Genomic DNA, 45,178 nt, shown 5'->3' on the forward strand with positions numbered 1-45,178 from the left:
GTCGATGCCAGCCGCTACCCGGCCTGGCGCGAGACCCGGCCGCCACGCCTGCGTGCCTGGCTCGACGGCCAGGGCTTCCGTGGCGAACCCGGTAGCACCTGCCTGCTGCCGGGGGAGGACGGGGCCCCGGCCGGGGCGGTGGCCGGCATCGCCGATCCGCAGGACCCCACGAGCCTCGGCCACCTGCCCGCGCTGCTGCCGCCGCTCGACTTCCATCTCGACCCCGAAAGCCCGGTGGCCATCGATCCGGGCCGCGCCCTGCTCGGCTGGGGCTTGGGCGCCTACCGCTTCGGCCGCTACCTCAAGTCGGTGAAGCCCACGGCCCGCCTCGCCCTCGATGCCGCATCGCAGCCGGAAGCCCTAACCCTGCTGCGCGCCTCGCTCGAGGTGCGCGACCTCGTGAACACGCCCACCGAGCACATGGGCCCGGACGAGCTCGAGGCCGCGGTGGAAGCACTGGCCACGGCGCATGGCGCCGCCTTCCGCAGCGTGCGCGGCGCCGAGCTGCTGGCGCAGAACTTCCCTGCCATCCATGCCGTGGGCCGGGCCAGCCACCGCGCCCCGCGCCTCGTCGAGCTGGTGCACGGCGACGCCTCGCTGCCGTTGCTCGCCATCGTCGGCAAGGGCGTGTGCTTCGACACCGGCGGCCTCGACCTGAAGCCCGCCGAGGGCATGCGCAACATGAAAAAGGACATGGGCGGCGCCGCCCACGCCATCGCGCTGGCCCGCCTGGTGCTGGAGCGCCGCCTGCCGGTGCGCCTGCTGCTGCTGGTGGCCGCGGTGGAGAACGCCCTCGGCCCCGAGGCCTACCGCCCCGGCGAGGTGGTGGCCACCCGTGCCGGGCTCTCGGTGGAGATCGACAACACCGATGCCGAAGGCCGGGTGATCCTCTGCGATGCACTGGCCTATGCCGCCGAGCAGTCGCCCGCCCTGCTGATGGACTTCGCCACCCTCACCGGGGCCGCCCGCATCGCCCTCGGTCCCGACCTGCCGGCGCTCTACTGCAACCGCGACGACCTCGCCGAAGCCTACCTCGCGGCCGGCGCCGCCGAACGCGACCCGCTCTGGCGCCTGCCGCTGTGGCGGCCCTACCTGAGCTATCTCAAGTCGAACATCGCCGATCTGGCCAACGCCGGGGCCTCGCGCATGGCCGGCAGCATCACCGCCGCGCTCTACCTCGAGCGCTTCGTGCCCGAGGGCCAGGCCTGGACCCATGTCGATGTCTACAGCTGGAACGACGCCGACCGCCCCGGCAAACCGGCCGGCGGCGAAGCCCAGGGCCTGCGCGCCGCCTGGGCCTTCCTGAAGCGGCGATTCGGCCCGTAAGCTTGGTCTGCGAAAACGGATGACGGAGCCCCGCATGCACGTGCAGCAGCTGCTCGAACAGGCCCACCAGCTCCCGTCCATCCCCAGGCTCGTGCAGGAGCTGCTCGCCGCCTTCGACGACCCCAACGTCGATGCCAGCCGCATCGCCGCCAAGCTCCAGCTCGACCAGGCGCTCACCGCCAAGGTGCTGCGCCTGGCCAACTCCTCCTTCTACGGCGGCACCCGCAAGGTGGCCACGGTGAACGACGCCGTGGTGCTGCTGGGCGTGGACGCCCTGCGCACCCTGGTGACCGCCAGCGGCATCACCGCCGCCTTCCGCGCCCCCGAGGGCTTCGACCTCAAGGCCTTCTGGCGCAAGAGCTTCATGGTGGCCGGCCTCTGCCGCTGGCTGGTGCGCCGCGGCCGGCTGCGCCAGCTCAATCCCGAGACCGCCTTCACCGCCGGGCTCCTGCACGACGTGGGCAGCCTGCTGATGCACACCCTGGATGCCGAGCGCATGCGCGAGGTGGACGCCGCCGTGGCCGCCGGCGCGCCGCGCGGCGACAGCGAACAGATGATCCTCGGCTACACCTCGGTGGAGATCGGCGGCGCCCTGGCCCGCCACTGGCATTTCCCCGACGTGCTCTGCGAGGCGGTGGTCAACCAGGCCGCGCCGATGGCCGCCAAGGTGCCGAACGAGTACGCCGGGCTGGTCAACATCGCCCGCACCTGCCACCTGCTGGTGATCGGCAAGCAGCCGGTGGAGCGGCTGTTCGCCAGCGCCGCCGCGCCGGTGGCCTCGTGGCTGGAGCTCGAGCAGGAAACGCTCGAGGCGCACTGGGACGAGGTGGCCGAGCTGGGCCGCGACATGGAAGCCCTGCTCGACTGAGGGCCCGGGCCCCGGCCGGGGGCTGCACCGAGGCGCCAACCTTGGCAGGGAGTGCGCACAGCCCACGGGGATGGCAAGCCTGCCTGCCGCGCGCTGCATTTCATCGGGGAGCGCCTGCCTTCGCGGTGATTGCGCCCCCGTGCCGCTCAGACTCTGCGTCCAGCGCCGTATTCGCGGACGCTCGGCGTCCTGCCTCGCTCACGGGGGCGCACTCCCCGCGGGCGCGGCGCTCCGGCATGGCTGCGGCGAAGCCATGCGTTTCCTGACCCCATCGCGAGGAACCCTCAGCGCCGCGACCGCCGTCCGCACGAGGCAGGCGCCCCAGAGAAGGGCCGCACGCGGCAGGCAGGCTCGCCCTGGCCATCCCGGGGTGCGGCGCCAAGGCGAACGTCACCGGGAATCCACGCGCTGACTTTCGTCAGTGCCCCGCCTCCGCGCCCTCTGGCACAGTGCCTTCACGCCCCGGCGCCGCAGACTGCGCGCGCCCTCGCCTGGAGTTCCCATGAGCCGTCCGGAAGACCTGCTGCGCGACCTCCGCATCGACCGCCGCCCCGAGGCCCGCAGGCCCGCCTCGCACCGCAAGTGGGTGGCGCTGGCGGTCCTTGCCGCCCTCGTTCTTGCCGTCCTCGCCTGGCGCGCCACCCGCCCGGTGGTGGTCGATACCGCGCTGGCCCGGCCGGCGGCCGAGGCCGGGCCGCCCACCCTGCTCGATGCCTCGGGCTTCGTCACCGCGCGGCGCATCGCCACGGTGTCCTCGAAGGTCACCGGCCGGGTGGCCGAGGTGCTGATCGAGGAGGGCATGAAGGTGGAGGAAGGCCAGCTGCTCGCCCGCCTCGACCCCACCGATGCCCGCGCCCAGCTCGAACTGGCCACGGCCCAGCTCGCCTCCAGCGAGTCGCAGCTGGCCGAAGCGCGCACCCAGCTCGCGCTGGCCGAGACCACGCTGGCGCGGCAGCAGGAGCTGCTGGGCCGCCGTCTGGTATCGCAGGCCGCCTACGACCAGGCCAGGGCCGACCGCGATGCCCGTGCCGCCCGCCTCGCCAGCCTGGAAAAGGCGGTGGAAGTGGCACGCGAGCAGCGCGCGCTGGCCCTGATCGGGGTCGAGAACACCGAGATCCGCGCCCCCTTCTCGGGCGTGATCGTGGCCAAGGCCGCGCAGCCCGGCGAGATGGTCTCGCCGCTCTCGGCCGGCGGCGGCTTCACCCGCACCGGCATCGGCACCCTGGTCGACATGGACTCGCTGGAAGTGAACGTCGACGTCAACGAGGCCTACATCGGCCGGGTGCAGCCGAAGATGGGCGTGAACGCCGTGCTCAACGCCTACCCGGACTGGACCATCCCCGGCAGCGTGATCGCCATCGTGCCCACCGCCGACCGCTCCAAGGCCACGGTGAAGGTGCGCATCGCCCTGGACAGCCGCGACCCGCGCATCGTGCCGGACATGGGCGTGCGGGTGAGCTTCCTCGCCCCCGTGGACCCGGAAGCGCCGCCGCCCAGCGGCGCCCTGGTGCCGGAGGCGGCCATCGTCCGCGCCAGCGGCGAGGACGGGGCCAGGCCCGCGGTCTTCGTGCTGGAGGAGGGCCGGGTGCGCCGCGTCGAGGTGGTGCTGGGCGCCGAGGCCAATGCCGAGCGCCAGGTCACGGCTGGCCTCGTGGGCGGCGAGACCGTGGTGGTGGCGCCCCCGCCCGGCCTGCGCGACGGCGAGCGCGCGGTGCCGCGCAGCCCGCGCCGCTGAAGGAGACCGGACATGGCCGCGAATGCCGCTCCCTCGCCGGCGCCGCTGGTCGAGATCCGCAATCTCACCAAGACCTATGTGCGCGGCCGGCAGCGGGTGGAGGTGCTGCACGGCATCGACCTCGACATCCCGGAAGGCGATTTCGTCGCGCTGATGGGCCCCTCGGGCTCGGGCAAGACCACCCTGCTCAACCTGATCGGCGGCATCGACTCGCCGAGCTCGGGCCTGCTCAAGGTGGGCGGCCAGCGCATCGACGACTACGGCGCCGACGAACTGGCGCGCTGGCGCGCCGAGACCGTGGGCTTCATCTTCCAGAGCTACAACCTGATGCCGGTGCTGACAGCGCAGAAGAACGTCGAGCTGCCCCTGCTGCTCACCGACTTCGGCGCCCGCGAGCGTGCCCGCCGCGCCCGCCTCGCCCTGGAGCTGGTGGGCCTTGGCGAACGCGCCGGCCACAAGCCGAACGAGCTCTCCGGCGGCCAGCAGCAGCGCGTGGCGATCGCCCGCGCGCTGGTGAGCGATCCTAGGCTGCTGATCTGCGACGAACCCACCGGCGACCTCGACCGCAAGACCGCCGACGAGGTGCTGCGCCTGCTGCAGCGCCTGAACGCCGACTTCGGCAAGACCATCATCATGGTCACCCACGACCCCAAGGCCGCCGAGTACGCCCGCCGCACCGTGCACCTCGACAAGGGCACGCTGGTACAGGAGGCCGCGCACTAAGCGCGGGCCGGCCATGCTGAAGTACCTCGGCCTGGTGCTCTCCGGGCTCACCCGGAAGAAGCTGCGCACCACGCTCACCTTCCTCTCGCTGGTGGCCGCCTTCACCCTGCTCGGGCTGCTGCAGGCGGTGAACTCGCTGTTCTCCGGCGCCGCCGACTTCCTCGGCGCCAACCGCCTCATCACCCAGGCCAGCACCAGCTTCACCCAGCCGCTGCCGATGCGCTTGCTGCCGCAGATCGAGGCGGTGCCCGGCGTCACCGCGGTGGGGCATTCGCAGTTCTTTGGCGGCCAGTACGGCGATGGCCGCAGCTTCTTCCCGCAGTTCGCGGTGAATCCGCAGCGCCTGCGCCAGACCTATCCCGAGTGGGTGATGCCGGAAGACCAGTGGCGCGCCTTCGTCTCCACCCAAGACGGGGCCATCGTCGGCCGCCTGCTCGCCGAGCAGAACGGCTGGAAGCTGGGCGACATCGTGCCGCTCAACAGCTTCATCTGGACCCGTGCCGACGGCTCACGGCTCTGGGAGTGGCGGGTGGTGGGCATCTTCGATGGCCGCGACGAGGAATGGCAGAAGCGCACCACGATCATGTACCTCAACTACGGCCAGTTCGACGAGGGCCGCAGTCCGGCGGCGCGCGGCCTGGCCGGGGTCTTCGTGGTGCAGGTGGACGACCCGGCGAATGCCGAGCGCATCGCCAGCGCCATCGACGCCAAGTTCGCCAACTCCGCCGAGGAGACCAAGACCCAGAGCGAGCAGGAATTCCAGCTCGGCTTCATCCGCCAGCTCGGCGACATCGGCCTCATCGTCAACCTGATCACCGGCGCGGTGTTCTTCTCCATCCTCTTCCTCACCGGCGTGGCGATGAGCCAGGCGGTGCGCGAGCGCATCCCGGAACTGGCGGTGCTCAAATGCCTCGGCTTCCGAGACCGCCAGGTGATGTGGCTGGTGCTGGCCGAATGCTTCGCCCTCTGCCTGTTCGGCGCCCTCGCGGGAATGCTGCTCGCCAGCCTCGTGATGCAGTTCCTGCCGCCGGAATTCCCGATCACCGCCGATGCCTTCGTCTGGGCGGTGGCCGGGGCCAGCGTGCTCCTGCTCACCCTGCTCGTGGGCCTGCCGCCTGCGCTCACGGCGCGGCGCCTGAAGATCGTCGATGCGCTGGCCGGCCGCGCCGGCGATTCACCGCTGGAACTCGCCCTGCGCCGGGCGATCGAGTGGCCGGTGCTCGGCTGGCGCTGGCTGATGGGCCGCCCGCTGCGCCCGGCGGAGGACGGGGCATGAGCACCTGGACCCAGGTCCGCGAGATCACCCTCATGAACCTGCGCTCGATCCCCGAGCGCCTCGGGCCCTCGCTGGTGATCGTGGTCGGCATCGCCGGAGTGGTGGGGGTGCTGGTGGCCCTGATGTCGATGTCGGCCGGACTGACCCAGACCCTCGGCAGCGGCGGCCGGGTGGACCAGGCGGTGGTCACCCGCGGCGGGGCGAACGGCGAGCTCGCCAGCTTCCTCTCGGTGGCCAGCGTCACCCTGGTCAAGCAGGACCCGGCGGTTGCCCGCGCCGCAGACGGCACGCCGCTCGCCAGCGGCGAGCTGATCGTCATCACCGAGGTACCGCGCCCCGGCCAGCGCACCGGGGCCAACGTCACCCTGCGCGGCCTCGAGCCGGTGGGCCTGCGCCTGCGCGAAGGCTTCCGCATCACCGGGGGCCGGCTGTTCCGGCCCGGCGTGCAGGAGCTGATCGTCGGCGCCGGCGCGGCGCGGCAGTTCGCCGGCCTCGAGGTCGGCAGCACCCTGCGCTTCCGCGGCAACACCTGGCGGGTGGTCGGCCACTTCGAGAGCGGGGGCAAGTACGACTCGGAGCTGTGGAGCGACATCGGCACCGTACAGAGCGCCTGGCGGCGCAGCGGCGCCTCCTCGATCCTCGTCCAGCTCACCCGGCCGGAGGCCATGGAGGCCTTCGCCGCGCGTCTCAAGGCCGACCCGCAGCTCGATGTCGAGGCCAAGACCCAGCTCGCCTTCTACGAGGGGCAGAGCGGCCAGCTCACCGCCACGATCGGCATCCTTGCCGGCATCGTCGCCCTCATCATGGCCTTCGGCGCCACCTTCGGCGCGCTCAACACCATGTACTCCGCGGTCTCGGCCCGCACCCGCGAAATCGGCACCCTGCGCGCCCTGGGCTTCGGCGCCGCCCCGGTGGTGGCCTCGGTGATGGCCGAGGCCCTGCTGCTGAGCCTCTCGGGCGGCCTGCTCGGCGCCGCCGTGGCCTACCTCGCCTTCAACGGCTATGCCGTCTCCACCCTCGGCGGCGGCTTCACCCAGGTGGCCTTCCAGTTCGCGGTCACGCCGACGCTGGTCGCCCAGGGCCTCGGATTGGCGCTCGCCATCGGCTTCATCGGCGGGCTGGCACCCGCCATCCGTGCCGCGCGCATCCCGGTGACCTCGGCGCTTCGGGAGTGAGCGGAACGGGCCGACCTCAGAAGGGTTGTGCTGGCCAGAGGCATGTGATTTTCTCAGGCGAGGGGCGAGTGAATGGAGAAGGGAGCCTCTGAGACTCGCCCTTCATGCGCCAAGCTTTCCAGCACCGCACAGGTCGCGCGCTGGCCGCCACGACACCGTTCCACCGTGGCGACCAGCTCGGCCTCCATCCGCTGAAGGTGCGCGAGCTTCTCGCGCACCTCGGCCAAGTGGCGGCGCGCCAAGGTGTCGACCTCGGCGCAGGCCAGACCCGGGCTTTCCGACAGATGCAGAAGGCTGCGGATCTCGTCGAGGCTGAAGCCCAGAGCGCGGCCACGGGTGATGAAGCGGACGCGGGCGATGTCGCCCTTCCGGTACGCCCGGTACCCCGACGCCGTTCGCTCCGGTTTCGGGAGCAAACCGACCTTTTCGTAGTAGCGGATGGTCTCGAAATGGCAGTCCGTGGCCGCAGCCAGCTCGCCGATCTTCATGGGCTTGACCCTGTAGCGACTCCGGGGTTTACGGTACGCCCATTCGGAGGACAAGACCATGACCGACTGCTCCTGCCAAGAAACCGCGACCGCCTGCGCGACCTCGAGTGACCGGGGCCTCCGACGCGTTCTTTGGGTGGTGATGGCCTTGAATGCCGCGCTGTTCGTGACCGAGTTCAGCGTCGGCCTCTGGGCGCACAGCAGCGCACTGATGGCCGACTCGCTCGACGCGCTGGGCGATGCGGGCATCTACCTGCTCACGCTTATCGTGATGGCCGGTTCGGTCCGACAGCGGGCGGGTGCATCGCTGCTGAAGGGTGCGTTGCAGGGGGCGTTCGGGCTGTTCGTGATCGTTGAAGTCGTGCGACGGGCCATCGCCGGCGAGGTGCCGGATGCCGGACTGATGACGGTGATGTCGCTGATCGCGCTCACCGTCAACGTGACGGCCTTCGCCCTATTGACGCGCTTCCGCAACGAGGACCTGAACCTCCGCTCCGTCTGGCTGTGCTCACGCAACGACCTGGCGAACAACGTCGGTGTGCTGGCGGCCGCTGGCTTGGTTGCATGGACGGGAACCCGCTGGCCTGATCTCGCGGTCGGCCTGCTGGTGGCCACACTGTTCCTGCAGACCTCCTTCACCGTCCTGCGCGCCGCGTGGCGGGAGTGGACCACCGGCATCCCCACCCCCATGGAAGATGGGCATGGGCACACGGCTGCCATCGGACACGCCGAGCAGAAACCATGAGTCCACGCCTCAACCAAGCTATCGAGATCGAGTACGCGCTCGCCTGTCAGGCGGAAGCCGGCGGCCGCGCCGCCGAGGCCTTCCATCACCTTGAACGCGCTCACATCCTTTCGCAGCGTCACACGCTCGCCCATGTGCGCAGCCACCTGCGGATGTGGGGCTGGGCTTGGCGGCAACGTCAGCCGCGGGAGCTGCTCGGGCAGGCCACGCGGATTCTGGCGGCAGCACTGTTCAGTCGCATCTGGGTGCCGGAGGGCAACACCGGGGGATCGAACGTCAGCGCCATCCAGCCAATGCCCATCCCGGCCGACCTTCGCGACCTGTTGTCGCGCTGATCCGTTACCCTGAACCAATGTCCCGTCTCCGACCTCGCGCACGAGCCTTCCACGCCAGCCTCATTTGGGCGCTGGCGGCGCTGCTGCTCGTGGCGTCGATGTTGGGTGCGATCGCGGCCGGTCATCCGCCGGTCCATGACGAAGCCCTCGCGGTGTCCGCCGCGGTCGCCGACGCCGATCGCCCGGACTGTGATGAAGACACGCCGCATCCGCCCGGGCTGGCCAGCCTCTCGCATGATTTGGCGCATGCGTGGCACCACTGCGGCGTGGTCATGGCCGTGCTGCCGACGCCCGTCGTGAAGCTGATCGCGCTACCTCCGATGCTGCCTCCCAGTGTGGCGTCGATCCTCGCGCCGACCCCGGCGCTTCAAGGCCTGTTCCGCCCGCCCATCCGCTGACCCGTCGAATCGGCCGCGTTTCGCGGCGTTCCATTCCACGAATCAACGGAGTTTCCCCATGTCTTTTCGTCTGGCCGCGTTCGCGGCCGGGCTGATGCTGCTGGCCGTCGCCTCGGGCGCGGCCGCCCAGCCCTTCACGCTGGAAGACGCGCACGAACGCGTCGCCCAGTTCCATCCCGATCTTCGTCTGTTCGTCCCCCGCCGCGAGGGCCTTGAGGCCGAGGCGCGAGCGGCAGCCCTTCGACCGCCACTCGAAGCCCAGGTGGATCTCGAGAACGTGCTCGGTTCGGGTCCTCTCCTGGGCACCCGATCCGCTGAGCTGACGCTGAGCCTTGCCGGTGTGCTGGAGCGCGGCGGCAAGCGCGAGGCCCGCCGTGCGCTGGCGGCGGCCCGCATTGACGCACTCGGCGTGCAGCGCGCTGCCACGCAGCTCGACCTGCTTGCCGAAACCACGCGCCGCTACCTCGATCTGGTCGCTCTGCAGGCGCAACGCCCGCTGTTCGAAGAGGACTTGGCCGAGCGTCAGCGTATCGCCCGTGCAGCACGACAGCGCTTCACGGTGGGGGCTGCGCCGGAGGCTTCCGCGCTGGCCGCCGAGGCGGAGGTCGCGCAAGCCGAAGCGCGTCTCGCTGCCCTTGACGCGCAGCAAGCCGCGGCTTGGCGCCGCCTGACCCTGCTTTGGGGCGAACCCACCAGCGACGTCGTTCCGAAGGTCGCTTCGGTGCCCGCGTCCTTGCCCGAACTGCCGGACTTGGAGACGCTCACCAAGCGAATTGCCGACGCGCCCGAACTGATGGCCTTCGCCGATGAAGCGCGCATCCGAGAGGCGCGGATCATCCTCGCCGAAACAGAGGCCCGCCCGGACCTGCGGTGGAGCGCGGGTGTCCGGCGCCTGCAGGACGGCCGGGATGTGGGCCTCGTGGCGGGCTTCAGCCTGCCGCTGGGTGGTCGCCAACGTGCCGAACCCGCCATCGCCGCGGCACGAGCCGAGCGCGACGCCTTGGCGATGCAGCGCGAGTCCGCCGAGCTGCAGCTTGAAGCCGTGGCGGTCGCCGCCTGGTCACAGGTGAGCACCGCTGCACTGCAGGCCGAGCGCCTGCACACCGACGTCCTGCCGCGACTTGAGCGTGCCGCCGCACAGTCGGAGCGGGCCTACCGCGCCGGTGCGTTGAGCTACCTCGAGTGGGCCGCCGTGCAAACCGAGATCACCGCCTCACGCCTTGCGCTTCTGGAGGCCCGCGTGGCCGCGCATCGCGCCCTGATTGAACTGCAGCGCCTGACCGCCGAGAGCTGGTCGGCAAGCGACGCTCGCAAAGGAGCCAACGAATGAATCGCTTCCGTTTTCCGATCCTGATGCTGGTCGTGGCATTGGCCTTCGTCCTCACCGCCTGCGATGAGTCCGCGCACGCGGAAGGCGATGGCCATGCGCACGATGAACCTGCCGAGTCCGCCGACCACGACCACGGCGATGGGCATGGCGACGACGATGGTCACGGGCACGACGAACCCGAGGCGGACGCCACGACCATCCCCGCCGAAACGGCGGAGCGCTCCGGGATCGTTGTGGCCCCGGTCGGTCCGGGCGTCATCCAACAGACCCTCCGACTCCCCGGCGTGATCGAAGTGCGTCAAGGCGCCATGGCTCGCGTGTCAGCCCGCTTCCCCGGCGCAATCCGCGAGGTCGCCGTACAGGTGGGCGACTCGGTGCGTGCAGGGCAGCGACTGGCGACCGTGGAAAGCAACGCCAGCCTGTCGACCTACAGCCTCACTACGCCGATTGGCGGTGTCGTGATGCGCCGCGACGCCGAGGCCGGCAGTCTCGCAGGTGAGGCCCCACTCTTCGAGGTGGCGGACTTGTCGAAGGTCTGGGTCGACCTGCATGTGTTCGGACGCGATGCCCAGCGGGTGCGTGTCGGCGCCGAGGTCCGCGTCGAGCGCATCGCCGACGGCACGACGGCCACTGCGGCGATCGGCCAAGTTCTGCCCGCGACCGATGTCGACAGCCAGAGCCTGACCGCCCGCGCCGTGCTGGACAATGCCGACGGGCTGTGGCGCCCCGGCATGGCGGTTCAGGCCGACGTGAGCATCGGCACCACCGAGGCCGCGCTCCGTGTGCCCTTGGGCGCGCTGCAGCGGATGGAAGGTCGTGAGGTGGTTTTCGTCCGCAAAGGGGACACCTATACCGCGACACCGGTGACGCTCGGCGTACGCGATGCCGACTTTGTGGAGATCAAGGACGGCGTGGAACTTGGCGACGACGTCGTCGTCGAGCAGAGCTTCCTGGTCAAGGCGGACATCGCCAAGGCCGGCGCCGAGCACGAGCACTGAGGCCCGCCATGATCGAGTCCCTCATTCGCTACGCCATCCGGCATCGCTGGCTGGTCCTGATCCTCGTCCTAGCCCTCGGGGCTTGGGGCGCCTTCAATCTGTTCCGACTGCCCATCGACGCGGTGCCGGACATCACCAATGTGCAAGTGCAGGTCAACACCGAGGCGCCGGGTTACTCGCCGCTCGAGGCCGAGCAGCGGGTCACCTTCCCGGTGGAAACCGCGCTGGCCGGCATTCCCAAGCTCGACTACACCCGTTCACTGTCGCGCTACGGGCTGTCGCAGGTGACCGTCGTTTTCCAGGACGGCACCGACATCTACTGGGCCCGGCAGCAGATCGCTGAACGGCTCCAGCAGGTGCGCGGCCAGTTGCCCACCGGCCTCGAGCCGGCGATGGGGCCGATCTCCACCGGCCTCGGCGAGATCTACATGTACACCGTCGAAGCGGCGCCGGGCGCGACGCGTGAGGACGGACAGGCTTGGACACCGACGGACCTGCGCACGCTGCAGGACTGGGTGGTGAAGCCGCAGCTGCGCACGGTGCCCGGCGTGGTCGAGGTCAACACCATCGGCGGCTATGCCCGAGAGGTGCAGGTCGCCCCGGATCTGGCGCGGCTCGTTGCACTCGATCTCAGCTTGGATGATCTGGTCGACGCGCTGGAGAGCAACAACGCCAATGTCGGGGCCGGCTACATTGAGAAGCGCGGCGAACAGGTGCTGGTGCGCGTGCCGGGCCAGCTCGGCGATGCCGCAGCCATCGGGTCGGTGGTGGTGGCCAGCCGCGGGACCCGCGTGATCCGCGTCAACGACGTGGCGACGGTGAAGGAGGGCCAGGAACTGCGCACCGGCGCGGCCACCGAAAATGGCGAAGAAGTGGTGCTCGGCACGGTGTTCATGCTGGTAGGTGCCAATAGCCGTGAAGTGGCGCAAGCCGTGGACGCCCGAGTGGTGTCGATCCGAGGCACCCTGCCCGAGGGCGTGATCCTGCGGACGGTCTATGACCGGACGGCGCTGGTGAATCGAACCATCGGCACCGTGTCCAAGTCCTTGGCGGAAGGTGCGCTGCTGGTCGTCGTGGTGCTGTTCCTGTTGCTCGGCAACCTGCGCGCCGCGCTGATCACGGCCGCCGTCATCCCACTGGTCATGCTGATGACGGCGACCGGCATGTTGAAAGGCGGTGTCTCCGGCAACCTGATGAGTCTCGGTGCGCTGGACTTCGGCCTGATCGTCGACGGCGCGGTGATCATCATGGAGAACTGCATCCGTCGTTTCGGAGAGATGCAGCACAAGCTCGGCCGTTTGCTCACCCGCGAGGAGCGCTACGAACTGGCGGCCTCCGCCACGGCCGAGGTGATCCGGCCCAGCCTGTTCGGCGTCGGCATCATCACCGCCGTGTACCTGCCGATCTTTGCGCTCGACGGCGTCGAAGGAAAAATGTTCCACCCGATGGCTTTCACCGTCGTGTTCGCACTGACCGCGGCCATGCTGCTCTCGCTCACCTTCGTTCCAGCAATGGTGGCGGTGGGCCTCGGTGGCCGGGTCGAGGAGAAGGAAAACCGGATCGTCCTGTGGCTGAAGCGTGGCTATGCGCCAGCGCTGAATCGGGTCTTGGCATGGCGCTGGCGCGTCGTTCTGGCCGCCGCCGTGCTAGTCGCGGGTGCCGGATTCGCCGCCACGCGGATGGGCACCGAATTCATTCCGAGCCTCGACGAGGGCGACGTCGCGCTGCACGCCATGCGCATCCCGGGCACCTCGATCACCCAATCCGTCGCCATGCAGAAAGTGCTCGAACGGGAGATCCTCACACTGCCGGAAGTCGAACGCGTGTTCAGCAAGATCGGTACTGCCGAAGTTGCGACCGATCCCATGCCGCCATCCGTGGCCGACACCTTCGTCATCCTGAAGTCGCGGGAGGACTGGCCTGATCCTGGCAAGACGAAGGCCGAACTGGTGGCCGAGCTGGAGGCCTTGGTGGCCACCGTCCCGGGCAACAACTACGAGTTCACCCAGCCGATCCAGATGCGCTTCAACGAGCTGATCTCCGGTGTCCGTTCGGACGTCGCGGTGAAGGTCTATGGCGATGATCTCGACGTGCTGATGAGCACGGCACAGGCGATCGAGACGGCAATGTCGAATGTGGAGGGGGCCGCTGATGTCCGCGTGGAGCAGACGACCGGTCTACCCATGCTGGTCGTCGAGCCCGACCGCGAAGCGCTGGCTCGCCTAGGGCTGTCTCTGGACGCGGTACAGCAGGTCGTGGCGACCGCCATCGGTGGCACCGAGGCAGGGATGCTCTACGAGGGCGATCGTCGTGCACCGATCGTAGTCCGGCTCGAGGATGGGCTTCGCAACGACGCCGATCGACTCGGTGACCTGCCGGTTCCTCTCCCGGTCGAGCGCGCCGAAACGGTGCGCACGGTGCCGCTGCGCGAGCTGGCCCGCATCGCCATCGAGGAAGGGCCGAACCAGATCAACCGGGAGAACGGCAAGCGCCGCGTGGTGGTGACGGCCAATGTCCGTGGTCGCGACCTCGGCTCCTTCGTTGCCGACGTGCAGGAACGTGTCGGCGCTGAGGTCGATGTGCCTCCAGGCTACTGGGTCGAGTACGGCGGTACGTTTGAGCAACTGATCTCCGCCACGCAGCGCCTCTCGGTCGTGGTGCCGCTGACCCTCGTGCTCATCCTCGGCCTGCTGTTCCTCGCGTTCGGCTCCGGCCGCGACGCGCTGGTGGTGTTCTCCGGCGTTCCGCTCGCGCTGACCGGCGGCGTCGCGGCCCTGCTGCTTCGCGACCTCCCGCTCTCGATCTCGGCCGGCGTGGGCTTCATCGCCCTCAGCGGCATCGCAGTACTCAACGGCATCGTCATGTTGAGTTTCATCCGCCAGCTGCGATTGGAGGGCATGGGCTTGGATGAGGCGGTGCGCGAGGGTGCGCTCACGCGTTTTCGTCCTGTGCTGATGACCGCTCTCGTCGCGAGCCTCGGCTTCGTGCCGATGGCTTTGGCCGTGGGTGCCGGCGCCGAGGTTCAACGGCCCCTCGCAACGGTGGTCATCGGCGGCGTGCTGTCGTCGACGCTGCTGACGCTCTTCGTTCTTCCCGCGCTATATCGCCTAGTGCACAGGGTCAGCGAATCGAAGGACACTGACTAGTCTTTTCTTTCTCGACCATCGGACAGACGTCGAAAAAGGAAAAGGCCCCGTAACAACGGGGCCTCCCTGAGATCTTTATCAACGACTACACACAAGTGTGTCTCAGAACGGGATGTCGTCGTCCGGGAAGGGATCGCTGTTCTGCGGCGGCGGATTGCCGCTGCGGTTGCCGTAGCCCTCGCCCTGGGCGGCGCCGAAACCGCCGCCCCGGCCGCTACCCGAGGCCGCGCGACCGCCGCCGTAGCCACCGCCCGAGCGCGCGGGGCGGTCGGCACGCTCACCGCCCTCGCCGGCCATGCCGGGGTTGCCGCCCAGCATCTGCATCTCGCTGGCGATGATGTCGGTGGTGTAGCGCTCGATGCCGTTCTTGTCGGTGTACTTCTCGGTGCGCAGGCTGCCCTCGATGTAGACCTGCCGGCCCTTCTTCAGGTACTCGCCGGCGATCTCGGCCAGCCGGCCGAAGAACTTCACCCGGTGCCACTCGGTGCGCTCCTGGGGGTTGCCGTCCTTGTCCTTCCAGCTCTCCGAGGTGGCCACGCTGATGGTGGTGATGGCCGAGCCGCTCTGGCTGTAGCGCACCTCGGGGTCGTTGCCAAGATTGCCGACGAGGATGACTTTGTTGATGCCGCGCGCCATGGGGGGGTCCTCCGGACCGCTGGATGTCGAAGATGGCCGCAGAGTATGACAGCCCCACGGCGTCCCGGGTCGGGATTCTGCCCGCCGCGGATCGGATCACGGCCCGGCGGCGGGTCGGCCCCCTATAATCGGCAGATGCACGCGTTCGCCGAGCCCGCGCCCCGCGCCCTTCCCTTCCCGGCCATCCAGCAGTTGGCCGCCGCCGACATGGCCGCGGTGGACGCCCTGATCCGACGCCGCCTGGCCTCCGACGTGGTGTTGGTCAACCAGGTGGCCGAGTACATCGTCGGGGCCGGCGGCAAGCGCCTGCGACCCATGCTCACCGTGCTGGCGGCCCGTGCCGCCGGCTATCGCGGCGAGGCGCACCACCAGTTGGCGGCAGTGGTGGAGTTCATCCACACCGCCACCCTGCTGCACGACGACGTGGTGGACGAATCGGAGCTGCGCCGCGGCCGCGCCACCGCCAATGCCGCCTTCGGCAATGCCGCCAGCGTGCTGGTGGGCGACTTCCTCTACTCCCGCGCCTTCCAGCTGATGGTCGAGCTCGACTCGATGACGATCCAGAAGGTGCTGGCCGACACCACCAACCGCATCGCCGAGGGCGAGGTGCTGCAACTCCTGCACGTGCGCAACCCGGACACCGACGAGGCCGCCTACCTGCGGGTGATCGAACGCAAGACCGCGGTGCTGTTCGCCGCCGCCACGCGGCTCGGCGGGCATCTCGCCGGAATCGGCGAAGCGGGCGAGCAGGCGCTTGCCGACTACGGCCTCGCGCTCGGCTACGCCTTCCAGATCGCCGACGACGTGCTGGACTACGCCGGCGACGCTGCGGCCCTGGGCAAGAACCTCGGCGACGATCTCGCCGAGGGCAAGGCCACCCTGCCCCTGATCCATGCCATGGCACACAGTGCCCCGGCCGTGCAGGCGCGGCTGAAGACGATCGTGGCCGAGGGCGATGCCTCGGCCTTCGGTGAGGTGCTGGCGGCCATCGAGGCCTGCGGCAGCCTGGAGTACAGCCGCGAAGCGGCACTGCGCCATGCCGGGGCGGCCATCGCCGCCCTCGAGGCCCTGCCCGACAGCGAGGCGCGTGCCGCGCTGGCGGGCCTGGCCGAATATGCGGTGCGCCGCCGTTACTGAGCCGCGAAGCGCTCGGCGAAGAAGCCACGCATCATTGCCATCGAGCGGCGATGGCTGGGGGCGTGGTACTTGCAGGCCGGAATCACACTGCCGTCCTCGTCGGGCTCGGCGAAGCAGTGCACGGCGCCGCCGAAGTTCACGAACTGCCAGTCGGCGCCGGCTTCGCGCATCTCTTTCTCGAAGCCGGCGATCTCCTCTGCCGTGACGAAGGGATCGTCGGCGCCGTTCATCACCAGCACCGGCACCTTGAGCTCACCGGCCTGGGCCGGCAGCGGGGTGCCCAGCGCGCCGTGGAAACTCGCCACGCCGGCCAGCTCGGCGCCGCTGCGGGCCAGTTCCAGCACGGTAGCGCCGCCGAAGCAAAAGCCGATGGCGCCGATCCGCGAGCGGTCGAGCGGCACGCCCTCGGCCGCGCGCAGGGCGGCCAGCGCGGCATTGATGCGCGCCCGCATGCCGGGGCGGTCGGCATACACCGCGCTCGCGGCCTTCCCGGCATCGCCCGGGTTGTCGGGGCGGAGGCCGCGGCCGTACATGTCCACCAGCAGGATCACGTAATCCTGCCCGGCAATGGCCTTGGCCTTCTCCACGGCGGCATCGGTCACGCCGTACCAGTTCGGCACCATCAGCAGGCCCGGACGCGGCGTGGCCACGGCATCGTCGTGAATGAGCACACCATCGAAAGTGGTATCACCCACCGTCCAACTGGTGAGCGTCGCCACCGGGGCAGCGGGCAAGACGGAAGCGGCGACCAGCGCGCCGAGGGCGAGCAGGGGGCGGAACACGGCGGGAACACGCATGGCAGGGGCTCCGGCGGAGACAAGGAAGCCCTGAGTGTAGGCCCTGGGCCGGCCCGCCGGCGTCAGGGCGGCGTGGGCGCGAACCGGCCTTCAACGCACGCCGAGGCCGGGGATGCTGCCCACCTGCTCGGGATCGAAGCCCGCGGCCCGGGCGAAGTGCTTGCCGCGCTCGGCATAGTCGCGGTAACGCGGGAAACTCGGCGCGCCCGGCGAGAGCAGCACGGTGCCGCGGCTGCCCAGGGCCTCCTGCGCCAGCCGCACCGCCTCCTCCATCGAGTTCGACTCGCGCAGCACGAACTTCGTGGCCGTGGCGATCGACTTCAGCTTCTCGAAGATGGCCGGTCCGTTCTGACCCATGGTGATGATGGCGCCGGGCGGATCGGCGGCCACGCGCTCGGCGAAGCCCCCCCAGTCGAGGCCCCGGTCGTAGCCGCCGACGAGGATGGCCGTGCCCTTGCCGGGATACCAGTCGAGGGCGGCGATCGAGGCGTGCGGGGTGGTGCTGATCGAATCGTTGACGTAGATGAGTCCCTCTCTCTCGCCGATCCGTTGCAGGCGGTGCGGCAGGGGCTGGAAGTCCACCACCCGCTCGACGAGCGGCACCGGATCGATGCCGAGCGCCTCCACCGCGGCCAGCGCCGCGCACAGGTTCATCCAGTTGTGGCGACCCGGCAGCGGCAGGAACTTCACGTCCAGCACCGCCCGCCCGCCGCGCATGATCCAGCGGTCGCGCACGTGCCAGCCGTCCTCGGTGTTGAACCACTGCACGCGGATGCCCTGCGCCGCAGCGGTGGCGCCGAGCTCGCGCAGGCGCGCGTCGGCGGCGTTCAGCAGGGCGATGCCGGGCTGGGCCTGGGTGACGAGCTTCAGCTTGTCGGCGTAGTAGCGGGCCTCGCTGCCATGCCAGTCGAGGTGCTCGGGATAGAGGTTGAGCACCACCGCCACCGTCGGCCGCACTGCATCGCCAGTCTGATAGCTGGAGAGCTCGATGGCCCAGGCATCGGGCGGCGGCTGCACGTCCAGCAGTTCCAGCAGCGGCAGGCCGATGTTGCCGGCCAGCGCGGTGCGCTCGCCGGCGGCGCGCAGCAGGAAGGCCACCAGGGCCGTGACCGTGCTCTTGCCCTTGGTGCCGGTGACACAGACGGTATGCGCCCCGGCGTTCTCGGAAAACCAGATCGCCGTGCCGCTGGTGAAGCGCACGCCGTTGAGCTCGGCATCGATCTTCGGCGAGGCATAGGCGCTGATGCCCGGCGACTTCACCACCACGTCGAAGGCCGAGAGCGCGGCAGCATCGACCTCGGTACGGATGCTGAGCATGGGGTCTTCCTGCGCCTCGAGGTCGGCCACTTCCTCGGGCTTGCAGAACACCGTGAGCGGGCGGCCGGGAAGACGCCAGCGCAGCGCGGCCAGCGCCGCCCGGCCCTCGCGGCCATAGCCCCAGATCGCCACCCGCTTGCCGTCAAGCTCCGAAATGCGCACGCAGCGCCTCCATCCGTGCGGTGCCCAGCCCATGCTCCCCCTGCGGGGCCAGCAGCGGCTCCAGGCGCAGGGTAGCCGGATCGAGGGCCGGCTGCTGCGTCGTGGCGAAGCGGGCGACCAGCGCATCCTCGCGCCAGGCCGGGCTGGCGGCCAGGGCCGCCATCGCCGCCCGCGATTCGCGGCCCTCGCCTACGCATTCGAAGGGCTTGTGGCCCGCGATCTCGAGCAGGGCGTCGTAGGCGGCGGCCAGCGACAGGTCGTCGAGCAGGTTGCGGCCGAAGATGCCGAGCAGGCGCGGCTTCGGCATGAAGGGCGCGAGCGCCAGGAACACGAAATGGCATTTCGGGCAGGCCCCGCACCAGCGCTGGCTGGGCTTCTCGCCCAGCAGGTGGAAGTTGCGGTTGCAGCTGGAGAAGTGCGCGTCGTAGTGCTCCAGCCGGGCGAACTGCCGGGCCACGGCGAGTTCCGAGAACGGACGCAGCAACGAGACGTAATCGAAATCCGCCGCGACCTGTGCGCGGACGATCGCCGCGAAATCGCGCTCGAAGGCCCAGCCCTTCGACCACTGGTGGTTCACCTCGCCGGTGCCGGAGATCAGGCTGCCGTAGCTCGCCGAATGCTCGTTGGAGAACACCACGCTGCCATGGCCGGTGAGCAGGGCCGCCAGCACGAGGATCGCCGAGTTCACCGCGGTGACCGGGATGTGGCCGTTCAGCGCCCCCTCGCGGTTGAACACGAAAAGCTCCGGCGCCAGCGCGCGGCCGATGTTGAGCATGGGCAGGCCGGTGCGCTCGGCGCAGGCGCGGATCAGCGGCGAGCTGCCGATCCAGGCCACGGTGGTCTTAGCGCCCAGGGCACGCAGGGCCTCGATCGAGACCAGCGAATCCTTGCCGCCGCCGATGGCCACCAGGCTGCGGAAGGGCCAGGGCTGGCTGCCCCCTCCCGGCGGCGAGACCCGCCCGAGGCCCAGGGCCGGGGCCGGCGGGCGCGCCGCCGCGCCCTGCGGCCAGACGATGTGGCCGCGCAGCTCGAGGCCGTTGCGGTAGGCGAACTCGCCGAGGCCGTTCTCGTAGACGCTGGCGATGAAGGCCGCGGTGGCGGCATCGAGCGGGCCCTCGGCGCATTCGATCACCGCGGGGGCGGCGGCCTTGTAGTAGCTGACGCCGGCCACGAGGTGCAGCAGGCGCAGTGCCGCCTCCACCGCTGCGGCCTTCGCCGGGTCGAAGTCCACGCTCCCCGGCTGCACCGCCGTAAACGGGGCGCCGGGGATCGTGATGCGCTCGACCAGCTCGGGGCTGCCCGCGCCATCGTGGTTCACGAAGGCGTAGCCGAGCGCGACCTCGCCGCTGGCCGGATCGAAGCGTTTCGACGTGAAGCGGAAGGCGCGGATCGCCGCGCGGTCGAAGGTCCAGCTCATTCCAGGATCTCCTCGGCAGGCAGGGCGCGCAGGTTGTAGCGGCTCGCCATCACCCTGCCGTAGGCGCCGGCATCGGCCAGCAGCACCACGTCGCCCTCGGCGGTGGCCTCGGGCAGGCGACGGCGGCGCCCCAGCACGTCGCCGGTCTCGCAGATGGGCCCCACCACCTCGGCGGGCTCGCCGGGCGGATCATCGAGGCGACTCAGGTTCACGATGCCGTGCCAGGCGTTGTAGAGCGCCGGGCGCAGCAGCGCGTTCATGCCGGCATCGAGGCCAATGCGGCGCACGCCCTGCTTGTGCATGGTGGCGGTGACCCGGGTGAGCAGCACGCCGGCCTCGGCGACGAGGAAGCGTCCCGGCTCGATCCACAGTGCGTACTGCGGGAACAGGGCCTTCATCTCCGCCAGCATCGCCCCGAAGGCGGCGAGGTCGAAGGGCTCGGCCTCGGGCTGGTAGGGAATGCCGATGCCCCCGCCGACGTCGATGCGCTCGACCGTGCCGATGGCATCGGCCACCGACGCGAGCCGCGCATACACCTCGCGCCAGTGGTTGGCATCGAAGATGCCGCTGCCGATGTGCGCATGCAGGCCGGTGACGCGCGCGCCCAGCGCCTTCGCCGCATCGGCGGCGGACGAGACCTCATCGAGCGGCAGACCAAACTTCGCCTCCTTGCCGCCGGTCTTCACCTTGTCGTGGTGGCCCGAACCGAAACCGGGATCGACGCGCAGGGTGAGTTCGCGGCCACGGAACACCTCCGCCCATCCGTCCAGCAGTGTGGGATTGTCGAGCGTGACGTGCACGCCATGTGCGAAGGCCCGCTCGAACTCGATGCGCGGAGCGAAGCTCGGCGTGAACAGGATGCGGCACGGGTCGAGGCCCGGCAGCGTGGCCAGCACATGCTCCACTTCGGCCAGCGAGACGCATTCGAAGCCGAACCCTTCCGCCTCCAGTGCCCTGAGGATGGCCGGGTGCGGATTGGCCTTCAGCGCGTAATGCACGCGGTCCACCGCGGCGAGCGCCTTCAGCTGCCGGGCGCGCTCGCGCACGGTGGGCAGGTGGTAGGCGTAGGTGGGCGTGCCGCGCTCGGCCAGCGCGAGCAGGCGCGGACGCTCGGCCTGCCACCACGCCGTGCGCGGCGGGCGCGGCTCGCCGAGCTCGCGCCAGCTCGGCCCGAACACCGCGGCCTCGTCGATCGGCATGGCGCTGGAGGCGATCAGCAGCCCATGCAGGGGGGGCAACAGGCCATCGGCAAGGGCTTCGTCGACCACGAAGGTGAGGTTGAGGTCGTTCGAACTCTGCGAGATCAGGTGCACCCGCTCGCGGCCGAAGGTGGCCAGCACCTCGGTGAGCCGGTGCAGGCGCGAGCGCATGCCGCGCCCCACCAGGGTGATGGCCGCGCAGGGCGCGATCACCTTCACCCGGCAGATGCGCTCCAGGTCGCGGCACAGGGCCTCCAGCACATTGGTGCTGACGAGGTTGTCGGAGGGATCGAGCGAGACCGTGACATTGGTCTCGGCCGAGCCGATCAGGTCCACCGAAAGCCCATGCGCCTTGAAGCAGCCGAACACTTCCGCGAGGAAGCCCACCTGCTGCCACATGCCGATGGTCTCCATCGACACCAGCACGATGCCGCGCCGGGCGCTGATCGCCTTCACCCCGGGCACGGTCGCGGCCTGGCCGTCGATGACGGTGCCGGCGAGCTCGGGGTGTTCGGTGTCGCGGATCCACATCGGCACGCCGGCCTCGCGGCAGGGCGTGAGGCAGCGCGGATGCAGCACCTTGGCGCCGGTGGTGGCGATCTCCTGCGCCTCCTCGAAATCGAGGCGGGAGAGCAGGCGCGCCTCCGGCACCTGCCGCGGATTGGCGCTGAACATGCCCGGCACGTCGGTCCAGATCTCGACGCGGCGCGCTTTCAGCAGGGCGCCGAAGTAGGCCGCCGAGGTGTCCGAGCCGCCGCGCCCGAGGATGGCCGTGCCGCCATCGGCATGGCGGGCGATGAAGCCCTGGGTGAGGGCGAAGCGCTCGGGCCGGGCCAGCAGGCGCTCGCGCGCCACCGGGTCGAGGAAATCGCAGGACACCGAGAGCCGCTGCGCCCAGGCGCTGGCATTGGGCTGCTCGATGGCGCGCATCGAATCGCGCGCATCCCACCATTCCAGCGCCATGCCCTGCATGCGCAGGTAGGCCACGCCGAGCGTGGAGCTCAGCAACTCGCCCTGGGCCAGCAGTTCGGCCTGCCAGGAAAGCTCGGCGCCAGCCGCGCGCGGATCGGCTGCCAGGGCGCGCAGGGCGGCGAAGCGCGGGCCGAGCACGGCCTCGGGATCCAGCCCGAGCTCGGCGCAGAACGCGGCATGGCGCTCGACGAGGGCCTCGGCCTGGGCATGAAGGCCCGGCATGTCCTGATGCCCATCGATCATGGCCTGCAGGGCGTTGGTGACGCCCGAGAGGGCCGAGACCACCACCAGCACGCGCGCGCCTTCCTCCTCGGCGCGGCGGCGCATGAGTTTCCCGATCGTGTCCCAGCGCGATTTTTTCGACACGCTGGTGCCCCCGAACTTCAGGACGATCCAGTCGTTGGCGAACGCGGGGACAGGGCGGTTCATCGGGGTCGGCACCTCACATGGCCGTGGCATGGAAAAAGGAAAGCCGCCAGATGCGGCGGCCGGGCAAGGATAGCGTGGCCCGGCACTCCCGCCGTACCCGCGCGGGCATGCACAGGGTGGCTTGTGGCCCGGCCGGGGCAGGCCGGACACTATCGCCCATGCCTCCGATCGCCTCCCCGGGCGCGGCCGCCGCCGTCGCGCCCCGTCTTCCGTTCCTGCAACTCGATGTCTTCGCCGCCGCTCCCGGCCTCGGTAACCCGCTCGGCGTGGTGCTGGGCGCCGAAGCGCTCGATGGCGCGGCCATGCAGGCGCTCGCCGCCTGGCTCAATCTCTCGGAAACCAGCTTCGTGCTGCCGCCCACCCAGCCGGGGGCCGATTACCGCCTGCGCATCTTCACCCCGCGCCAGGAACTGCCCTTCGCCGGGCATCCCAGCGTGGGCACCGCGCATGCCGTGCTGGAACACGGCCTCGTGCGCCCCCACAAGGGCCGCCTGGTGCAGGAATGCGGGGCCGGCCTGCTGCCGCTGCGGGTGGAAGGCGAAGGCGCCGGGCGCCGGGTGCATGTGCGCGCCCCGCGAGGACGGACGCTGGATGCCAGGGCCGAGGCGGTGCTGGCCAGCCTCGGGGCCGTGGCCCTGGGGCCCCTGCCTGCGGCCCTGATCGACAACGGCCCGCGCTGGTGGTGCGTGGAGCTCGCCGACGAGGCCAGCGTGCGCGGCCTCGGCCCCGACCTCGAGGCCATGGCCGCGGCGAACCGGAGCGACGGCAGCGTGGGCGTGGCGGTGTTCGCCCGCTGCCCCGGCGCTCCCCATGCGCTGGTGGTGCGCGCCTTCGTGCCCGCCGACGGCATCCCGGAAGACCCGGTGACCGGCAGCGCCAATGCCGCCATCGCCGCCTGGCTGCAGGCCCGCCATGCCCTGCCCGCTCCGCGCTTCACGAGCTCGCAGGGGCGCGAACTGGGCCGCGATGGCGTGGTCGAGATCGCCGTGGATGAGGAGGGCGAGGTCTGGATCGGCGGCCAGACCCAGACCGTGGTGGAGGGCACGCTGGCATGGTGAGCCGCCGCTTCCTGCATCTCGATGTCTTCGCCCCGCGCGCCGGCGCCGGCAACCCGCTCGCGGTGGTGCTCGACGCCGGGGGGCTCGATGCCGCGGCCATGCAACGCATCGCCGCCTGGACCAATGTCATCGAGACCTGCTTCGTGCTGCCGCCCAGCACGCCGGAGGCGAGCTACCGGGTGCGCATCTTCACCCCGCGCCGCGAGCTCGCCTTCGCCGGGCATCCCAGCGTGGGCACCGCGCATGCCGTGCTCGCCGCCGGGCTGGCCACGCCCCAGCCCGGGCCGGACGGCCGGCTCCGGCTGGTGCAGGAATGCGGGGCCGGGCTGCTGCCGGTGCAGGTGGAGGGCGAAGGCGAGGCGCGCGCGCTCTTCGTGCAGGCACCGGCCACGCAGGTGCTGGCACGTCGGGATGGGGGTGATGCCCGGCTGCGCGCCCTGCTCGGCGACCGGCTCGCGCCGGCCGGCGCCGCCCTGATCGATTCCGGCCGCCGCTGGTGGGCGGCGGAACTGGTGGACGAGGCCGCGGTGCGCGGCTGGGCGCCGGATTTCCCCGGTATCGCCGCGCTTGCCGCGCCGGACGAGGCGATGGGGCTCGCGGTCTTCGCCCGCTGCCCGGGCCGCGACTACGGCCTGGTGGTGCGGGCGCTGATGCCCTTCCATGGCCACTACGAGGACCCGGCCTCCGGCGCGGCGAACGCGGCGCTGGCGGGCTATCTGCATGCCACCGGGCAGGCCAGGGATCTGGGCGATCGCTACGTGGTGAGCCAGGGCCGCGAGGTGGGCCGCGACGCCCGCCTCGTGCTGCGGCACGAGGACGGGCGCATCTGGGTGGGAGGGCAGACCCGGACCGTGGTGGAGGGCCGGCTGCGCTGGTAAGGCCTCAGACCTCGGGGGTCACATCCACCCGCACACGGATGGTGCTGCCCGGATGGTAGGGCGTCTCGGTGGTGTAAGTGTGGCCGTGGTAGACGTAGTCCACGCGGTAGCCCACCACCCGGTCCTCGACATAGCCATCCGGCACCGTGCGGCAGCGGCTCTCGTACTGCACCACCTCGCGCTCCACGCTGCGCGGGCCGTAACCGTAGCCCGCCTCGTAGCGGTCGCGGGCCCGTTCGGCGCCGATCGCGCTGCCGATGACGGCGCCGGCCACGGTGGCGGCGCGGCGCCCGTCGCCATCACCGAACTGGCGGCCCACCGCGGCGCCGATCACACCGCCCACCACCGCGCTGGCGCCGGGGCTCATGCCCCGCCGTTCGTAACGCGGCTCATAGACCGGCTCGCGGCTGACATAGCGCACCGGCTCCTGCCAGCACTCCTGGCGGTAACGCGGCTCGCCCGGGGCGAGGATGGGCGAGACGTTGACCACGCGGGCGGTGTCCCAGCGCGGGCCGGGGCCGGCGTGGCGCTCGCCGCGGTACTGGGCCGACGCCGGCGCGGCCACGGCGACAGTGGCAAGGGCAAGGACGAGGACGGTGGGCAGGCGGTTCATGGCATCGTCTCCAGCGCCGTCGGGCGGCGGCGTGGAGGCAGATTCCGCATCCGTGCTCCAACCGCGGCTTAATCCGGGCGGTGGCGCGCGCAGCCGTTCAGCCAGGACAGGGCGAGCGCCGCCGCGGACGCCGCGCCCGGCCCCATCACCGGGTCGAGGTGGCCTCCGGGAAGCCCCATGAAACCGGCGCCGATGGCCCCCGCGAACTCCCGGCACAGGCCCTGCGGCACCTCGCAGTCATCCGCGCTGGCGAGCAGCAGCACGGGGCCGGCCGGCCGCGGCAGCGCGAGGCCGGCATGCGCCGCGCGCAGCAGGGCGGGCTGCTCGTCGCGCCAGTGGCGGAAGGCGAAATGCTGGTCGGCGAAGGGGCTGCCCGGCAGGGCCCGGGCCGTGCCGGCAAAGCGCCCGGCGCTGCGCCATCGGAAGGCGGCATCGTCCTCGTCGAGCGGCGGCAGCCGGGCGGCGAAGGGCGCCGGCGGCAGCGGGTTCACCAGCACCAGGGGCACGGCCGGCGCCGCGGTGCCGGCCAGGGCATAGGCAATGAGACCGCCGAGGCTGGCCCCCACCAGGGCCGCGCCGGGTGGCAGGGCGGCGTGGGCGGCGCGGGCACGCTCGAGGCGCGCCGCGAAGCTATCGGCGGCCAGGGCCTCCGGCGTCTCCGGCACCAGATCGGGCGCGGCCACCTGCCAGCCGGCCGCCTCGAACACCCGCCGCCAGACCGCCCACTGCCCGCCCCAGGCCCCGGCCCCATGCAGGAACAGCGCGGCAGGCAGGGCAGCGGGCATGGGCAGGGAACAGGAGGTGGCCGGGGCTGCGAGTCTACGCCCGGCCACGCTTGACGCTGGTGGCACGGCAGGCGGAAGGTGGCCTTCCGCGCCCGGCCCGCCGCCGTGCCCGTGTTCCCGTTCGCCTGCCTCGTCGAAGGAGTCGGTTTATGGGCTACAGCACCGCGCAGATCCGCAACCTCGCTTTCATCGGTCCGTCCGGCAGCGGCAAGACCAGCCTGCTGGAGGCCGTGCTGGTGGCCGCCGGCAAGCTGCCGCAGCCCGGCAGCCTCGAACGCGGCAGCACGGTGGGCGATTTCGATCCGATCGAGAAGCAGCGCGGGCATTCGCTGAACCTCGCCATCAGCCATGCCGACCACGGCGGCCTGCACCTCAACCTCCTCGACACCCCGGGCATGGCCGACTTCCGCGGCCCTGCGCTCACCGCCCTGGCCGCAGTGGAGACCGCCTGCATCGTCGTCTCGGCGGCGCAGGGCGTGGATTACGGCACGCGGCGGATGATGGAGTACGCCAAGTCGCGCAACCTCGCCCGGGTGCTGGTAGTGAACAAGATCGACGCCGAGGGCGCCGACCTGCCGCGCCTGCTGGAGGACCTGCGCGAGGCCTTCGGCGTGGAGTGCCTGCCGGTCAATCTGCCGGCGGGCGGCGGCCACGCGGTGCTGGACTGCCTCGGTGGCCGCGAAGGCGAGTCCGACCTCGGGCCGGTGGCCGACTGGCACCAGCGCCTCGTCGACCAGGTGGTGGAGATCAACGAGACGGTAATGGGCCATTACCTCGACGAAGGCGAGGACGGGCTCTCCGGCGAGGAGCTGCACGCGGCCTTCGAGCAGTGCCTGCGCGAGGGGCATCTCATCCCGGTGTGCTTCGTCTCGGCCCGCCACGGCACCGGGGTGCGCGAGTTCCTGGCGCTTGCCGAGCAGTGGTTCCCGCATCCCGGCGAGGCCAACCCGCCGCCCTTCATGAAGGGCCGCGGCGAGGCCGCAGTGCCGGTCTTGGCCAGTCCCGATCCGGCGGCGCACGTACTGGCCGACGTGTTCCAGATCGTGCACGACCCCTTCGCCGGCAAGCTGGCGGTGTTCCGGGTCTTCCAGGGCACCCTGCGCCGCGATGCCCAGCTCTTCGTCGATGATGGCCGCAAGCCGGTGCGCATCGGCCACCTGTTCAAGCTGCACGGCGCCGAGCGGGTCGAGGTGGAGCAGGCCATCCCCGGCGACATCGCCGCCGTGGCCAAGCTCGAGGAACTGCACTTCGACGCCGTGCTGCACGACTCGCACGAGGAGGACGAGATCCATCTCGCCCCCCTGCCCTTCCCGAAGCCGATGTTCGGCCTGGCCATCGAGGCCGCCACCCGCGGGCAGGAGCAGAAGCTGGCGGTGGCGCTCGCGAAGCTGGCCGAGGAAGATCCCTGCTTCCACGTCGAGCAGGCGCAGGACACCCGCGAGACGGTGATCCGCGGTCTCTCCGAGCTGCATCTCAAGATCCAGCTGCAGCGCCTGCGGGAACGTTTCCAGGTGGAAGTGGTGACCCGGCCTCCGAAGGTGGCTTTCCGCGAGACCATCGGCCACCCCGCGGAAGGGCACCACCGGCACAAGAAGCAGACCGGCGGCGCCGGGCAGTTCGGCGAGGTGATGCTGCGGGTGGAGCCGCTGGAGCGCGGCCAGGGCTTCGAGTTCGTGGACGCGGTGAAGGGCGGCGCCATCCCTGGGCAGTTCCTGCCGGCGGTGGAGAAAGGCGTGCGCCAGGCCCTGGCGCAGGGCGTAGTGGCCGGTTTCCCGATGCAGGACCTGCGGGTGGTGGTCTACGACGGCAAGCACCACAGCGTGGACAGCAAGGAGATCGCCTTCGTCACCGCCGGGCGCAAGGCCTTCCTCGATGCCGTGGCCAAGGCATCGCCGCAGCTGCTCGAGCCGATCGTGGAACTCACCGTCACCGTGCCGGAGCCGAACATGGGCGATCTTACTGGCACGCTGGCGGCGAAGCGGGCACGCATCCACGGCAGCGAGCGCCTGCGCGGCGACGAGGTGCTGGTACGGGCCCTGCTGCCGATGGCCGAGCTGGAAGGCTTTCCTGCCGAACTGAAATCGCTCAGCGCCGGGCGTGGGCGCTACGACCTCGAGTTCAGCCATTACGAGCTGGCGCCGGCCAGCCTGCAGGCGAAACTGGCGGCGGCCTACCGCCCGCGGGCCGAGGATGACTGAGCGCCTGCCCCCGGGCCGCCTTCGCCCCGGCATCGCCCGCGGCGCGGCAGGCTAAGCTCCGTCTTCCGCTCCTCCGGGTTCCCGCCATGCCCCCACGCCTTGCCCCGCCCGCGCGGCGGCGCGGCCGCCTCGCCGCCACGCTGCTCGCCGCCCTCGCCACCCTGCCCGTCCTTGCCACCGAGCTGAGCGTGCTGCGCGCCCCGCGGGTGCTGCTCGATCCCGCCGAAGGCCGGGTGATGCCGGCCACCCTGGTGGTGGCCGACGGCCGCCTGCGCGCGGTGCTGCCCGGGCTCGAGGCCGAAGTGCCGCTGGGCGAGGGCGAGCGCATCGCCGAGGAACGCCGCTTCGATGCCGAGCACACCCTGCTGCCCGGGCTGATCGACAGCCATGTGCATCTGGCCTTCGACCCGGCGCCGCCGTTCTGGGCCGAGGCGGTAGTCACGCCGGAGCGCGCCACCGCGCTCGGCGCCCGCAATGCCCTGCGTACCGTGCAGGCCGGCTTCACCACGGTGCGCGACCTCGGCGCCCCGGGCCAGGCCGGCTTCGCCCTGCGCGATGCCATCGCCGCCGGCGAGCTTCCCGGCCCGCGGGTGCTGAGCGCCGGGCGCATGGTCTCGATCATCGGCGGGCACGGCGACCTCACCGGCTTCCGCCCCGAGGTGATGGAAGCGCTCGACGAGGGCAATACCTGCACCGGCGCGGCGCAGTGCGCCGAGGTGGTGCGCCGGCTGTCGCGCGCCGGCGCCGACGTGATCAAGTTCGCCGCCACCGGCGGCGTGCTCTCGCAGCAGAACCGCGGCCTCGACCAGCACTTCACCGACGAGGAGATGAAGGCCATCGTCGATACCGCCCACCAGCTCGGCCTGAAGGTGGCGGCGCATGCCCACGGCCCGCGCGGCATCGAGGCCGCGGCCCGCGCCGGGGTCGATTCGATCGAGCACGGCACCTACGTGGACGAGGCCGGCATCCGCGCCATGCGCGGCAGCGGCAGTTTCCTCGTGCCCACGCTCTCGCCCACCATCGCCTACCGCGAGAACCTGCCGAAGGGCCTCTACACCCCGGTGGTGGCCGCCAAGATCAGGGTGCGTCTGGAGGCCACCGGCCGCAACATCGCCGCCGCCCGCCGCGCCGGGCTGAAGATCGCCTACGGCACCGACACCGGCGTCTCGGAGCATGGCCGCAATGCCGAGGAAATGCCGCTGATGGTGCAGTACGGCGGCATGAGCCCGCAGGAGGTGCTGGTCTCGGCCACCCGCACCGCCGCCGAGCTCCTGGGCCTCGAGGACGAGGTGGGCCGGCTGGCCCCGGGCTTCTCCGCCGACGTGATCGCCGTGCGCGGCGATCCGCTCACCGATCTTGGCGCCCTACAGCGCGACCGCGTGGCCTTCGTCATGGCCCGCGGCCGGGTGGTGCGCGAGTAAGCCCCATGGACCCGGCCACCGCGTCCCGGCTGGCCGATGCCCTGCTGGGCCTGCACGCGGGCATCGTCGCCTTCAATGTGGCGATGCCGCCGGCGATCCTGCTCGGCGCCTGGCGCAGCTGGGCCTGGGTGCGCCATCGCGGGCTGCGCGGGCTGCACCTCGTCTCGATGGCGGTGGTGGCGGCGCAGGCCCTGCTCGGCGAGCGGTGCTTCCTCACCCACTGGGAGTCTGCGCTTCGCCGCCTCGCCGGCGAGGCGGGCTACGGCGCGGGTTTCGTCGAGGCCTGGCTCGGCCGCCTGCTCTACGTCGAGGTGCCGCTCGCTGCGCTGCTGCCGCTCTACATCGGCTGGGCCCTGCTCAGCCTCGGCCTGTGGTGGTGGGTGCCGCCCACGCGGGCGCCGGCTCAGAGCGTGAAGCGGTAGCTCAGCTTCACCAGCAGCTGCTCGCTGTCGCGCAGGTCGAAGGCGCCGCGGAACTCGTCGCCGAGGCCGAAGCCCCGGGCCGACTCGCGGAACAGCGCGCCGCCGCGCACGTAAGCCACGTACAGGTCGGAGAGCGGAGCGATCTCGTAGCGGTAGCGGAGCTGGAAGCCGAGGTTCTGCAGGGCGAAATCGTCCAGCGCCTCGCCGGTGCGGCGCGCGACGCCCGTGCCGTCCACCCGCCAGAGGGCCCGCGCCTCGGCGTCGATGGCGATGGCCTCGAGCTTCAGGCGCAGCTCCTGCCGCTCGTCGAGCTTCCAGATCGCCCCGGCCCCGAGGAAGACCTGGCGGCCGTCGAACTGGCCGAGGGCATTGCCGCGCCGCCAGATCACCCAGTCCGCATTCCTTTCGAGTTCGAGTTCGAGTTCGACCCGGACCCGGTCGCTGGCGTGGTAGACGGTCTCGGCAGAAAGTTCGACGAGGCCCTTGCCGCGGCCGTCGAAGCCCTCGTTGGCGTGGCGCACGTCGATCTCGTACTCGAAGCGCCCCCCGGCCGGCCGGGCCCAGCGCCGCTCGCCGTACAGGCCGAGCCGGGCCGGCATCCGCACGATGCCGTTGCCGCGCAGCACGAGATCATCGATGAGCGGGCCGGTGGCGTAGACATCCCAGAACCAGAAGCCGCCGTCGCGCAGCTCGGCGGTGCGATTCATGGCCACGGTGTCGAACAGCACGAGGCCGCGGTCGTTCATGCGCCGCGAGGCAGCGTAGCGGTCGATGCGGCTGGCCGCGCGGCCCTGCGCCGGCAGGTCGTCGCGCCGGCGCTGCAGCTCGTAGCGGGCATAACTGAAGTCGTTGCGCTCGAGATAGCCGAAGTCGTTGAGCTGCAGATTACGGCCGAGGTGCACGGCGTAGAGCTGCTGGCGCCAGCCGCCGCCCAGCTCGTGGTCGAGGCGGACCTGCCCGCCGCTGTCGCGGCCGCTGCGCACCGGGGCCTCGATGTCGGAGAACACCAGCCCGGCCCGCAGGCTCAGGCGATCGTCCGGCCGCCAGGCATGGTCGAACGAGGCCACCCGCGCCACCCGGTCGAGGAAGGGGCGCTTCACCTCGGTGAGCATGGCGCCGCCCGACCAGCGCTCGCCGCCGCCGGCCACGCGGGCGGCAAGGAAGTCGCGTCCGGCCTCACCGTCCTCGCTGGCGGCGAACAGGCCGTAGCCGAGGCGTCCGGCGCTGCCATTGAGCTTCACCGCCCCGGCCACGTCGCCCGCCCCGCTGCCATCGTCGGCCTGGGCGCCGATGCGCCGGGTGTAGAGCAGGCGGTTGGCATTGCCAAGGCCGCCGAAGCCGACGTCGAAGAAGGCCTGGTTCTCGGTGAAGAAGGGCCGCTTGTCGTTGAAGAAGTTCTCCACCGCGCCGAAGTTCACCACGAGATCGTCGCTCTCCACCTGGCCGAAGTCCGGGTTGAGCGTGGCGGAGAGCTGGAAGCGGCCATGCGGCTTCCAGAACAGGTCGATCCCGGTGCTGGCCTCGAAGCGGCCCGCCACCTCATCCTGCAGGCCAGAGACATAGGGCGTGAGCGCCAGCAGGGACTGCTCGTGGGCCTCGACCTCGATGCGCTCGAAGGCGCTGAGGAAGCGCGGCTCGCTCCAGGTGATGGCCGGCCAGGCCACGCGCTCGTTGTTGTGCGCGGTGACGCGGTCGAGCGAGAGCCCGATGCGGCGCCGGTCGCCCTGGGCGGCGGCCATCGGCGCCACATGCCACGGGATCAGTAGCTCTGCCGACCAGCCGTCCTCGTCCTCGCTGGTGGCCCGGCGCCAGTCGCCGTCCCAGTCCGGGTTGAAGCGGTTCTCGCCGGCGATGGTGGTATCGCCGATGTCGCCGGCCAGCGAGACCACGAAGTTGTAGCCCACGCGGCCGTCGCCATCGAAGTCGACGTAGACGTTCACCCGGTCGGCAGGCGGCACCTGGTCGCGGCCGCCACGCGGGGCGATGCGCGGCACGCCGGGCGGCTGGTGGTTGCGGAAGGCGATGGCGAGGCCTTCGGGGGTGGCCAGCACCCAGGCCTCGGTGCGCAGCCGCGCCTCGGCGCGGGTCATCGGCTGCACGGTGCGGAAATCGGTGATGTGCCGGGCGCCGGCCCATTCATCGGCCTCGATCCGGCCATCGATCAGCGGCACGCGGGCCGAGAGCGCCCCCGCGAGGGGCAGGGCGAAGGCGAGGGTGATGGCCGCGCGCATCGGGCGCGAAACGGCGTGGAGGGGGCGGCGCATCGCGTCCGTGCTCCGGGGAATCGGCCCCCCATGCTGCCCGCGCCGCCGGCCGCGGGCACGGCCCGGAAGTCACGCGCCCGGGCAGGCGACCGGCCCAGCCGCCGTTCAGCGGCGATTGCCGGACCTCGGACGGCGCTTGGGCTGCAGCATGGTGCCGGTGCAGTTGGCCGAGCCGCAATGGCAGGCCCAGAGCCGCTTCAGGGCCGGCGTGTGCGGCTCGTCGAGCACGATGCCGTAGTTGTAGCTCAGCTCCTCGCCGGGCGCGATGTCGCGCAGGGCATGGATGAACACCTTGTCCTTGTGCTTCTTGCCCTTGGGGTGCTCCTCCTGCACCGCCTCGCAGTTCGGGTTGCAGCTGTGGTTGATCCAGCGCGCCACATTGCCGTCGATGTTGGCATCGATCACCCACTCCTCGTTGAGGCTGAAGAGGAAGGTGTGGCCGGTCTCGTCGAAGCCGGCGTATTCCTCGTCCACCTCCTCGTGGCGCCGCACCTTGCCCTTGTAGCGCACGATCTTCTCGCCCTTGGCGATCGGAGCGGTGGCGAAGACGCCATTGCCATGGATGGACGACTGGCGGCGTTCGATCTTCCTGGACTTCTTCGGCATGGCAGGGCAGGCGTGACGAGGGCCGTCATTCTCGCCCGCCCCGCACGGCGATGCATCCGCTGCCTTCAGGACAGCCTCTGCACCCAGCCCAAGCCGCCGGTCCAGTAGGCCACCCAGGCGAAGCCGATGCCGGCCCGGACGGGCCTTCACGGCGCCGCGATTGAGCCCGCCCGCCCCAATCCGTACAATTCCAGTCCTGATTCCAGCCCACCGGCCCCGCGCCGGCCCGCCACCCGCTCCGCGCGCCCATGCTCCGCGTCACCAAGCTCACCGACTACGCCACCGTGGTGCTGACCGTGCTCGCCCAGGGGCGCGAGCGGGTGCACAGCGCCGCCGAACTGGCCGAGCGCTCGCGGGTGGAGCCGGCCACGGTGGCCAAGGTGCTGAAGCTGCTGGCCCAGGCCGGACTGGTGGAGAGCTTCCGCGGCGCCAGCGGCGGCTACCGCCTCGCCCGGCCGCCGGCGCAGATCCCGCTGCGGGCCATCGTCGAGGCTATCGAAGGCCCGATGGGCATGACCACCTGCAGCGTGCACGACGGCGAATGCGGCATCGAGGCCCACTGCGGCATCCGCGCCGGCTGGCAGCGCATCAACGACGTGGTGGTCGATGCCCTCGACCGCACCACCCTCGCCGACATGCTGGCCCCGGCGCCGGCATCCGGCCCCCGCCATCCCGATCCCAAAGCCATCCCGGCGGCCCTGGTCGCAAGCGACTGAGCCGCCCCGAGGAGAGCCAGCATGAGCGCCACCCCCACTGCCGATGCGGCGGCCACAAGGCCGCTGGAAGCCGGCGTCGAGGAAGCCCTGAACCGCCGCTACGGCGCCGGCTTCGTCACCGACATCGAAACCGAGAGCCTGCCGCCCGGCCTCGACGAGGACGTGGTGCGCGCCATCTCGGCGCGCAAGAACGAACCCGGGTGGATGACCGAGTGGCGGCTGGCCGCCTACCGCCACTGGCTGACGATGACGCCGCCCGACTGGGCCAAGCTGGAGATCGCGCCCATCGACTACCAGGCCATCTCCTACTTCGCCGCGCCGAAGAACGCCCCGAAGTCGCTCGACGAAATCGACCCCAAGCTGCTCGAGACCTACGACAAGCTCGGCGTGCCCCTGCACGAGCGCGCGCGCCTCGCCGGCATCGCGGTGGACGCCGTGTTCGACTCGGTCTCGGTGGGCACCACCTACAAGGACGAGCTGAAGAAGGCCGGCGTGATCTTCTGCTCGATCAGCGAGGCCCTGCACGAATACCCCGAGCTGGTGCGCAAGTACCTCGGCTCGGTGGTGCCGGTAGGCGACAACTACTTCGCCGCCCTGAACTCGGCGGTGTTCTCCGACGGCAGCTTCGTCTTCGTGCCGAAGGGCGTGCGCTGCCCGATGGAGCTCAGCACCTACTTCCGCATCAATGCCGGCCATACCGGCCAGTTCGAGCGCACGCTGATCGTCTGCGAGGAGAAGGCCTACGTCTCCTACCTCGAGGGCTGCACCGCGCCGATGCGCGACGAGAACCAGCTGCACGCCGCGGTGGTGGAGCTGGTGGCCCTCGACGATGCCGAGATCAAGTACAGCACGGTGCAGAACTGGTACCCCGGCGACGAGGAAGGCCGGGGCGGCATCTACAACTTCGTGACCAAGCGCGGCGAATGCCGCGGCTCGCGCTCGAAGATCAGCTGGACACAGGTGGAAACCGGCTCCGCCATCACCTGGAAGTACCCGAGCTGCGTGCTGCTCGGCGACGATTCAGTGGGCGAGTTCTACTCGGTGGCCCTCACCCACCACCGCCAGCAGGCCGACACCGGCACCAAGATGGTGCACGTGGGCCGCAATACCCGCAGCACCATCGTCTCCAAGGGCATCAGCGCCGGCCGCGGCCAGAACACCTACCGAGGTCTTGTGAAGATCGAACGGGGCGCCGACAACGCCCGCAACTACACCCAGTGCGACTCGCTGCTGATCGGCAAGCGCTGCGGCGCCCACACCTTCCCCTACATCGAGGTGAAGAACCCCAGCGCCACCGTCGAGCACGAGGCCACCACCTCGAAGATCAGCGAGGACCAGCTGTTCTACTGCCGCGCCCGCGGCATCGGCGAGGAGGACGCGGTAAGCCTGATCGTCGACGGCTTCTGCAAGCAGGTCTTCAAGGAGCTGCCGATGGAGTTCGCCGTGGAAGCCAAGAAGCTGCTGGAAGTCTCGCTCGAAGGCGCCGTCGGCTGACGCGCCCCCATCACGGAACCCGACCATGCTGAAGATCGACAACCTCCACGTCCGCGCCGGCGGCAAGCCCATCCTCAAGGGCCTCACGCTCGAGGTCGCGCCCGGCCAGGTGCACGCCATCATGGGCCCGAACGGCGCCGGCAAGAGCACGCTCGGCCACATCCTCGCCGGCCGCGAGGGCTACGAGGTCACCGAGGGCTCCGTCACCTACCGGGGCAAGGACCTACTGGCAATGGCGCCGGAAGCGCGTGCCGCCGAAGGCGTGTTCCTCGCCTTCCAGTACCCCGTCGAGATCCCGGGTGTGAACAACACCTACTTCCTGCGCGCGGCGCTCAACGCCCAGCGCAAGTACCGAGGCGAGCCGGAGATCGATTCGATGGGTTTCCTGAAGCTGGTGCGGCAGAAGCTCTCGGTGCTGCACATCAAGGACGAGCTGCTGAACCGCGCGGTGAACGTCGGTTTCTCCGGCGGCGAGAAGAAGCGCAACGAGATCTTCCAGCTCGCGGTGCTCGAGCCCTCGCTCGCCATCCTCGACGAGACCGACTCCGGCCTCGACATCGATGCTTTGAAGCTGGTGGCCGAGGGCGTGAACCTGATGCGATCGCCGGAGCGCAGCTTCCTCGTGGTCACCCACTACCAGCGCCTGCTCGACTACATCAGGCCGGACGTGGTGCACGTGCTGGCCGACGGCCGCATCGTCGAGAGCGGTGGGCCGGAACTGGCGCTGGAGCTCGAGCAGCACGGCTATGCCTGGGTGAAGGACCGCATCGCGCCGGGGGCGACGGCATGAGCGAGGCCGCCATGCCCGCCCTGCAGGCCTCGCTGGAGGCCCAGGCCCGGGCCTTCGCCGCCCCGGATCCGGCCCGCCAGGCCGCCCTGGCCCGGGCCCGTGCGCTCGGCCTGCCCGGCCCGCGCATGGAAGCCTTCCGCACGACACCGCTGCGCGCCCTCGCCGCCCGCACCTTCGCCCCGCCCGCCGCCACCGCCCCGGCCCTCGATCCTCTCGCGCTGGCCGCCATCCCGGCGCCGCGCCTCGTCTGGGTGAATGGCGTGCTGGACGAGGGCCTGTCGAACCTCACCGCCCTGCCGGCCGGCATCCGCCTCGATTCCGCGCCGGCGCCGGAGGAGGAGCCGGCCGCCGAGGCCTTCGAGGCCTGGAATGCGGCCCTCGCCGACGGCGGCGCCCGCCTCGTGGTCGAGCCCGGCGCACGCATCGACACCCCGCTGCAGCTGGTGTTCGCCAGCACCGAGGACGGCGGCGAGCGCGCCTTCCACCTGCGCCACCGCCTGGTGCTCGGCGAGCACGCGCGTCTGGCGCTGGCCACCCACTTCGTCGGCATCGGGGCCCACCGCCACCTCGCCACCCACGGCCTCGCGCTGGACCTGGCCGAAGGTGCCCAGCTGGACCATGCCCAGGTGCAGCGCGAGGACGCTGGCGCCAGCCTGCTCTTGTACACCCGCGCCCGGCTCGGCGCCCGCGCGTGCTACCGCCGGGTCGATCTCGAGCTCGGCGCCGGGCTCTGCCGTCATGTCCTGCAGGTGCGGCTCGAGGGCGAGGGCGCCCGGCTGGAGGCGAACGGCGTGCTGCGCGGCGAGGGCCGCCGCCATGTCGAGACCCGGCTCGACATCCAGCACCGCGCCCGCGACACCGCCTGCGAGCTTCTCTGGCGCGGCCTTGGCGAGGGCCGCAGCCGCGTGGTCTTCCACGGCGGCATCCACATCGCCGCCGGAGCCGACGGCACCCGGGCCGCGCTCTCCAGCAAGAACCTGCTGCTCTCCGGCCAGGCCGAGATCGATACCCAGCCGGTGCTGGTGATCCATGCCGACGACGTGCAGGCCGCCCATGGCGCCACCGTCGGCCGGCTCGACGAGCAGGCGCTGTTCTACCTGCGCGCCCGCGGCCTGCGGGAAGACGCGGCCCGCGCCCTGCTCACCGCGGCCTTCCTGCGCGAGCCGCTTGCCGTGCTCGAGGACGAGGCCCTGCGCGGCCTGCTGGAGCGCAGCCTCGACGGGGCGCTGGGCCTGGAGGACGCGGCATGAGCCATCCTGCGCCGGGGGGCATCGACTGGGCCGCGGTGCGCGCCGAGTTCCCGATCCTCGGGCGCGAGGTGCACGGCAAGCCGCTCGTCTACCTCGATTCGGCCAACACCAGCCAGAAGCCGCGGGCGGTGATCGAGGCGGTGGACACCTTCCTCACCCGTCACAACGCCAACGTCAGCCGCGCCGTGCACGCGCTCGGCAGCGAGGCCACCGAGGCCTACGAGAACGCCCGCCGCCGCCTGGCCACCTTCCTCGGCGTGCGCGCCGAGGAACTCGTGCTGTGCAGCGGCACCACCTTCGCCCTCAACCTCGTGGCCTTCAGCTGGGCCCTGCCGCGCCTCAAGCCCGGCGAGGCCATCGTGCTCACCCGCATGGAGCACCACGCCAACATCGTGCCCTGGCAGCTGGTGGCCGAGCGCACCGGCGCCCGCATCAAGGTGGCCGAGCTCACCCCCGAGGGTGAACTCGACCTCGAGGGCCTGTGGCGCCTGCTCACGCCCGAGGTGAAGCTGCTGGCCTTCGCCCATGTCTCGAACGTGCTGGGCACGGTGAACCCGGTGCGCGAGATCTGCCGCGAGGCGGCAAGGCGCGGCATCACCACCGTGGTCGATGGCTCGCAGGCGGTGCCGCACCGCCCGGTGGACATCAGCGCTCTGGGCTGCGATTTCTACGCCTTCACCGGCCACAAGCTCTGCGGGCCCACCGGCACCGGCGGCCTCTGGGGCCGGCGCGAGCTTCTGGCCGGGATGCCGCCCTTCCTCGGCGGCGGCGAGATGATCCGCGAAGTGCGCTTCGAGGGCAGCACCTTCAACGACCCGCCCTACCGCTTCGAGGCCGGCACCCCCAATATCGCCGGCCACGTGGGCCTCGGCGTGGCCGCCGACTGGCTCCAGAACCTCGGCATGGCGAACGTCGAGGCACGCGAGCAGGCCCTGCTGGCGCAGGCCACCGCCGCGCTCTCGGCCATCCCCGGCCTGCGGATCTTCGGCACCGCCCGCGAGAAGGCGGCGGTGATCTCCTTCGCCATCGAGGGCACCCACGCCCACGACCTCGCCACCCTGCTCGACCTCGAAGGCATCGCCGTGCGCTCCGGCCAGCACTGCGCGCACCCGCTGCTGCAGTGGTTCGGCGTCTCTGCCACCTGCCGCGCATCGCTGGCCTTTTACAACACCGAGGCCGAGATCGAGGCCTTCGCCGCCGCCCTGCACAAGGTGCGCGGGCTGCTGCTCTGAGCCCTCCCATGCCTGCCAGTACCATCCACCCCGCCCTGCACTTCCGCGCCGCCACCCTCGCCGACCGCGATGCCCTGGTCGCCCTCGTCACCTCGGCCTACCGCGGCGAGACGAGCCGCCAGGGCTGGACCACCGAGGCCGACCTGCTCGACGGCCCGCGCATCGCCCCCGAGGTGCTGGAACACGACCTCACCCGCCCCCGCAGCCGGGTGATAGTGGCGGGCACCCCGGAGATGCCGCTGCTTGCCTGCGCCCATGTCTGCGACGAGGGCGGCGCGGGCTATTTCGGCATGTTCGCAGTGCGCCCGGAGCGCCAGGGCGGCGGCATCGGCGATGCCCTGCTGCGCGAGTGCGAGCGCATCGCCCGCGAGGAGTGGCGGCTGCCGCGGATGCGCATGACGGTGATCGACCTGCGCGAGGAACTGATCGCCTGGTACGAACGCCGCGGCTACCGCCGTACCGGCATCAAGAAACCCTTCCCCTACGGCGACGAGCGCTTCGGCCGCCCGCGGCGGCCGGACCTGCGCTTCGAGGTGCTGGAAAAACCGCTGTGAACTGGATCCGCGTCTGCGCCGAACACGAGCTCGCCCCCGGCGAGACCCGGGTGGTCTGGGACGGCGATACCCCGATCCTGGTGCTGAACTACGACGGCCTCCTCTTCGCCTACGAGGACCGCTGCAGCCACGAAGACTACGAACTCTCCGCCGCACCCTTCGATGCCGCGGAAGGCGTGCTGGAATGCCTGCTGCATTCGGCGAAGTTCGACGTGACGAACGGCCACCCGCTCTGCCCGCCGGCGTATGCCCCGCTGGTGAAGTTCCCGGTGAAGGTGGAAGACGGCGCCATCTGGACCCGCGACGACCGCTGAACCGGCCGCCTCGGCGCTTGAGGCAGATCAAGGCCGGCCGCACCGGCGCTGGCAGGCTTGCCGCGTTCCATGCGGAAGCGATCCATGACCGTCACCTCTTCTGCCTCTTCGCCCCCTGCTCCTTTCACACTGCCGAGCACTGGCAGCCCGCCCTCCGCCCCCTCCCCACTGCTGCTGGCGGAACGTGCCGCCCGGGGCGAGTCCATCCCCTGGAGCGATGCGCTCTCGATCGGCATCCCCAGCATCGATGCCCAGCACCGGGTGCTGCTCGCCTACCTCAACCAGCTCTCCTCGGCCATCGTCCGCGGCCAGGATGCCGCCGTGCTGGCCGAGGTGATCGCCGGCCTCGAGGGCTATACCCGGCTGCATTTCCGCCATGAGGAGCGCCTGTTCGCCCTGCATGGCTGGGAGGAAGAAGCCGGACATGTGCACGGGCACCGGCATTTCGAGCAGCAGCTCGCCGCCTTCCGCGAACGCCTCGCCACCGGCGATGCCGCCCTGGCCCGCGACGTGCTGCGCTTTCTCATTGCCTGGCTTGCCGAGCACATCCTCGAGGACGACCTCGCCTACAGCGCCCACCTGCGCGCCTGCGGCGTGCGCTGAAGCGCTTCAGCCGCCTGCGGCGGTGCCGGGTGTTCGCTCGATCCGCGCGATCAGCAACTCTCCCCCGCCCTCGATGGCAGTGCGCCCGGCGCCGGCCCCGAGATGCGCAGCGTCGCCGGCCGCCAGCCGTCCTGCCGGCGTACGCACCTCACCCGCCAGCACATAGAGCAGCCAATCCACTCCAGGCTCGCCGAAGAACAGCATCGAGCCGACGATGGGCCGATGCAGCAGGCGGGCCTGCACCGCCGCCCGCCGCCAGATCAGGTTGAAGTCGAGGGTGGGCCCCTCTACCAGCCGGGCCGACACCGTGGCCTCCCCGGCAAACCGATGCCGACCATGCGGCGGCGCCAGGCGCACCGTCGGCCCCTGCTCGAAGTCGAGGTCCATGCCCTGGCCGGCCAACAGCACGATCTCACGCTCGCAGCCGGGGAAGGCCGAGAAGGGGCCGTCGCTACCGACCTCGGCCACCGACGCTCGCCAGTCCCAGTCGCCCTCGGCTGGAAAGCGCAAGATCTCGCGGGTGAAGCCGCCGCCATTCTTCCAGCGTTCGCGGCGATAGGTGGTGGCAGGCAGCAGCTGGAGCACGTCGTCGGCCCGGGATGGTGGGCCACCGAGTCTAAAAGAAGGCCCGGCGCTCCCCTCCCTGGGAGACACCGGGCGGGCATCCCTGCCTGGGCGCGGTCCGTGCGCCCCTCCTTCGCTACGCCCCCATCCGGGGGCGAGGTCAATGGACCCGGGGGGCGGGCGCCACTGAGCGGGGTGCCGCAGCCGCAGGCGCCGTGGCCTGGGCGGCGGGGCGGCTGGCCGGCGCGGCGGCAGGCGCCGGGCCGACCGTGATCCGGTCGCGGTTGATCTCGAGGGTGGCCGGGCCGATGCCGCGCACGTTCACCAGCTGCTCCACACTGCGGAACGGGCCATGCTGGCGACGGTGCTCGACGATGGCTGCGGCCTTGGCCGGGCCCACGCCCTGCAGCACGCGGTCGAGGGTGGCGGCATCGGCAGTATTGATGTTGACCTTCTCCACCGCGGCAAAAGCCGGAAGAGCGAGGCCGAAAGCAAGACACCAGGCCATCAGAGCGAGCTTGAAACGGTTCATCGGGGCATCTCCTGTCGGTTCCGTTGGGGGGCCGGGCGGGCTTCGTATCCCGACGCACCGGCCGTGACAGGATCACCGTCACCGGGGAGCCACGATATCGAGCGGACGGCGCGGCGGAACTCGGACAACGCCCGATGCGGGGGTAGGAAAAGGCTTACCCCCGCCGAGGGACTACAATCGGGGGCCCAACGAATCCCTGCCCGGTGAGTGCCCCCATGGACCCCGTCCGCACCCAGTCCTTCGTCGGCCAGCTCTGGGACGACGACATCGTCCCGCGGCTCGTCGAGTACATCCGCATCCCCAACAAATCACCCATGTTCGATGCCGACTGGGTGAAGCACGGCTACATGGAAGACGCCACCCAGTTGCTCGCCAACTGGGCAAAAAAGCAGCCGGTGAAAGGCATGACGGTGGAGATCGTGCGCCTCGAGGGCCGTACCCCGCTGATCTTCATCGAGATCCCCGGCACCGACGGCGGCGGCACGGACGCCGATACCGTGCTGCTCTACGGCCACCTCGACAAGCAGCCGGAAATGCACGGCTGGGACCCCGACCTCGGGCCCTGGACCCCGGTCCTCAAGGGCGACCGGCTCTATGGCCGCGGCGGGGCCGACGACGGCTACGCCCTGTTCGGCTCGCTGGCCGCCATCCAGGCCCTGCAGGACCAAGGCAGGCCGCACTGCCGCGCCGTGATCCTGATCGAAGCCTGCGAGGAATCCGGCAGCTACGACCTGCCGTTCTACGTGGATCACCTCGCCGCGCGCATCGGCAAGCCCTCGCTGGTGGTCTGTCTCGACTCCGGCTGCGGCAACTACGAGCAGCTCTGGTGCACCACCTCGCTGCGCGGCCTGGCCGGCGGCAACCTGCGCGTCGACGTGCTGGAGGAAGGCGTGCACTCGGGCGATGCCAGCGGCATCGTGCCCTCCTCCTTCCGCGTGCTGCGCCAGCTGCTGGCGCGCATCGAGGACATCGAGACCGGCCGCATCACACTGGACGCCCTGCACGTCGAGATTCCGGCCGAACGCATCGAACAGGCCCGGCGGGCCGCCGCGGTGCTCGGCGAGGCGGTCTATGCCAAGTTCCCCTTCGTGCCCGGCATGCGCCCGGCCAGCGAAGACCTCACCGAACTGGTGCTCAACCGCACCTGGCGTCCGGCCCTCTCGGTCACCGGCCAGGAAGGCTGGCCGCCGCTCTCCGATGCCGGCAACGTGCTGCGCCCCTACACCGCGGTGAAGCTCTCGATGCGCCTGCCGCCCACCGCCGACGGCGCCGCCGCCGGCGAGGCCCTGCGCTCAGCCCTGCTCGCCAACCCGCCCTACGGCGCGAAGGTGAGTTTCGAACTGGAGAAGAGCAGCACCGGCTGGAACGCCCCGGCGATGAGTCCCTGGCTCTCGCAGGCCATCGAACGAGCCTCACAGCAGGCCTTCGGCGCCCCGGCCATGTACATGGGCGAGGGCGGGACCATCCCCTTCATGGGCATGCTCGGCGAGAAGTTCCCCGGCGCGCAGTTCATGATCACCGGCGTGCTGGGCCCGCACAGCAATGCCCACGGCCCGAACGAATTCCTGCACATCCCCACCGGCAAGCGGGTGACGCAGGCGGTGGCGCAGGTCATCGCCGAGCACTACGAGGCCTCGCAAAAGGGCCTGACGCGCGGTGTCGGCGTGCATGCCGGCCACGGCCAGTTCGGCGACCATGGCTGCTGCTGAACCGATTCCCCCACCACAGGACCCACCGCGATGGACCTTTCCTTCCTCGGCTATGGCTGGCTGCAGATCCTGCTGCTCGGCTTCGTGGCCGGCCTGCTCGCCCGCTGGATCTTCCCCGGCCGGCAAAAGCTCGGCCTGATCCTCACCACCCTGCTCGGCATGGCCGGCGCCATCTGTGCCTCATGGGTGCTCGATACCTTCGACATCAGCGTGGGTGGCCGCTGGATGCGCTTCGCCGCCGCGGTGGGCGGGGCCGTGGGCCTGCTGGCCCTGGTGCAGGCCCTCAAGGGCAAGTGAGCCGATGACGGCCACCGCCACGCCCGAGGCCGAGGCCACCCCCCAGCGCGCCGAGGCCCGTCTCGCCTTCGCCCGGACGGCCTTGGGGGATGCTTCGGTCACGCTGGAGCGCGCCTCGGTGGACGCCGGGCACCGCAGCTACTGGCGCAGCAGCGGCGAGCCCTCGCACATCCTCATGGATGCCCCGCCCGGACTCGAGGACGTGCGCCCTTGGCTGGCCATGCGCGACCGGCTCGAGGCCGGCGGCGTGCGCGTGCCGCGCGTGCTGGCGCAGGATCTCGACGCCGGCTTCCTGCTGCTGGAAGACCTCGGGCCACGCACCCTGCTGCAGGTGATCGACGAAGCGAATGCCGAAGCCTGGTTCAAGGCCGCCATCGAGCAGCTGCTGCGGCTGCAGGCGATCTGCCTGCCCGCAGAGTTCCCGCGCTACGACGAGGCCCTGCTGGCCCGCGAGCTGCGCCTGTTCGATGAGTGGCTGCTGGGCCGCCACCTCGGCCTCGCCCTCGATGGTGCCCGGGCCGAATCGCTCGACAAGGTGTACCGCCGCCTGATCGAGGCCGCCCTGGCCCAGCCGCGCGTACTGGTGCACCGCGACTTCATGCCGCGCAACCTGATGCCGCTCGCCGATGGCCAGCTTGCCGTGCTGGACTTCCAGGACGCCGTGGCCGGCCCGATCGCCTACGACGTGCTCTCGCTGTTCAAGGACGCCTTCCTGAGCTGGCCGGCCGAGCTCGTCGAGTGGGGCCTCGCCCGTTACCACGAACGGGCGCGCCACGCCGGCCTGCCGGTGCCGGCGCTGGCCGACTTCCGCCGCGATGTGGACCTCATCGGCGTGCAGCGGCACCTCAAGGTGCTGGGCATCTTCGCCCGCCTGAACCACCGCGACGGCAAGCCGAAGTACCTCGCCGACGCCCCGCGCTTCCTGCGCTACCTGCTCGACGTGCTGCCGCACTACCCGGCGCTCGACCCGCTGCGCCCGCTGCTGGAAGAACAGGTGCTGCCGCCGCTGGGCGCGCTGCCGCCGCGCTGATTCTGCCCTGCCCATGAGCGACCGCCCGCTGCGCGCCCTCGTCTTTGCCGCCGGCAAGGGCGAGCGCATGCGCCCGCTCACCGACACCCTGCCCAAGCCCCTGCTGCCCGTGGGTGGCAAGCCGCTGATCGTGTGGCACCTCGAGAAGCTCGCCGCCCTCGGCGTGCGCGAGGTCGTCATCAACACCAGCTGGCTGGCCGACCGATTCGCTCCCGCCCTCGGCGACGGCGCCGCCTGGGGCCTGCGCCTCCACTACGTCCATGAAGGCCCCGAGCCGCTGGAAACCGGCGGCGGCATGCTCAACGCCCTGCCCTGGCTCGGCAGCGCGCCTTTCCTTGCCATCGCCGGCGATGTCTTCACCGACTTCGACTTCGCCCGGCTCCCGCGCGAACCCCGCGGCCTCGCCCATCTCGTGATGGTGGAGAACCCGCCGCACCATCCGCAGGGCGACTTCCGGCTGGACCACGAAGGCCGCCTGCACCCGCGGACCGCGGGCGATGCCGGCGAAGCCCCGGGAACGGCCCTGACCTTCGCCGGCATCGGCCTCTACCGCCCCGCCTTGCTCGCGCACTGGCGCGAGGCCGTGGGCAATGCCCCCGGCGCCGACGGGCACCCGCCCCGCTTCAAGCTGCGCCCGCTTCTCGACGCCGCCATGACCGCCGGCCAGCTGCATGGCGAGCGCCATGCCGGACACTGGACCGATGTGGGCACCCCGGAACGCCTGGCGGCGCTGGATGCCGGGATCCGGGCGCAGGCCTTCGACTAGCCGGTGGTCCGGGAAACCCGGCAGGTCAGCGCAAACGGAAATGACATGAGCGCAATTTCATTACTGCGGTACATATTGCTGTCCGTTTGCGGAGGCGCATTCTTTGCCGGTGCAGTCGCGATTGCCTTGTGCCTCCCTGACCTGCCTGGCGATTTTCGGTCCAGTTGAAAGTTGAGAGGATGGCTCCCGACGAAGACGAGGAGCCCATGCGTAAGTCCCGATTCACCGAAGAGCAGATGGTCAAGATCCTGCGGGAGGCCGACCGATCCCCCGTGGCGGAAGTGGCCAGGAAGCACGGCGTCAGCGAGCAGACCCTGTACCTGTGGCGGAAGCGCTACGGGCAACTGGAGGCGGCGGATGTGAAGCAGCTGCGCACCCTGCAGCAGGAAAACGCCCGCCTCAAGAAGCTGCTGGCCGAGCGCGACCTCGAGATCGAGGTCATGAAGGAGATCACCGCAAAAAAGTGGTGAGCG

At 71.0% G+C, this 45,178-nt stretch carries 42 protein-coding genes and 1 pseudogene (1 of these 43 cut by a window edge); 31 read left to right on the forward strand and 12 right to left on the reverse strand.

The features are described 5' to 3' along the window. The 6 genes from G408_RS0103875 to G408_RS0103900 form a co-directional block, all read left to right on the forward strand. A protein-coding gene (locus G408_RS0103875; RefSeq protein ID WP_028770023.1) for a leucyl aminopeptidase family protein crosses the window boundary here: on the forward strand, nucleotides 1-1,326 show its 3' portion. It extends 57 nt beyond the left edge of the window; 1,326 of the gene's 1,383 nt are visible here — the last part of the coding sequence; its start codon lies off the left edge, out of view; it ends in the stop codon at nucleotides 1,324-1,326. Nucleotides 1,327-1,360: 34 nt separating this feature from the next. Further along, complete coding sequence (locus G408_RS13050; RefSeq protein ID WP_051282585.1) at nucleotides 1,361-2,194, forward strand: HDOD domain-containing protein; 834 nt, start codon at nucleotides 1,361-1,363, stop codon at nucleotides 2,192-2,194. Nucleotides 2,195-2,696: 502 nt separating this feature from the next. After that, on the forward strand, nucleotides 2,697-3,929 hold the full coding sequence (locus G408_RS0103885) for an efflux RND transporter periplasmic adaptor subunit (protein ID WP_028770024.1): 1,233 nt from the start codon (nucleotides 2,697-2,699) through the stop codon (nucleotides 3,927-3,929). A gap of 12 nt (nucleotides 3,930-3,941) precedes the next feature. Then, complete coding sequence (locus G408_RS0103890; protein ID WP_028770025.1) at nucleotides 3,942-4,652, forward strand: ABC transporter ATP-binding protein; 711 nt, start codon at nucleotides 3,942-3,944, stop codon at nucleotides 4,650-4,652. Between the two features lie 13 nt (nucleotides 4,653-4,665). After that, nucleotides 4,666-5,928 (forward strand): ABC transporter permease, encoded by a 1,263-nt coding sequence (locus tag G408_RS13055; RefSeq protein WP_051282586.1) that lies wholly within the window; start codon nucleotides 4,666-4,668, stop codon nucleotides 5,926-5,928. Further along, nucleotides 5,925-7,103, forward strand: coding sequence for an ABC transporter permease (locus tag G408_RS0103900; protein WP_028770026.1), 1,179 nt, complete (start codon nucleotides 5,925-5,927; stop codon nucleotides 7,101-7,103). Before G408_RS13055 ends, G408_RS0103900 begins: the two co-directional genes overlap by 4 nt. Nucleotides 7,104-7,156: 53 nt before the next feature. On the opposite strand, the gene G408_RS13060 is transcribed toward G408_RS0103900, so the two are convergent. Beyond that, the gene (locus tag G408_RS13060; RefSeq protein WP_051282606.1) at nucleotides 7,157-7,591 is read right to left on the reverse strand and encodes a MerR family transcriptional regulator; all 435 of its coding nucleotides are present in this window, start codon (nucleotides 7,589-7,591) and stop codon (nucleotides 7,157-7,159) included. 58 nt (nucleotides 7,592-7,649) lie between these two features. On the opposite strand from G408_RS13060, the gene G408_RS13065 reads away from it, so the two are divergent. Genes G408_RS13065 through G408_RS0103935 form a run of 6 tightly spaced genes read left to right on the forward strand, consistent with a single transcriptional unit; the run spans nucleotide 7,650 to nucleotide 14,543 of the window. Continuing rightward, nucleotides 7,650-8,336 (forward strand): cation efflux transmembrane domain-containing protein, encoded by a 687-nt coding sequence (locus G408_RS13065; protein ID WP_051282587.1) that lies wholly within the window; start codon nucleotides 7,650-7,652, stop codon nucleotides 8,334-8,336. Continuing rightward, nucleotides 8,333-8,671: a DUF3703 domain-containing protein gene (locus tag G408_RS0103915; protein ID WP_028770027.1), complete on the forward strand. Its 339-nt coding sequence runs from the start codon at nucleotides 8,333-8,335 to the stop codon at nucleotides 8,669-8,671. The genes G408_RS13065 and G408_RS0103915 overlap by 4 nt, the downstream gene beginning before the upstream one ends. A gap of 17 nt (nucleotides 8,672-8,688) precedes the next feature. Then, on the forward strand, nucleotides 8,689-9,069 hold the full coding sequence (locus G408_RS0103920) for a hypothetical protein (RefSeq protein WP_028770028.1): 381 nt from the start codon (nucleotides 8,689-8,691) through the stop codon (nucleotides 9,067-9,069). A 58-nt stretch (nucleotides 9,070-9,127) separates the two neighbouring features. Continuing rightward, entirely contained in the window at nucleotides 9,128-10,399 is a 1,272-nt protein-coding gene (locus G408_RS0103925) for a TolC family protein (protein ID WP_028770029.1), read from the forward strand. Beyond that, the gene (locus G408_RS0103930) at nucleotides 10,396-11,397 is read left to right on the forward strand and encodes an efflux RND transporter periplasmic adaptor subunit (protein ID WP_028770030.1); all 1,002 of its coding nucleotides are present in this window, start codon (nucleotides 10,396-10,398) and stop codon (nucleotides 11,395-11,397) included. The genes G408_RS0103925 and G408_RS0103930 overlap by 4 nt, the downstream gene beginning before the upstream one ends. An 8-nt stretch (nucleotides 11,398-11,405) precedes the next feature. Then, entirely contained in the window at nucleotides 11,406-14,543 is a 3,138-nt protein-coding gene (locus tag G408_RS0103935) for an efflux RND transporter permease subunit (protein ID WP_028770031.1), read from the forward strand. 102 nt (nucleotides 14,544-14,645) lie between these two features. Here the strand turns inward: G408_RS0103935 and ssb are convergent, their stop codons facing one another. Further along, nucleotides 14,646-15,179 carry a single-stranded DNA-binding protein gene (ssb, locus tag G408_RS0103940; protein WP_028770032.1) on the reverse strand — a complete coding sequence of 178 codons (534 nt, stop codon included), beginning with the start codon at nucleotides 15,177-15,179 and terminating at the stop codon, nucleotides 14,646-14,648. Nucleotides 15,180-15,314: 135 nt separating this feature from the next. Here ssb and G408_RS0103945 point away from each other — a divergent pair, with 135 nt between their 5' ends. Continuing rightward, on the forward strand, nucleotides 15,315-16,316 hold the full coding sequence (locus G408_RS0103945; protein ID WP_028770033.1) for a polyprenyl synthetase family protein: 1,002 nt from the start codon (nucleotides 15,315-15,317) through the stop codon (nucleotides 16,314-16,316). On the opposite strand, the gene G408_RS0103950 is transcribed toward G408_RS0103945, so the two are convergent. From G408_RS0103950 to G408_RS0103965, 4 genes are all read right to left on the reverse strand, one after another. After that, nucleotides 16,310-17,113, reverse strand: a complete 804-nt coding sequence (locus G408_RS0103950; protein ID WP_028770034.1) for a dienelactone hydrolase family protein — start codon at nucleotides 17,111-17,113, stop codon at nucleotides 16,310-16,312. The genes G408_RS0103945 and G408_RS0103950 overlap by 7 nt on opposite strands. 90 nt (nucleotides 17,114-17,203) lie before the next feature. Continuing rightward, nucleotides 17,204-18,592: a UDP-N-acetylmuramoyl-L-alanine--D-glutamate ligase gene (murD, locus tag G408_RS0103955; RefSeq protein ID WP_028770035.1), complete on the reverse strand. Its 1,389-nt coding sequence runs from the start codon at nucleotides 18,590-18,592 to the stop codon at nucleotides 17,204-17,206. Then, nucleotides 18,573-20,009 (reverse strand): UDP-N-acetyl-alpha-D-muramoyl-L-alanyl-L-glutamate epimerase, encoded by a 1,437-nt coding sequence (gene murL / locus G408_RS0103960; RefSeq protein WP_028770036.1) that lies wholly within the window; start codon nucleotides 20,007-20,009, stop codon nucleotides 18,573-18,575. Before murL ends, murD begins: the two co-directional genes overlap by 20 nt. Continuing rightward, on the reverse strand, nucleotides 20,006-22,609 hold the full coding sequence (locus G408_RS0103965; protein ID WP_028770037.1) for a bifunctional aspartate kinase/diaminopimelate decarboxylase: 2,604 nt from the start codon (nucleotides 22,607-22,609) through the stop codon (nucleotides 20,006-20,008). The genes murL and G408_RS0103965 overlap by 4 nt, the downstream gene beginning before the upstream one ends. A gap of 158 nt (nucleotides 22,610-22,767) precedes the next feature. Between G408_RS0103965 and G408_RS0103970 the strand changes: the two genes are divergently transcribed. Further along, complete coding sequence (locus G408_RS0103970) at nucleotides 22,768-23,667, forward strand: PhzF family phenazine biosynthesis protein (protein WP_051282589.1); 900 nt, start codon at nucleotides 22,768-22,770, stop codon at nucleotides 23,665-23,667. Then, nucleotides 23,661-24,545: a PhzF family phenazine biosynthesis protein gene (locus tag G408_RS0103975; protein ID WP_028770039.1), complete on the forward strand. Its 885-nt coding sequence runs from the start codon at nucleotides 23,661-23,663 to the stop codon at nucleotides 24,543-24,545. Before G408_RS0103970 ends, G408_RS0103975 begins: the two co-directional genes overlap by 7 nt. A gap of 4 nt (nucleotides 24,546-24,549) precedes the next feature. On the opposite strand, the gene G408_RS13070 is transcribed toward G408_RS0103975, so the two are convergent. Both G408_RS13070 and G408_RS0103985 read right to left on the reverse strand, forming a co-directional pair. Then, nucleotides 24,550-25,158, reverse strand: coding sequence for a glycine zipper 2TM domain-containing protein (locus G408_RS13070; RefSeq protein ID WP_051282590.1), 609 nt, complete (start codon nucleotides 25,156-25,158; stop codon nucleotides 24,550-24,552). Nucleotides 25,159-25,226: 68 nt separating this feature from the next. Beyond that, nucleotides 25,227-25,943 (reverse strand): alpha/beta fold hydrolase, encoded by a 717-nt coding sequence (locus G408_RS0103985; protein WP_028770040.1) that lies wholly within the window; start codon nucleotides 25,941-25,943, stop codon nucleotides 25,227-25,229. A gap of 149 nt (nucleotides 25,944-26,092) precedes the next feature. Between G408_RS0103985 and fusA the strand changes: the two genes are divergently transcribed. From fusA to G408_RS13075, 3 genes are all read left to right on the forward strand, one after another. Continuing rightward, nucleotides 26,093-28,141 carry an elongation factor G gene (gene fusA, locus G408_RS0103990; RefSeq protein ID WP_028770041.1) on the forward strand — a complete coding sequence of 683 codons (2,049 nt, stop codon included), beginning with the start codon at nucleotides 26,093-26,095 and terminating at the stop codon, nucleotides 28,139-28,141. An 86-nt stretch (nucleotides 28,142-28,227) separates the two neighbouring features. Beyond that, nucleotides 28,228-29,562, forward strand: coding sequence for a metal-dependent hydrolase family protein (locus G408_RS0103995; RefSeq protein ID WP_051282591.1), 1,335 nt, complete (start codon nucleotides 28,228-28,230; stop codon nucleotides 29,560-29,562). A 5-nt stretch (nucleotides 29,563-29,567) separates the two neighbouring features. Then, nucleotides 29,568-29,984: a DUF2784 domain-containing protein gene (locus tag G408_RS13075; RefSeq protein WP_037412104.1), complete on the forward strand. Its 417-nt coding sequence runs from the start codon at nucleotides 29,568-29,570 to the stop codon at nucleotides 29,982-29,984. Here the strand turns inward: G408_RS13075 and G408_RS0104005 are convergent. Both G408_RS0104005 and G408_RS0104010 read right to left on the reverse strand, forming a co-directional pair. After that, nucleotides 29,966-32,248: a DUF5916 domain-containing protein gene (locus tag G408_RS0104005; RefSeq protein ID WP_051282592.1), complete on the reverse strand. Its 2,283-nt coding sequence runs from the start codon at nucleotides 32,246-32,248 to the stop codon at nucleotides 29,966-29,968. The two genes, G408_RS13075 and G408_RS0104005, sit on opposite strands and share 19 nt — an antisense overlap. A 105-nt stretch (nucleotides 32,249-32,353) precedes the next feature. Then, on the reverse strand, nucleotides 32,354-32,854 hold the full coding sequence (locus G408_RS0104010; RefSeq protein WP_028770044.1) for an SET domain-containing protein: 501 nt from the start codon (nucleotides 32,852-32,854) through the stop codon (nucleotides 32,354-32,356). Nucleotides 32,855-33,102: 248 nt separating this feature from the next. Here G408_RS0104010 and G408_RS0104015 point away from each other — a divergent pair, with 248 nt between their 5' ends. The 8 genes from G408_RS0104015 (at nucleotide 33,103) to G408_RS13080 (ending at nucleotide 39,807) form a co-directional block, all read left to right on the forward strand. Then, entirely contained in the window at nucleotides 33,103-33,570 is a 468-nt protein-coding gene (locus G408_RS0104015; protein WP_028770045.1) for an SUF system Fe-S cluster assembly regulator, read from the forward strand. Between the two features lie 21 nt (nucleotides 33,571-33,591). Then, entirely contained in the window at nucleotides 33,592-35,064 is a 1,473-nt protein-coding gene (gene sufB, locus G408_RS0104020; RefSeq protein WP_051282593.1) for a Fe-S cluster assembly protein SufB, read from the forward strand. A 25-nt stretch (nucleotides 35,065-35,089) separates the two neighbouring features. Continuing rightward, nucleotides 35,090-35,854: a Fe-S cluster assembly ATPase SufC gene (gene sufC / locus G408_RS0104025; RefSeq protein WP_028770047.1), complete on the forward strand. Its 765-nt coding sequence runs from the start codon at nucleotides 35,090-35,092 to the stop codon at nucleotides 35,852-35,854. Nucleotides 35,855-35,874: 20 nt separating this feature from the next. Beyond that, nucleotides 35,875-37,104: a Fe-S cluster assembly protein SufD gene (gene sufD, locus G408_RS0104030; RefSeq protein ID WP_028770048.1), complete on the forward strand. Its 1,230-nt coding sequence runs from the start codon at nucleotides 35,875-35,877 to the stop codon at nucleotides 37,102-37,104. Continuing rightward, the gene (locus G408_RS0104035) at nucleotides 37,101-38,336 is read left to right on the forward strand and encodes a cysteine desulfurase (protein ID WP_028770049.1); all 1,236 of its coding nucleotides are present in this window, start codon (nucleotides 37,101-37,103) and stop codon (nucleotides 38,334-38,336) included. The genes sufD and G408_RS0104035 overlap by 4 nt, the downstream gene beginning before the upstream one ends. A gap of 8 nt (nucleotides 38,337-38,344) precedes the next feature. Beyond that, nucleotides 38,345-38,890 carry a GNAT family N-acetyltransferase gene (locus G408_RS0104040; protein WP_156890040.1) on the forward strand — a complete coding sequence of 182 codons (546 nt, stop codon included), beginning with the start codon at nucleotides 38,345-38,347 and terminating at the stop codon, nucleotides 38,888-38,890. After that, nucleotides 38,887-39,204, forward strand: coding sequence for a Rieske (2Fe-2S) protein (locus G408_RS0104045; protein WP_028770051.1), 318 nt, complete (start codon nucleotides 38,887-38,889; stop codon nucleotides 39,202-39,204). Before G408_RS0104040 ends, G408_RS0104045 begins: the two co-directional genes overlap by 4 nt. A gap of 84 nt (nucleotides 39,205-39,288) precedes the next feature. Further along, nucleotides 39,289-39,807 carry a bacteriohemerythrin gene (locus G408_RS13080; protein ID WP_051282594.1) on the forward strand — a complete coding sequence of 173 codons (519 nt, stop codon included), beginning with the start codon at nucleotides 39,289-39,291 and terminating at the stop codon, nucleotides 39,805-39,807. 6 nt (nucleotides 39,808-39,813) lie between these two features. On the opposite strand, the gene G408_RS0104055 is transcribed toward G408_RS13080, so the two are convergent. Further along, nucleotides 39,814-40,392 (reverse strand): HutD/Ves family protein, encoded by a 579-nt coding sequence (locus G408_RS0104055; RefSeq protein ID WP_028770052.1) that lies wholly within the window; start codon nucleotides 40,390-40,392, stop codon nucleotides 39,814-39,816. Between the two features lie 139 nt (nucleotides 40,393-40,531). Continuing rightward, entirely contained in the window at nucleotides 40,532-40,903 is a 372-nt protein-coding gene (locus tag G408_RS0104060; RefSeq protein WP_028770053.1) for a ComEA family DNA-binding protein, read from the reverse strand. Between the two features lie 215 nt (nucleotides 40,904-41,118). On the opposite strand from G408_RS0104060, the gene G408_RS0104065 reads away from it, so the two are divergent. The 5 genes and pseudogenes from G408_RS0104065 to G408_RS0104085 form a co-directional block, all read left to right on the forward strand. After that, nucleotides 41,119-42,612 carry a M20 family metallopeptidase gene (locus G408_RS0104065; RefSeq protein ID WP_028770054.1) on the forward strand — a complete coding sequence of 498 codons (1,494 nt, stop codon included), beginning with the start codon at nucleotides 41,119-41,121 and terminating at the stop codon, nucleotides 42,610-42,612. 30 nt (nucleotides 42,613-42,642) lie between these two features. Then, nucleotides 42,643-42,909, forward strand: a complete 267-nt coding sequence (locus G408_RS15715; protein WP_028770055.1) for a GlsB/YeaQ/YmgE family stress response membrane protein — start codon at nucleotides 42,643-42,645, stop codon at nucleotides 42,907-42,909. Nucleotides 42,910-42,913: 4 nt separating this feature from the next. Next, nucleotides 42,914-43,939, forward strand: a complete 1,026-nt coding sequence (locus G408_RS0104075; protein ID WP_028770056.1) for an aminoglycoside phosphotransferase family protein — start codon at nucleotides 42,914-42,916, stop codon at nucleotides 43,937-43,939. Between the two features lie 28 nt (nucleotides 43,940-43,967). Beyond that, nucleotides 43,968-44,705 carry an N-acetylmuramate alpha-1-phosphate uridylyltransferase MurU gene (murU, locus tag G408_RS0104080; protein ID WP_028770057.1) on the forward strand — a complete coding sequence of 246 codons (738 nt, stop codon included), beginning with the start codon at nucleotides 43,968-43,970 and terminating at the stop codon, nucleotides 44,703-44,705. 206 nt (nucleotides 44,706-44,911) lie between these two features. Beyond that, nucleotides 44,912-45,169, forward strand: a pseudogene (locus G408_RS0104085) (transposase); the annotation flags it as partial. Nucleotides 45,170-45,178 lie beyond the last annotated feature (9 nt).

Source organism: Silanimonas lenta DSM 16282, assembly GCF_000429065.1.
GTDB lineage: Bacteria > Pseudomonadota > Gammaproteobacteria > Xanthomonadales > Xanthomonadaceae > Silanimonas > Silanimonas lenta.

What these genes read in the sequence shown, in the direction of transcription:
- G408_RS13050 (WP_051282585.1), top strand. Translation starts at nt 1,361, where the DNA reads ATGCACGTGCAGCAGCTGCTCGAACAGGCCCACCAGCTCCCGTCCATC.
- G408_RS0103885 (WP_028770024.1), top strand. Translation starts at nt 2,697, where the DNA reads ATGAGCCGTCCGGAAGACCTGCTGCGCGACCTCCGCATCGACCGCCGC.
- G408_RS0103890 (WP_028770025.1), top strand. Translation starts at nt 3,942, where the DNA reads ATGGCCGCGAATGCCGCTCCCTCGCCGGCGCCGCTGGTCGAGATCCGC.
- G408_RS13055 (WP_051282586.1), top strand. Translation starts at nt 4,666, where the DNA reads ATGCTGAAGTACCTCGGCCTGGTGCTCTCCGGGCTCACCCGGAAGAAG.
- G408_RS0103900 (WP_028770026.1), top strand. Translation starts at nt 5,925, where the DNA reads ATGAGCACCTGGACCCAGGTCCGCGAGATCACCCTCATGAACCTGCGC.
- G408_RS13060 (WP_051282606.1), bottom strand. Translation starts at nt 7,591, where the DNA reads ATGAAGATCGGCGAGCTGGCTGCGGCCACGGACTGCCATTTCGAGACC.
- G408_RS13065 (WP_051282587.1), top strand. Translation starts at nt 7,650, where the DNA reads ATGACCGACTGCTCCTGCCAAGAAACCGCGACCGCCTGCGCGACCTCG.
- G408_RS0103915 (WP_028770027.1), top strand. Translation starts at nt 8,333, where the DNA reads ATGAGTCCACGCCTCAACCAAGCTATCGAGATCGAGTACGCGCTCGCC.
- G408_RS0103920 (WP_028770028.1), top strand. Translation starts at nt 8,689, where the DNA reads ATGTCCCGTCTCCGACCTCGCGCACGAGCCTTCCACGCCAGCCTCATT.
- G408_RS0103925 (WP_028770029.1), top strand. Translation starts at nt 9,128, where the DNA reads ATGTCTTTTCGTCTGGCCGCGTTCGCGGCCGGGCTGATGCTGCTGGCC.
- G408_RS0103930 (WP_028770030.1), top strand. Translation starts at nt 10,396, where the DNA reads ATGAATCGCTTCCGTTTTCCGATCCTGATGCTGGTCGTGGCATTGGCC.
- G408_RS0103935 (WP_028770031.1), top strand. Translation starts at nt 11,406, where the DNA reads ATGATCGAGTCCCTCATTCGCTACGCCATCCGGCATCGCTGGCTGGTC.
- ssb (WP_028770032.1), bottom strand. Translation starts at nt 15,179, where the DNA reads ATGGCGCGCGGCATCAACAAAGTCATCCTCGTCGGCAATCTTGGCAAC.
- G408_RS0103945 (WP_028770033.1), top strand. Translation starts at nt 15,315, where the DNA reads ATGCACGCGTTCGCCGAGCCCGCGCCCCGCGCCCTTCCCTTCCCGGCC.
- G408_RS0103950 (WP_028770034.1), bottom strand. Translation starts at nt 17,113, where the DNA reads ATGCGTGTTCCCGCCGTGTTCCGCCCCCTGCTCGCCCTCGGCGCGCTG.
- murL (WP_028770036.1), bottom strand. Translation starts at nt 20,009, where the DNA reads ATGAGCTGGACCTTCGACCGCGCGGCGATCCGCGCCTTCCGCTTCACG.
- G408_RS0103965 (WP_028770037.1), bottom strand. Translation starts at nt 22,609, where the DNA reads ATGAACCGCCCTGTCCCCGCGTTCGCCAACGACTGGATCGTCCTGAAG.
- G408_RS0103970 (WP_051282589.1), top strand. Translation starts at nt 22,768, where the DNA reads ATGCCTCCGATCGCCTCCCCGGGCGCGGCCGCCGCCGTCGCGCCCCGT.
- G408_RS0103975 (WP_028770039.1), top strand. Translation starts at nt 23,661, where the DNA reads ATGGTGAGCCGCCGCTTCCTGCATCTCGATGTCTTCGCCCCGCGCGCC.
- G408_RS13070 (WP_051282590.1), bottom strand. Translation starts at nt 25,158, where the DNA reads ATGAACCGCCTGCCCACCGTCCTCGTCCTTGCCCTTGCCACTGTCGCC.
- G408_RS0103985 (WP_028770040.1), bottom strand. Translation starts at nt 25,943, where the DNA reads ATGCCCGCTGCCCTGCCTGCCGCGCTGTTCCTGCATGGGGCCGGGGCC.
- fusA (WP_028770041.1), top strand. Translation starts at nt 26,093, where the DNA reads ATGGGCTACAGCACCGCGCAGATCCGCAACCTCGCTTTCATCGGTCCG.
- G408_RS0103995 (WP_051282591.1), top strand. Translation starts at nt 28,228, where the DNA reads ATGCCCCCACGCCTTGCCCCGCCCGCGCGGCGGCGCGGCCGCCTCGCC.
- G408_RS13075 (WP_037412104.1), top strand. Translation starts at nt 29,568, where the DNA reads ATGGACCCGGCCACCGCGTCCCGGCTGGCCGATGCCCTGCTGGGCCTG.
- G408_RS0104005 (WP_051282592.1), bottom strand. Translation starts at nt 32,248, where the DNA reads ATGCGCCGCCCCCTCCACGCCGTTTCGCGCCCGATGCGCGCGGCCATC.
- G408_RS0104010 (WP_028770044.1), bottom strand. Translation starts at nt 32,854, where the DNA reads ATGCCGAAGAAGTCCAGGAAGATCGAACGCCGCCAGTCGTCCATCCAT.
- G408_RS0104015 (WP_028770045.1), top strand. Translation starts at nt 33,103, where the DNA reads ATGCTCCGCGTCACCAAGCTCACCGACTACGCCACCGTGGTGCTGACC.
- sufB (WP_051282593.1), top strand. Translation starts at nt 33,592, where the DNA reads ATGAGCGCCACCCCCACTGCCGATGCGGCGGCCACAAGGCCGCTGGAA.
- sufC (WP_028770047.1), top strand. Translation starts at nt 35,090, where the DNA reads ATGCTGAAGATCGACAACCTCCACGTCCGCGCCGGCGGCAAGCCCATC.
- G408_RS0104035 (WP_028770049.1), top strand. Translation starts at nt 37,101, where the DNA reads ATGAGCCATCCTGCGCCGGGGGGCATCGACTGGGCCGCGGTGCGCGCC.
- G408_RS0104040 (WP_156890040.1), top strand. Translation starts at nt 38,345, where the DNA reads ATGCCTGCCAGTACCATCCACCCCGCCCTGCACTTCCGCGCCGCCACC.
- G408_RS13080 (WP_051282594.1), top strand. Translation starts at nt 39,289, where the DNA reads ATGACCGTCACCTCTTCTGCCTCTTCGCCCCCTGCTCCTTTCACACTG.
- G408_RS0104060 (WP_028770053.1), bottom strand. Translation starts at nt 40,903, where the DNA reads ATGAACCGTTTCAAGCTCGCTCTGATGGCCTGGTGTCTTGCTTTCGGC.
- G408_RS0104065 (WP_028770054.1), top strand. Translation starts at nt 41,119, where the DNA reads ATGGACCCCGTCCGCACCCAGTCCTTCGTCGGCCAGCTCTGGGACGAC.
- G408_RS15715 (WP_028770055.1), top strand. Translation starts at nt 42,643, where the DNA reads ATGGACCTTTCCTTCCTCGGCTATGGCTGGCTGCAGATCCTGCTGCTC.
- G408_RS0104075 (WP_028770056.1), top strand. Translation starts at nt 42,914, where the DNA reads ATGACGGCCACCGCCACGCCCGAGGCCGAGGCCACCCCCCAGCGCGCC.